The following is a 40,576-nucleotide window of genomic DNA, read 5'->3' on the forward strand; positions in this document are numbered from 1 at the left end:
AATATAGGATTTGCCCCTTTGCCGAAGGCAACTGGAATGGGCAAATCCAGTTGCTGTGAGCACAGTAAGGTGTGAACAGTAATACTGCAGGAGAATTAGCAAGCAAAATCCTTTCCAGTTAGCTTGATGAAAAACTTTACCGCGCATATAATTAAAATGTGTGTCAAATAACTACAGACAATATGGAGCTGAATACCGTTAGTGCAAGTACTTTGGGCGCTTATGGTATCCGTATCCGAACGGACTAAGTCGGATATAAGCTGGCATTTATATAGGAGAAATAATATGAGCGATAAATTCGATAATAACGGAAATGACGGGTTTGACTTCAGAGAAGTTATGGACTCTTCAGTTAATAATGATGAGGCTAAATCTGAGCATGAAAATGAGAAAAAGGATAAAGACTCAGTGACCTCAGTTAGCGGTAGTGTGGAAGATACTACAGGTAAAAAGGAAGGTTCTCAAAATAAAGAGAGCGAATACGAGGATGTCTGCTTCATGTGCAGACGACCTGAGAGTAAAGCCGGAAAGATGTTTCATTTACCCAATGGTATCTGTGTATGTGATGACTGTATGCATAAAACCATGGATACTGTAAGCCAGTTTGATTATCAGAACCTGTTAAATAACCCTAATCTCATGAATGAGTTAAATAAACACAGTGGGATGCCGGGGCTGAATTTTATGGATTTTGGTGACTTCATGAACACGGGTGGAATACCAAACTCCCAGAAGATTAAGAAGAAAAAAGAGGAAGACATTAAGGTAAAGCCTGTGTTTGATATTGAGCACATGCCTGCACCTCACAAGATCAAGGCTAAGCTTGACGATTTTATTATAGGTCAGGAAAAGGCTAAGAAGATTATTTCCGTTGCTGTTTATAATCACTATAAGCGTGTTAAGACAGGAACAATGGATGACATAGAGATCGAGAAATCAAACATACTGATGATCGGACCTACCGGAAGTGGTAAGACATATCTGGTTAAGACTCTTGCCAAGTTATTGGATGTGCCGCTTGCCATAGCTGATGCTACGTCTCTTACAGAGGCAGGATATATCGGTGACGATATTGAAAGTGTTGTAAGTAAGCTTCTTGCAGCTGCCGGGAATGATATTGACAGAGCTCAGCAAGGTATCATCTTTATCGACGAAATTGATAAGATTGCAAAGAAAAAGAATACAACATCCAGAGATGTTAGCGGAGAATCTGTTCAGCAGGGAATGCTTAAACTCTTAGAGGGAGCAGACGTTGAAGTTCCTGTTGGAGCAAGCAGCAAGAATGCTATGGTTCCCATGGCTACTGTTAACACCAGAAATATTCTGTTTATCTGTGGCGGTGCTTTCCCTGATCTTGAAGAGATCATCAAGCAGAGACTGAACAGGCAGACTTCAATAGGTTTTGATGCAGACTTAAAGGACAAGTGGGATAAGGATCCTGATCTTATTACAAAAGTTACTGTGGATGATCTTAAGAAATTTGGAATGATTCCAGAATTTTTAGGTCGTCTTCCTATCATATGCACTCTTAAGGGATTGTCCAAGGATATGCTGGTCAAGATTCTTGAGGAGCCGAAAAACGCGATTCTTAAGCAGTACCAAAAGCTCCTGGCGTTCGATGAGGTTAATCTTGAATTCGACAGAGATGCCCTTGAAGCTATTGCTGAGAAGGCCATGGAAAAAGAGACAGGAGCCAGAGCTCTGCGCGCAATAATAGAGGAATTCATGCTTGATATCATGTATGAGATTCCAAAGGATGACAACATAGGAAGCGTAACTATTACCGGAGATTACATCAGAGGAAAAGGCGGTCCCAGAATAGAGCTTAGGACTACCGAGGTTCCAAAGGCCATTCCGGTAAAAAATTCAGATGACTAAAGTGGATAGCATACAAAAAGTAACAAAGATATTTTTGCATATGCTGCCGGGGAAAAAGCAAACAATATAAAAAAGTAAATGAAAGCCTTCACCGTTGAAAAATGGCGAAGGCTTTTTATAAACTCATTAACTAAACGGATGGAGCGTAATTAAGCTGTGATAAATGTACCGGCTTTTCCTTTAAGTGCAGCGGATACTTCTGAAAGAGATGTTATAAGTACGCTACCTGAAGGATTCTTTTTAAGGAATTCGATGGCTGCCTCGATCTTGGGAAGCATATTTGTTGCACCAAACTGACCATCACGTATGTACTCTGTAGCTGTAGCGACATTCATGCGGTCAATCGGAGCCTGAGAGTCTTTTCCGAAGTCTGTGTATACGTTAGGCACAGATGTAAGGATGATAAGTCTGTCGGCACCTAAATCTGCAGCAAGCTTTCCTGCAATAGCGTCTTTTTCAATAACTGCTGAAGCTCCTTTAAGGACATGGCCCTGTTCAATAACAGGAATTCCGCCGCCGCCACATGCAATTACTATCTGACCGGCATCTGCAAGAGTACGGATGGCATCTATTTCAACTATATCTATTGGCTTGGGAGCAGCAACGATACGAAGATATCCTTTTCCGGGAACTTCCTGAACAAAGTTGCCCTTCTTTATCTCGTTATCGGCATCCTCTTTTGACATGTATCTTCCGATAACTTTTGTGGGTGAATAGAAAGCCTCATCGTAAGGATCAACCGTAACCTGAGTAAGAATAGTACTTACAGGAGTTGAGATTCCACGGCTTGTAAGCTCGCTCTTAAGGGAATTCTGAAGGTCGTATCCGACATAGCCCTGGCTCATGGCGCTGCAGACACTCATTGGTGCAGGAGTATAGTCTATATAAATTCTTCTGAGCTCTGTCATCGCCTTGTGAATCATACTTACCTGCGGGCCGTTGCTGTGTGTGATGCTCAACTGGTAACCTGCCTCTACAAGATCTGCAAGAGCTTTAGCAGTGACTTTGACAGCTTCCATCTGTTCTGTGGTTGTATATCCAAGTGCCTCATGTCCAAGAGACACTACTGCCTTCCTGTTTTCCATAACAAATTCCTCCGTTATTTGACCTAAGGGGTACCACTTGCGGTGGGATCCTTAGGGCAGTCCATTATTTTCATATTTGGTTTGACACTATCTTTTGATGTTTAATTATAGCACGATATATACATGAAAAGAATAATTATCGTTTTCCCAAAATGTATTCTCTAAACAGTGATTCGCCATTTTCGAGAAGCATTTTGTAAGTATCAACAAACACTTCGTAAATAGGCAAAGAGCGCTTATCAAGGTCATAGGTTTGCGGAACTTCATTAAGCGCAGTATCTATGTCTGCCGCAATTTTCATGGCAACGTTCTTATCCGGCATGGGAATCATGCCAAGAAAAGCTGAACTATAGGCTTTGCTGGAAGTGCAGGAGCTGATATAACAGGCTGCACAATCGGCCCATTCTTCTTTTATCATTGCTTTCTTCTCATCTGAAGTGCTGGGGTCTGAGTATTCATCCAGCTTAAAGTCATTTAGAAAGCCTTCTGTTTCCTTCTTGCGCTTTTTTGCAAAGAAGCCAAGCCCTGAAGATCTGTTACTTGTTAACAGCATCATAAAGGCACGCATATAGCGGTCTATGTATTGGGATCCTCTTTTCTCGTAGCGACCTTCGAGCAGTTCTGAATAGTAAGATATCTGCTGCTTTGTCAGAGGTTCTTCAGGAGCGTAATCTATATTTTTGTCAGGATTCTCATTAAGCAGTCCCTGTAAAAATGATTTTCTCTGATCGATGTCAGTAATCTCATGAAAATTGTGGACTTGCTTAATTGGAGAATTGTATAAGCTGTTGTTATTTATCATTATTAATCCTTAATGAATGTGGCTCATAAATGGCCTACATCTCCAGCTTGTTATGCCTTCGATCGTAGGTCAGTATACCGTTTACTTCTTCCTCAACGTCAGAAAGCTGGGTATAAACAGCACCGGCGAGACCTTTTTTCTTAAGATTTTCAATGGTTTCGTTCATGAGGCTGTTGAAAGCTTTCTTAAAGTCTGATACTGTATCGAATCTTTTATAGCCATATATTCTGTCAACACTGCTATGACCGCTGATATAACAGGTATATCCGCCATATTCTGATATAACGAAAGCTCTGCGCTTTTTATCAGCGATTACGTCAAGCGGTCTGAAATAATTATGGACACTTCTAAAGTCACCGCCATTTTCATCAAACCATCCGCTTGCCTGGTCTATCAGTCTGTTGTCGGCAAATTGCCTTGCTTGAATTGTAGCTGCAGAAGCATTGAATTGTCCCCAGCCTTCATTGAAAAGAACCCACACGGAAATACTGGGTACATTGATGAGGTGCTGGATTGTCTCCTCCATCTCCCTGGTCCATTCTTTACGGCCGTCGGCAGATTCTCTTGAAAAGATATGATAATTAATTGGACCATCAGGCATATGTCCAAACACACCGGGAAATAGTGTGGGGAGATAGCTTACTACCGGCTTTGCGTAGGATGAACCTCCGCTGACCATATCCTGCCATACTATCATTCCAAGTCTGTCGCAGTGATAATACCATCTGGCTGCCTCGACTTTTATATGCTTTCTCAGCATATTGAAGCCAAGCCTTTTCATCTCCTGAATGTCAAAAATCAGAGCTTCATCACTCGGCGCAGTGTACAGACCGTCTGGCCAGTAGCCCTGGTCGAGAACTCCGTTCAGGAAATAAGGCTTACCGTTTAAGAAAAATAACGGGTGACCTTCTGCATCAAGTTGCCTTGTGAATGAGCGCATACCAAAGTAGGTCCATGCTTCATCGGAACCTGCTTTAATACATACCTGATAAAGATAAGGATCTTCAGGCGTCCACAGATGAGCCTTCGGTATGGCTATCTTGCAGGAGTAAACGTGAGTTGATATGTGTTTGCCTTCGATATCCGGCGAGAAGGTGCTGAGTTCATCAGATGAATGACTGAAGGAATCGTGAAAATCTTCAGATTCGAAGCGGTCACGTTCCTTGTCGCTTCTGTGGGTAGTATCACCCTCATTTTCAGCTATAAGTATCTCTTTATTTGCATCAAATATCTTGATGCTGATCGGAGAAATATCGTTGGTGTGAATCGTAACATATATAACGTCCAGATCTCTGTCCGGTATTATTCTGTAAGCGGTTATATGGGTCTTGGGAACGATCTCCATCCAGACTGTCTGCCAGATTCCGCTCTGGGCAGTATAATACATACCACCGCGCTTCAAGGTCTGTTTTCCTCTGCTGTGATAGGATGAGTCGGAATCATCCTGAACACAAACCGTAAGAACGCCTGAAAGTTTAGGGAATGAGCCTTTCAGGGCGTCAGTAATATCGATTGTAAAAGGAAGATAGCCTCCTGTATGAGCACCGACAGGCGTGCCGTTTATGAAAACGATGGCGCGCTGATCACAGGCTCCAAAATGCAGAAGTATCCTGGAATCAGGAGTCGGAAGTTCGATTTCACCCAGATCTTTTTTGTACCAGAGATATTCATCGGGCTTTAACTGGCGTTCAACACCTGAAAGAAGGGCTTCCGGGGAGAATGGAACCAGTATCTGACCATCCATTTTTTTAGGGTGAACATTGCTTTTTGTAAAAGCGTATTCCCACGATCCGTTGAGGTTTATATAGCTATTGCGCACAAACTGCGGACGGGGATATTCCTTAAGTACGTTGTCTTTATCAAGTGAATCTCCCCAGACAGTGGTAAGTTTGTGGAGAACATCATCTTCGTGTGTTTTATCGATAGCTTTGATTGCGTCAATTAAGTCCATTTTCTAGTCCTTCCATTAAGTAAGAAGCTTTGTTAACGCTGCACAAGGTCCTGGTAGAAAGCAGCAGTGGCGGTTGAAAGATAAGATATCACCCACAAAAGTGGCAGGAAGCATGCAAGTGTGCCGATTATAGCCAAAGGAATATAACTAATATACAGAAGCAGAAGTCTGTGCTTGTGGCCTTTCATGAGCTTGGCACTTGTCTTTAAGATTGAAAATGCATCCTTTTCCGGGAAATCCTGCAAAAGGTAATATGACTGTGAAAACATCAGTCTTACATAAATATTAACGATAGAGATCATGAGAGTTATTGCCAGTACTGTGAGCGGAACTTTAGGATCTATGGCTCCGTTTAAAACTCTGTTCTGGGCGCGAATTACAGTGAAGAGCTGCAGCGGGATAATTGTCAGAATATCCATTACTGCCAGCGGAATCTGCAAAATAATGGCTTTATCCGGGTGATTTCTGAATCCCTGAAAAAGATCGGATACGGAAACCGGCTGACCATATACTATGTTCATGAATAGATAGGCAAGTCCTGACTGAAATACACCAAAAAACAGGTTTATTAAAAGTGTGGCTGCAAAATAAATCAGATATGATATCAGATTACTGGGGATAATCGCCCCTACTACGATATTTACGATGATAATCGCTAAGATTCTATACAGAATTACGGCAGCTATGGAAGTTCCATAGTGTCCAAGTAATTGCTCCCTCGCAGTTGCTTTGATCATTGAAGTATTCATGTTTTGTTTCATACATTCCTCTTATAAAATTAAATTTAAACCATTGCAAAATGGCTCCTAAAAATAAGGCGAAGCATAAAGCTTCACCTTATTATAAACGTTTTTGAATATCTAAAATACAGATCTGCTTAAACAGCAGCATCAAAACTTGATCCGATCAGTCCACTGGCAGCGTCGGCTGATTTGCGGTTTTTCATATAAGGATTTTGTTCATTTTTATACATGATCTGAGTGGTGGTAAGGCCACCGGAAACGTAGGTCCTTCCGCATTCAGGACATATGGCTGTCTGTATTTTAACTGATGCCTGTAAAACTTTGCCATCACCTTCTGCAGCCTTTTTGTATGCGTTGGATACGTGTTCCTGCTCATGTCCGCGGACTCTGGAAGGTGCTGCTTCAGGAGAAATATGAGCGGCACTCTTAAATGAGACATTTTCATCTGAACCATCAATATATTTACGGTTCTTGCATGTCTCACACTCAGCCGGGGATGAACGCATTCCGGGCTTTTTCTCAACGGATTCTCCGGGATTTAATGATACTTTTCCGGCATCAGTACCTAAAACTGATCCGGCAGCGGCTTCAGAAACGGTTCCTGAGCCTCCATTATTAAAAGCAGGGCCAAAGAATCCGGATGCATATGAACTATTAAATCCAATTCCATTGATTCCGCTCATAAGCACACCCTCTTAATCCAGATAAGGAAGGTCAAGCTCTATTCCAAAGCTGTCGGCGATCTCCTTAAACATATCATCAAAGCTTTCACCGCTAATAGCCTGTGAATACTGATTGACCATCTTGTGAGCTTCGGGATCGGTAAATACCGTCACGAAGGATGAAACCATCAGTGCATAACCACCAATCAATCCGATAAGACCGAAGATAATTCCTCTTTTAGCCTGCGGATAAAGCTTTCCGGCAGAATCTCTTGAGAGAAACGCCAGGGTTATTGCAATTCCTCCGAGAATAATGGAGAAATAAACGCTTAATAATAATGCAATCGATACCAGACCCAAAATTGATGCGATGGTTGCAAGTGATACCCTGGGATTTAAAGGGTTATGAGTCTGATTATACTCAAAACTTTCATTCATATCCGGTAGTGTAAGTCCCTCCTCTGTAAACGCCGGTTTATATCTGATAAGAACCTTCCGATATTCACCTGAAGATTACGACATCATGTGAGATATTGCTAACCGGCTGCATATGCATGTCAACACATAAAAGATGACAATATTTCAATTTAAGTTTACCGCAAAACGAGGGAAAAGTGTATTAAATTTTGGTGAAATCTGGTCATGCAGTGACAACGTTATCTGTTGATTTTTTACGCCATTTAATATTGTAATATAAAATTTCAATAACGCAGCAGCACATCCAGCCTACAGGATAGCCAAAGCCCACCCATTTGGGATCGTTTACCACGTAGTTTGTGAGCAAAAACAGATATATCTGTCTGATTACAACGAAAGTGGCAATCATTATGTACATCGGGCCCTTGGAATCTCCTCTTCCGCGAAGTGCAGCAGCCAGAGTGTGGTTTACGCAGTTCGCGATCAGGAAAAACACGTTGGTTCTTATGAAAAGAGAACCAAATTCGATTACTGACTCGTCTGATGAAAACAGTCTGATGGCAGGTGCTGCAAAAATATACAGAAGGAGCGCTATTACAAAAGTGATCATGGTTGAGAGCAAAATTGCGTCTCTGGTACCCTTTTCAGCGCGCTTAACTTTTCCTGCACCTATGTTCTGACTTACAAAGGTTGTGGCTGCCATGGCAACGCTGGACATGGGTAGCATTATGAAGGTGTCAAGCTTGTTGTAGCTGCTCCATCCTGCCATACAGCTTGAGCCGAAATGGTTTATATATGATTGGACAAACACATTTGAGAAAGCTGTTATTACTGACTGAATACCTGCAGGAAGTCCTACTACAAAGATCATTTTCAGAATCTTAGGATCAAGTGACAGATCTTTCCAAACAAGCTTATAGATATCGTTGGTACTTGTTAAGAGGAAAAGCGTAAGAATCGCCGAAACCATCTGAGATATTATTGTGGCATATGCAACACCTGCAATTCCTGTGTGAAGACCAATAACAAAAAACAGATCAAGAATTATGTTCATGACACTGGTAAGGATCAGGAACATAAGTGGCCTTGTGGTATCGCCTACAGCTCTAAGTATTCCGCTTCCCATGTTATAGATGAGAAGTCCCGTAAAGCCAAGGAAATAAATTCGAAGGTAAGTAGTGGCATCTGCCATAACATCATCAGGGGTTGCCATAAATCTGAGCATTGGCTTTACGCCAAGGCTTCCAATAATTGTAAAGACCACACAGAATATGAAGGTGGTGGTCATTGTGGTTTCTATGGCTTTATGAAGATTCTTTAAATCCTTTCCTCCGAAATATCTTGATATAAGTACGCCTGCACCGATAGAGAAACCGTTAAAGAAGAACACCAGCATGTTGATGATCATTGTGGTGGAACCGACCGCCGCAAGAGCTTCTTTTCCTACAAAATTGCCTACAACTATGGAGTCAACGGTGTTGTAGAGCATCTGGAATATATTGCCCAGCATCAGAGGCATGGCAAACATAATAATTTGGAATATGATGGAACCTTTTGTCATATCCCTGGTTGTTGTTTTAGTTTGTGACATAAAAATACCCTTCTTTTTTAAAATACTGAATATTAGTTTAGCACAACTAAATATGACAATTAAGAGATGAAATTTGATATTTGAGGAATGATTTTTTACATTATGCAAATTATACAGACATTGAAAAAGATGATAGTGTCATAGTAAAATAAAAATCGCGTATGAAGTCCAAACGTATTTTAAGATAGCGTTTAGAGTATGTCAGATAAAACCATTGTTTTTAGAGCCCGGTACCGTTCAAGAACGAAGTGATTGATTAACGGTACCGGCAACAGACCGGTCTGAGTCATATAAAAAACTATGTTTATAGATGAGGAGAATTACAGTCGTAATGGATATTTTACAGAAAATCACAGAAGAACTCAGTGTACAGAAATGGCAGGTAGAGGCAGCAGTCAAGCTTATTGACGAAGGCAACACTATCCCGTTTATTTCCAGATACCGTAAGGAAGTGACAGGTTCCCTTAACGATGAGCAGCTTAGAACTCTCGGAGAGAGACTTACGTACTTAAGAGGTCTTGAAGAGAAAAAGGAACAGGTTATTTCCAGCATCGAGGAGCAGGGTAAGCTCACTGATGAACTTAAGGCGAAGATTATAGCTGCGGAGACACTGGTAGCTGTTGAGGATCTTTACAGACCATACAGACCAAAGAGAAAAACCAGGGCATCTGTTGCCAAGGAAAAGGGTCTTGATGGACTTGCAGATATTATTAGAGCACAGGAGACAACGAAATCTCTTGTGGAAGAAGCAACTCCCTATGTCAGTGAAGAAAAAGGAGTTAAGAACATTCAGGAAGCAATTCAGGGGGCTATGGACATCATCGCCGAGGAAATCTCTGATAATGCAGACTACCGCACATATATCCGTGAGGAGACTTGGAATCAGGGTTTTGTGACATCTGTTGCCAAGGATGAGAAGGCAGAGAGCGTTTATGAGATGTACTACAATTTCGAGGAGCCTGTTAATAAGATCCTCGGGCACAGAGTTCTTGCTCTTAACCGTGGTGAAGCAGAGAAATTCCTCACAGTAAAGATCACAGCTCCTGAGGAGCAGATACTTCGTTTTCTTGAAAAGAAAACTATTGTAAAGGATAATCCGGAGACAACTCCTGTACTTGTGGCAGTTTGCAAGGATTCCTATGACAGACTTATAGCTCCAGCCATTGAGCGTGATATCAGAAATGAACTCACGGAGAAGGCAGAGGATAGCGCCATCGGCGTATTTGGTAAGAACTTGGAGCAGCTCCTTATGCAGCCTCCTATCGCCGGTAAGACCGTGCTTGGATGGGATCCTGCTTTCAGAACAGGTTGCAAGCTCGCAATTGTTGATGCAACAGGAAAAGTGCTTGATACAAAGGTAATTTATCCCACAGCTCCTCAGAACAAGGTAGAGGAAGCAAAGGAAGAACTCAAAAAGCTTATCAAGAAATATGATGTTGACCTTATTTCAGTAGGTAACGGTACTGCTTCAAGAGAATCAGAACAGGTAATAGTTGAGCTTATTAAGGAGCTTGATAAGCCTGTTCAGTATGTAATTGTTAATGAGGCAGGTGCTTCCGTATATTCTGCAAGTAAGCTTGCAACTGAGGAATTCCCTCAGTTTGATGTAGGTCAGAGAAGTGCTGCATCTATCGCAAGACGTCTTCAGGATCCTCTTGCAGAGCTTGTTAAAATTGATCCTCAGAGTATCGGTGTTGGTCAGTATCAGCATGATATGAACCAGAAGAAGCTTGGCGAAGCCCTCTCAGGTGTAGTTGAGGACTGCGTTAACAAGGTAGGTGTTGATCTTAATACAGCATCGGCACCACTTCTTACTTATATATCAGGTATCAGCAAGGTTATTGCCAAAAATATTGTTGATTATAGAGAAGCTAACGGAAAGTTCCAGAGCAGAGATGAGCTCCTTAAGGTTCCAAAGCTCGGACCCAAGGCTTATGAGCAGTGTGCAGGATTCCTTAGAATCCATGATGGTAAGAATGCTCTTGATGATACAAGTGTACATCCTGAGTCCTATGAAGCAGCAGAGAAGCTTATGGATAAGCTTGGACTTACAATGGAGGATGTAAGGGAAGCACAGAAGAAGAGTGCCAAGGCCAAAGCTGATGCCAGGAAGGCAGAGAATAAGCCTCAACCAAAGCCTAAGAAAAAGGAAAAACAGTTTGTAGTTAAGAATACAAATACAGCTATGGGTGCAGCTCTGGCAGCAGCACTTAACGGAGCTAATCTTGGAGTTGATAGCGGTGTATCACTGTCATCTTCAGATATGGGAATTTCCGGAGCAGATACAGGAAAAGGTGGAAATGCTAAAAATGTAGGTGGCAGCCTCCTTAAGAAAGTAGGAGATAAGAAGAAGCTTGCTGAGGAGCTTGGCGTAGGTGAAATCACACTTACAGATATTCTCTCAGAGCTTGAGAAGCCTTCACGTGATCCCAGAGAGAGCATGCCCGCTCCTATCCTTAGAAGTGATGTAATGGATATGAAGGACTTAAAGCCCGGAATGATCCTTAAGGGAACAGTCAGAAATATCGTAGACTTCGGTGCTTTTGTGGATATAGGTGTCCATCAGGACGGACTTGTTCATATCTCACAGATTACAGACCGCTACATCAAGCATCCTCTTGATGCTGTAAGCGTAGGGGATATCGTAGATGTTCAGGTCATAGAGGTTGATGTTAAAAAGCAGAGAATCGGACTTACCATGAAGATAAAGAAGTAAGAATATAAAACGAGAGCCATGTTGAAATGCATGGCTCTCGTAGTTTTTATAAAAATACATTAGTGATCAATTTCATAATCCAGAATCTGTCCATCGGACACCCTGATATCATATTGGTACTCTTTACCATATATATAGAATTCTACTTCATAGATATTTTCACCATGATCGTAGTCATTTTTAACTTCAGAGCCGGTAGTCTCAGCAGCGGTGAAGCCTGCGTGTTTTAGAGCAATTTCAAGAGCCTGATCCGGAGTTATCTCCTCCGGTGGGGGAGTTTTCATGGAATCCTTCGCCTTGCGCTTCTCCTCGTCATAGTACATGTAGTAGAGTATTTTGCCGGTAGAAGCTTCAATCTCATAATAATACTCATCAGGTTCTGCAATGAAACCTATATCATATTGCGCAATTCCGTTCTCCACTTCTCTTTCGGATTTTATGATGGTGACGTTTTCTTCCTTGCAGCCTGCATTGTGAAGAGCAATCCGCTTGGCGTCATCGAGAGAAATCTCTGAATCCTTCATAGCGCGTGCAGGTGAAAAGAATAAAGTGGCAGCCAGAGCAATGGCAGTAATGGGGATTACAAAAAGGATCTTTTTCATTTGAATATCTCCTCGTAGGAAAAGCAACAAAGCAGTTGAAAACATCAGTAAGAGCAAAAGCTCCTTTAACTTATACATCTATATATCTAATTATATGTTTTCAAGGAGAGGTAAGAATGAAAGGTTTATAAAATATAGATAAATTGTTTTGAAATAGAGAGTTGCGGCATCAGCCTTGATAGAATGAATATTGAATGCAGCTGTGATAGAAAATGCGGCAAATAGTGTGAAACAAACCCATTTTTTTTTCAAACCTTTATTACCCTTTTAATAGTATTATTGTGGAAACTACATCATTAATTATAGTGCCAGGTGGGCATATTAAAACAATATTCAATTATTGCTATTTCGTTTTTTTTATAAAACATCTTGCAAGAATCAAATTAATATAGTAGTGTATCTTTCAGATATGACAATTCCATATTGTTACATTTCTCTTATTCAGAGTGGTGGAGATACATAGGATCTGTGAAGCCACGGCAACCCCGGACATCCGGAAGGTGCCAACCTGAGCGTAGTGAGTAAGTGATCGAATACCGCATTGCTTTTTATTTTGGCGGTAGGATCTGCGAGCAATAAGAGGATTTGATTATCTGATATCAGGTCCGCTTGGCGTCGCTAAGCGGATTTATTTTTGCTTTTTAAGCAAAAAGTTCAATGTTTTGTTTGAGCGCTAAGAGCGCAGAAAGGAATTTAAAATGGCAGAAAAGTTTATTTTTACTTCTGAGTCAGTTACTGAGGGACATCCCGATAAAATTTGTGATAACATCTCTGATGCTATCCTTGATGCCTGCCTTGCACAGGATCCCATGAGCCGTGTTGCTTGTGAGACAACAACTTGCACAGGTTTTGCACTTATCACAGGTGAGATCACAACCAAGGCTGTTGTTGATTATGCCAAGATCGCAAGAGACACTATCGTAGAGATCGGCTATGACAGCTCAGAGAAGGGCTTCGATGGTAACACATGTGCAGTTATGGTTGCTCTTGATCAGCAGTCAGCTGACATCGCTATGGGTGTTGATAAGGCTATCGAGGCTAGAGAGAACAAGATGACTGATGAGGAGATCGAGGCAATCGGTGCCGGAGATCAGGGTATGATGTTCGGTTATGCTACCAATGAGACAGAGGAGCTTATGCCTTACGCTATCTCACTTGCTCACAAGCTTACAAAGAAGCTTACAGAGGTTCGTAAGAACGGAACTCTTCCTTATCTTAGAGCAGATGGTAAGAGCCAGGTTTCAGTTGAGTATGATGAGAACGGCAAGCCAGTTAGACTTGAGGCTATAGTTGTTTCAACTCAGCATGATGATAAGGTTACTCAGGAGCAGATCCACACAGATATCAGAAAGTATGTCATCGATGCAGTTGTAGATGCAGCTATGGTTGATGATAATACTAAGATTTATATCAATCCTACAGGCCGTTTCGTAATCGGTGGACCTCAGGGTGATGCAGGTCTTACAGGACGTAAGATCATCGTTGATACTTATGGCGGAGCTGCCCGTCACGGCGGCGGTGCTTTCTCAGGTAAGGATTGCACAAAGGTTGACCGTTCAGGTGCTTACGCAGCCCGTTACGTTGCAAAGAACATCGTAGCTGCAGGCCTTGCTGATAAGTGTGAGATTCAGCTTTCATACGCTATCGGTGTTGCTCAGCCTACATCAATCCTTGTTGATACTTTCGGAACAGGTAAGGTTTCTGATGAGAAGCTTACAGAGGCTGTTCGTAAGACTTTCGATCTTCGTCCTGCAGGAATCATCAAGATGCTTGACCTTCGTCGCCCTATCTACAAGCAGACAGCTGCTTATGGTCACTTTGGACGCAACGATCTTAACCTTCCCTGGGAGAAGACAGATAAGGCTGAAGAGCTTAAGAGCCAGGTTAATGCCTGATTGATTCTAAGTTAAGTGGTGGTTACAGATAAAAAGACCATTATATAGCTGATAATTATGAGCCTCCTTGTAAGGGTATACTTACAGGGAGGTTTTTTATGATATATTGATTATGAAAGGAAAAGACTATGGACTTACTAAAAAAATTCGTACCGTATTACAAACCATACATAGGTGTATTTGTACTTGATCTTGTGGCAGCTTCAATTCTTTCGCTGATAGATCTTGTTTTTCCGCAGCTCCTCAGGGTACTCAGGCAGACGCTCTTTTTAGAGAGTCCTGATAAGATAATTGCCGGTATCGTAAGGCTTGCTATAGTTCTTCTTATAATGTATACCGTTCGTGCTCTTTGTAAGCATTATGTTACTTACCAGGGACATATGATGGGTGCCAAAATGGAATCCGGAATGAGAAGTGATCTGTTTGAGAAATTTGAGAGCTTTTCATTTTCATATTATGACAGGAATAATACCGGTGAGATGATGAGTAAGCTGATATCGGATCTTTTTGACATATCTGAGCTTGCGCACCATGGACCTGAAAATATTTTTATCTCAGTAGTAAAACTTATAGGATCCTTTGCGATTCTGCTGACCATGAATGTTCCAATGACTCTTATCCTGGCAGCAGTTGTGGTTTGTATGGCGATCTTTTCATACAACCAGAATGGCGTAATGAGAAGAACTTTCTTCGATAACAGGAAGAAGATTGCAGGAATAAATACCTCTCTTCAGGACACCCTTGGCGGGATACGAGTAGTAAAATCCTTCACAGGTGAAGAGATTGAGAAGAGCAAATTTGATAAGAGCAATCAGGCATTTCTTGATTCCAAGAAGGCTAACTACCTGACAATGGCACTTTTCCAGTCCGGAAATAACTTTTTTGAAGGACTTTTATACATAGCTGTTATAGTATCCGGTGGATTTTTTATTGCACAGGGAAGCTTGTCTGTAGAGGATCTGGCAGTTTATGCTCTTTACATAAATGTATTTATCGCTCCGGTAAATGTTCTTATTGAGTTTACAGAGCTTCTTCAGAAGGGGGCAGCAGGCTTCCAGAGATTCAGAGATGTGATGGATATTATGCCTGAGATCGTCGATGCTCCAGATGCACAGGCGCTGACAGATTGCAAGGGCACTGTGGATTATGAAAATGTATCTTTTTCATACGATGACGATGAGGAGAGAGTTTTGGATAACATCAATCTTCACGTTGATGCCGGTAAAAAGGTGGCAATCGTAGGACCCTCAGGCGGCGGAAAATCTACACTTTGCTCACTTCTTCCCCGTTTTTATGATGTTACTAAGGGTTCAGTAAAAATTGATGGGAAGGATGTAAGAACCCTCACGCAAAAATCTTTAAGAGGTGTCATTGGTATCGTACAGCAAGAGGTGTATCTTTTTAATGGGACCATAAGAGAGAACATTGCTTACGGAAAACAGGATGCAACTCTTGAGGAGATAAAGGATGCAGCTAAGAAGGCTGACCTTGATGAATTCATATCTTCGCTTCCAAACGGTTATGATACCTTTGTGGGAGAGCGCGGAGCAAGATTATCCGGAGGACAGAAGCAGAGAATTGCCATCGCCCGTGTTTTCCTTAAAAATCCCCCGATACTGATACTTGATGAGGCAACAAGTGCTCTTGATAATGAGTCTGAAAAGTATATCCAGGAGAGTCTGGACAGACTTGCTGTTGGCAGAACAACCATTACTATTGCGCACAGACTTTCTACTATCAGGAATGCGGACGAGATTATAGTTCTTGATTCAGACGGAATACAGGAAGTGGGGAATCATCAGGAACTACTATCTAAAAACGGTATCTACGCAAAGTATTATCGTATGCAGGTCGGATAATTATTGATTCAATATTTGACTGGTACCTTTCAAGAATGCTAAGCATGATTTGGTAATGGTATTGAAAAACAGACCGGTATGAGTCAGATAAAAACTTTTGGTTATAAATGAGGAGTAAACATGTCATTTGCACACTTACATGTACATACAGGGTACTCATTGCTGGATGGTTCCAACAAGGTTGAGGATTATGTAAAGAGGATAAAGGAACTTGGCATGACCGCCGGAGCAATAACGGATCATGGTGTCATGTACGGAGTTATAGATTTTTATAAACTCGCTAAAAAAGAAGGAATCAAGCCAATCATAGGTTGCGAGGTGTATGTAGCACCGGGATCCCGTTTTGAGAAGGAAGCCGGTGTTAATGAAAACAGATATTACCATCTGGTACTTCTGGCTGAAAATAATAAGGGATATGAGAATCTCTCACATATTGTCAGCCGTGGATTTACAGAAGGTTACTACTATAAGCCCAGAGTAGACCATGAGCTTTTGGAGGAATTTCATGAGGGTATAATATGCCTTTCCGCCTGCCTTGCGGGAGAAGTTCCAAAGGCCATAACCAGAGGCGATATGGATGCTGCAAGGGCAGCAGCTAAGAGATATGATGAGATTTTTGGTCACGGCAACTTTTTCCTGGAGATGCAGGACCATGGTATTTCAGAGCAGCATGCGGTTAACTCTGCGCTGCTTACACTTTCCAAGGAGCTTGATATACCTCTCGTTGTAACCAATGACTGCCACTATACCTATGCGGAGGATGCCGAATCACACGATCTTCTTCTTTGTATTCAGACCGGTAAAAAGGTTACTGATGAAGACAGAATGAGATATGAGGGCGGTCAGTATTACGTAAAGAGTGAAGATGAGATGCGTCTTCTTTTCCCTTACGCTCAGGAGGCAATAGACAATACGCAGAAGATAGCAGACAGATGTAATGTTGAGATAGAATTCGGCGTTACAAAGCTGCCTCATTTTGATGTGCCGGAAGGATATGATTCCTGGACATATCTGAATAAACTGTGTCTGGACGGACTTGCAGAGAGATATCCCGATGATGACGGAACTATCAGAAAACAGCTGGATTACGAATTATCTGTAATTCAGAGGATGGGATATGTGGACTATTTCCTGATAGTGTGGGATTACATCAATTTCTGTCGTGAGAATGGAATTGCGGTTGGTCCGGGACGTGGTTCGGCAGCAGGATCCGTAGTTTCATACTGTATACATATTACAAATATTGATCCGGTTAAGTATGACCTTCTCTTTGAGCGTTTCCTCAATCCTGAACGTGTATCCATGCCCGATATTGACGTGGATTTCGAATACGAACGCAGGCAGGAAGTTATTGACTACGTCACAAGAAAATATGGTGCTGATAAGGTTGTACAGATCATAACCTTTGGAACCCTGCAGGCAAAGGGAGTCATCAGGGATGTGGCAAGAGTTCTGGACCTTCCCTATAACTATGGTGATAATCTTGCAAAGATGATTCCCGGCGAACTTGGAATGACACTGGGAAAAGCCCTTGAAATGAATGCTGAGCTTCGAGGACTGTATGAAACGGATCCACAGGTCAGACATCTGATAGATATGTGTAAAAAGCTTGAGGGACTTCCAAGGCATACATCAATTCATGCGGCTGGTGTTGTTATATGTCAGAAGCCTGCAGAGGATCTGGTTCCTTTGTCACGATCTGCAGAAGGAAACCTGACAACTCAGTTCACCATGACTACGATTGAGGAACTGGGACTTCTGAAGATGGATTTCCTTGGACTCAGAACACTTACTGTTATCAAGGATGCGGCGAGATTTGCCAATGAATCTATTGGTGCAAAGCCCGGAGATGATAACTACATAGATATGGATAAGATTGATTATGATGATCCACAGGTCCTTGCCGCAATCGGAAGCGGCCACTGTGAAGGTGTGTTCCAGCTTGAAAGTGCCGGAATGCAGTCCTTTATGAAGGAACTAAAACCGCAGTCTCTGGAGGATATCATAGCAGGAATATCACTGTACAGACCGGGACCGATGGATTTCATTCCGAAGTATATTTCCGGTAAAAAAGATAAACAGAACATATCCTACGCAGCTCCTCAGCTTGAATCCATTCTGGCGCCTACTTACGGCTGTATAGTCTATCAGGAGCAGGTTATGCAGATAGTTCAGCAGATGGGTGGATATACACTGGGACGAGCTGATGAAGTAAGACGTGCCATGAGTAAGAAGAAGCAGCACGTTATGGAAGTTGAACGTGAAAACTTTGTAAATGGTAATGAAGCAGAGGGCGTTCCGGGATGTAAAGCTATCGGTATTTCTGCTGATGTTGCGAACGGAATCTATGATTCGATGATGGATTTTGCAAAGTATGCTTTTAATAAGTCACATGCTGCCTGCTATGCTGTCGTATCAATGCAGACCGCATGGCTTAAGTACTACTTCCCAGTTGAATTTATGGCTGCACTTATGACATCCGTTATTGATAACCAGAGTAAAGTATCCTATTACATTATGACCTGCAGAAATGCAGGGATCGAACTGCTTCCTCCCGATATCAATGAAGGATACGCATGGTTTTCCGTAGCAAGAAATGATAGCGCAGAGGATGAAAACAATGTGCGAAGAACGAACGGAAGAGCCATAAGATATGCCCTTACATCCATAAAAGGAGTGGGAAGACCGGTAATAGAAGCCATTGTCAGAGAACGAAATGCAGGCGGAACATTTAAGAGCCTCAATGATTTCCTTAGCAGAATGGAGCCTTACGGCGAAATTAATAAGCGAGCTGTTGAAAACTTTATAAAAGCAGGTGCCTTTGACAGTCTTGGCGGTACAAGAAAGCAGATGATGTGCGTATATGCCAAGATGATGGATCAGCTCCATGACAAAAATAAAAACAGCGTTGCCGGGCAGATGTCACTGTTTGACTTTGCGCCTCAGGAAGTAAAGGAGCAGTTTGAGATAAAGCTTCCTGATGTGGGCGAATATCAAAAGGACATGCTTCTTGAATTTGAAAAAGAGGTGCTTGATGTCTATGTTTCAGGTCACCCTCTTGAAGAGTATGAAGGACTCTGGAAAAAATATATAACTGCAAAAACTACTGATTTTTATATTGATGAGGAGACAGGAGAAACCAGTGTCAGAGATAATCAGACAGTAACTGTTGGTGGAATTATCTCGGCAAAGACCACAAAATACACCAAGAAAGACCAGCTTATGGCGTTCATATCGCTGGAGGATCTTGTGGGAAGTATTGAGGTTATAGTTTTTCCTAAGACCTATGAAGGAAATATCGGCAGATTAAATGAAGATGCCAAGGTGTTTATCCAGGGAAGAGTCAGCGCAGAAGAGGATAAAAACGCCAAGCTCATAGCTTCAAAAATACAGTTGTTTGATGAAGTTCCCAGAACTTTGTGGGTTCAGTTTGAAAATAAGGAAGACTATGCAAAAAATGAAAAACTTCTTGAAGAAACGCTGCTCTCAACTGTTAAGGGCCCCGGTGCAAGGGATCAGGTCAATGTTTTCCTAAAGGCCACAAAGCAGATCAAAAAATTGTCCCCGTCGCTTAAAGTAAAGGCTGATGATTCAACACTTTCGGTTCTTGCGGACAAGTTTGGCAAGGAGAACTTAAGGGTTGTTTGAATTAATAAAAATATGCTAAATTTATGTCGTTCACAATTGCAGATTACTTAGTTTTGCGCTAATATATTAGCGTAAAAAGTGACAAAGAATTATCAATAACGAGGTATTACCTGATATGGCAAAAGAAATCAAAACTATTGGAGTACTTACAAGTGGTGGTGATGCACCTGGTATGAACGCTGCTATTCGTGCGGTTGTTCGTAAGGCTCTCGCAAATGGACTTAAGGTAAAAGGTATTAAGAAGGGATACATGGGACTTCTTAATGAAGAAATTTATGATATGGATCGTAGAAGCGTTGCTGATATTATTCAGCGAGGCGGTACTATCCTTGGAACAGCCAGATGTATGGAATTCACAACTGAGGAAGGCCAGAAGAAGGGTGCTGAGATCTGCAGAAAGCACGGCATTGACGGTATGGTCGTAATCGGTGGTGACGGCTCTTACAGAGGAGCTCAGAAGCTTTCAGCTCAGGGAATCAATACAATTGGTCTTCCCGGAACAATCGACCTTGATATTGCATGTACCGATTATACTATTGGTTTTGATACAGCTATCAACACAGCTATGGACGCTATCGATAAGATCAGAGATACATCATCATCTCATGAGCGTGTAAGTATCGTTGAGGTTATGGGACGTCATGCAGGATATATTGCTCTTTGGTGTGCAATTGCTAACGGAGCTGATGATATCCTTCTTCCTGAGAAATATGACTACAATGAGCAGCGTATCATCGATAACATCATCGATAACCGTAAGAAGGGTAAGACACACCACATCATTCTGAATGCTGAAGGTATCGGACATTCAGCTTCTATGGCGCGTCGTATCGAGGCAGCTACAGGTCTTGAGACCAGAGCTTCTATCCTTGGATACATGCAGCGTGGTGGTAGCCCGACCTGTAAGGATCGTGTTTATGCTTCAATGATGGGATGCTATGCAGCAGATATCCTTACTGCAGGTAAGACAAACCGCGTAGTAGCATATAGAAATGGTCAGTTTGTAGACTATGATATCGATGAGGCTCTTGCAATGAAGAAGTCCATCAACGAGTATCAGTACGAGATCAGTAAGATATTATAAATATGAAAGCCTTATGGGCTTTAAAGTACGTAAAAGCCTTCCCCGTTGGGGGAAGGTTTTTCAGTATCATGAGAGGATATATGATTTCCAGCACAAATAATTCCAGAGTTAAGAAAATAGCAGAATATGCTAAAAAAGCCAAAGCCAGAAGAGAAGACGGGGTATTTCTGATCGAAGGGATACGTATGCTAAGAGAAGTGCCGATAGATCAGCTTAGAGAAGTTTATGCCACGTCACATTTTTTATCCAACCTGTCTGCAGACGACAACAATATAATAGAAGAAATACGTTCTGATGACGGTGTGAGCTTTGAAGAAGTATCTGATGATGTGATGCGCAAGATGGCTGACACCCAGACACCGCAGGGAGTAATAGCTGTTGTTAAGCAGAAAAAGTGGGATCTTCAGGATATACTTATTGGCAAAGAGAGTGATAGTAATTCAGAGAATAGTGTGGCATCTCCGCTGATTCTGATACTTGAGAATATACAGGATCCGGGTAATCTCGGTAATATGTTTAGAACAGGCGAAGGCGCAGGAGTTACCGGAATCATAATGAGCAGTGACATGGCGGACGTATATAATCCAAAGGTTGTGAGATCCACCATGGGAGCTATTTTCAGAGTACCTTTTATTTATGTTGAATCAGTTCCTGATATAGTTAAGGAGCTCAATGATAAGCATGGAGTGATCAGTTATGCTGCGCATCTTCGTGGCAAAAAGAATTATGATCAGATAGATTACCATGGTGCGACTGCGTTTATTATTGGAAATGAAGGAAACGGACTTACGAAGGAAACTGCTGATGCTGCTACGGATTATGTGCTTATCCCTATGCTTGGGAAGGTTGAATCCATGAATGCGGCAACATCTGCAGCAATTTTAACTTTTGAAGCGGCAAGACAGAGAAGACAATAAGGAGGCAAGGTATGACAATTGGTTTCATAGGACTTGGAAACATGGCGAAGGCACTGATGGGAGGCATTATCTCCAAAGGGATATTTGATCCGCAGGATATAATAGGCTCTGATCCGATGGAAGCAGCAAGAGAAAGCGCTGCAGGCAAATTCGGGATACAGATACGTGACAACAATTCAGATGTTGCTAAGGATGCAGACATAATACTTCTTGCAGTAAAACCTCAATTTTTAAAGGTTGCAATAGCAGACATCATGGATGATATCAATGACAGTAAGCTGATAATCAGTATTGCTGCGGGTAAGAGCCTCGAATGGATTGCTAAAGAATTCGAAAAGCCTGTAAAGATTATAAGAGTTATGCCCAATACTCCTGCGCTTGTTGGCGAAGGATGCGCAGCAGTATGTCCCAACAATCTTTGCAGTGATGAAGACCTGAATGTGGCTCTTGAAATATTAAGAAGCTGCGGAACAGCAAACGTTGTTACTGAGAATCTGATGGATGTGGTAACAGGCGTAAGCGGATCATCACCTGCTTATGTATTTCTTTTTATCGAAGCCATGGCAGATGCTGCAGTTCTTGGCGGAATGCCCAGAAAGCAGGCCTATGAATTTGCTGCGCAGGCTGTACTTGGTAGTGCCAAGATGGTACTTGAGACAGGAAAGCATCCGGGTGAGCTGAAGGATATGGTCTGTTCACCTGCAGGAACCACTATCGAAGCAGTAAAAGTAATGGAAGAAGCCGGCTTCAGGGGCATAATGATGGATGCGGTTCAGGCTGCTATAGAAAGAAGCAAGGAGCTGTAAAAAATATCCAAAATTGCAAACGGTATTTGGTTAATTTTTTCTGTGAAAAAGAATGCAACAAATTTGAAACGCAGTAATGACAAGGACTCCCTAAATTCCAGGGAGTCTTTTTTACGATTATTTTGCTCATTATTTGACAAAAAAACATATATTTGTTACAATCGTGGAGTGTTTTGTTTTAACAATTTGTAACAATTTTAAAAAGGAAGCAAAAAATCATGAGAAAAGCAGGCACGTTAATGCAGATAGCTTTAGGTTTGGCAATGGCAACAACATTGCTTGGAACAACTAACTGCAAAACCGTACAGGCGAGAACATCAAGTATCTTGACAAGCAACGACGTTGGAGTAGGTAATCTTTTGAATCCGACAGAAGTTACTGATATATCGGATGAAGATGTAGAAAAGGCCCATGACTTCGCCATGCTCATCAATGATGAGGTTATGGATGAAGAAGAGTTCGAAGAAGACGAGATGGAAGCAACAGATTTTTCAAAACTCGTAATGGCTAATGTATCTCAGGTTATGAATATCCGTATTTCACCTGATGATGATTCTGAGAAGGTCGGAGTTCTTTACAAGGACTGCGGTGGTAAGATTATCGAACAGCAGGATGGATGGACTAAGCTCCAGTCAGGCGATGTTATCGGATGGGCTAAGGATGATTACCTTCTCTTTGGAGAGGAAGCTGAAGCACTTGCACAGGAAGTAGGAGTTCAGCTTGTTACAAGTAAATGTGATGCTCTTCGCATTCGAGCTGAGGCCAGTGAGGACGCTGAAGTTCTGGGTGTTATTACAGACGATAGCTTTGTTGATATGGTTGAGGACGCCGGTGATGGCTGGATAGCTGTTGATTACAATGACCAGACAGGTTATGTACAGGCTGATTATGTGGCAACAGACTTCAGAATCGATGAAGGCGAGACCATGGAAGCCATTGAAGAGAGAGAAGCTGAGGAAGCTAAGAAGAAGGCTGAGGAAGAAGCTAAAAAGGCTGCAGCCAAGCTTACACAGAATACAGGAGCTGTATCAGCATCAACGGATGAAGCAAGACTTCTCGCTGCACTTATTTATTGCGAAGCAGGTAATCAGTCATATGAAGGTAAGCTTGCTGTAGGTGCTGTTGTTATGAACCGTGTGAAGAGTGGTGCTTATGCCGGAACAATCCCCGGAGTTATCTATGCATCAGGACAGTTCACACCTGCGCTCAACGGATCTGTTGACAGAGTATATGCGGGCAATATTCCTGACAGCTGTATACAGGCTGCCAATGCCGCACTTGCAGGAGAGACAACCTGCGGAACTGCTACTCACTTCAGACGTGCAGGCGGACATGATGGACAGGTTATCGGAGCCCACGTTTTCTGGTAATAGTATTTTTTAAATATATTTTGTGTTAAAATAAAGCCTGATTGCAGATTTTATCTGTGGTCAGGCTTAAATTATAATTACTGTAAAAGTTTATTGCATAAAGGGGAGGTTGTATCATGGCGGTTGATTTACACGGAAAAGATTTTCTTAAGCTCTTGGATTTTAAACCTGAAGAGATCGAGTATCTGCTTGATCTTGCGGAAGAGTTTAAACAAAAGAAAAAGAACGGTATTTTACACGATGAGTATCGGGGAAAAAATGTAGCACTTATTTTTGAAAAGACCAGCACCAGAACAAGATGCTCGTTTGAAGTGGCTGCCCACGATCTCGGAATGGGTACAACTTACCTTGACCCCTCGGGTTCACAGATTGGTAAAAAGGAGAGTATTGCAGATACTGCCCGTGTGCTCTCAAGCATGTATGATGGAATCGAATACAGAGGTTTTGAACAGACAATAGTTGAGACCCTTGCAAAGTATTCAAAAGTACCGGTATGGAATGGACTCACGAATGAATTCCATCCTACACAGATGCTTGCTGATCTTCTGACAATCCGAGAACACTTTGGAAAGCTTAAAGGGATTCACATGGTTTATATGGGGGATGCAAGATACAATACAGGTAATTCCCTGATGGTTGCCTGTGCAAAGATGGGTATGCATTTTACAACCTGTGCACCCAAAAAGTACTGGCAGAATGAAGAACTTGTAAATACCTGCAGAGAGATAGCAAAGGAAACAGGCGCAGTAATTGAACTCTGCGAGGATCCGATGGAAGCAACCAAGGGTGCTGACGTAATCTCAACTGATGTATGGGTTTCAATGGGTGAACCTGACGAAGTATGGGAAGAGAGAATAACTGATCTCAAGGCCTATGCCGTAACAGCAGAGATTATGAAAAATGCAGGAGACCAGGCGGTATTCATGCATTGCCTTCCGGCTTTCCATGATCTGGGAACAGGTATAGGTATGAAGATAAAGGAAAAATTTGGACTTAACGAGATGGAGGTTACTGATGAAGTTTTCGAATCTCCTCAGTCCATAGTATTCCAGGAAGCGGAGAACCGCATGCATACAATTAAGGCGGTTATGTACGCAACAATATAAAAGAGGGTTTTTTATAAATGCTAAGTAAGGAAGCAATCAGTGCGGCGCTTACCACTGAATGGATGGCAAGAAATCTGGAATTTCATCCTGTAATAGATTCGACTAATAATGTGGCTAAGGCAGCAGGGTTAGAGGATAAGCCATCGGGATATCTGGTGGTGGCAGACAAACAGGAAGCCGGACGGGGGAGCAGAGGCAGAAGCTGGGACAGCCCGGCTGGTAACAACGTTTTCATGAGCCTTATGGTTCGCCCAGGAATACCAATGGACAAGGTATCAGGACTTACTCTTGTTATGGCTCTTTCCATATCCCAGGGAATAGATGAAGTGATCAGCGGGGTAAAAGACAGCTGTGAAATAATATCTCAATCTGAAAAATGCAGAGATGATGTAGCCTCGGCAAATGGAATAAGTGAAGATGACTCTAAAGAAGCTCCATCAGATACTGGGAGTGGATACAGGACAGGAATTAAGTGGCCTAATGACATTGTACTGAATAAAAGAAAAACCTGCGGAATTCTTACCGAGCTGCATATGATGCCTGAACAAAATGATTATTTTGTTGTTATAGGTGTAGGAATAAATGTGAATCAGCCAAGGGAATTATTCCCCGAAGAAATTCAAAGCACCGCCGGTTCGATTTTATCAGAGACCGGAAAAAGAATCGACAGATCTGAGCTGATCGCTTTATGTATGAAGCATTTTGAAAAAAATTATGAGCAGTATATAGATGCTCAGAACCTTGCACCTTTGAGAGAGCAATACGAGGAACGTCTTATCAATATCGGAAAAGAAGTCCGGGTATTGGATCCAAAGGGAGAATATGAAGCAAAGTCCCTGGGAGTGACTGATGAAGGTGCACTCATAATAGTCAGGTCCGATGGGAAAAGAGAAGAGATAAATGCCGGAGAAGTCAGTATACGAGGACTTTACGGATATGTGTAAAATTATGAATAATAATACACGGAGGGTTACATGCTTTTAGCTGTAGATGTAGGAAATACTAATATCGTATTTGGTGTCTTAAAGGGCAAAAACATAGTGGGATCATTTCGTATGATGTCGCAGACCGCCCACACTTCTGATGAATATGGTAACAATATTATCGCCATGCTCAGAAATAACGGGATCGACAAGGATGAGATCAATGGAATTATCATTTCAAGTGTAGTTCCGAACGTAATGTATGCACTTGTTAATTCCATGATCAAATATCTTGGTAAAAAGCCATACATTGTTGGACCTGGTATAAAAACAGGAATTAGAATTCTTACTAAAAATCCTAATGAAGTCGGACCGGATCTGGTTGTTGGCGCAGTAGCTGCTCACGAGATATATGGTGGTCCTGCAATAGTAATTGATTTTGGAACAGCGACCACATATGTGCTTATCAATGAGAACGGGGATTTCGTAGCAGGTGTAGTGAGCCCCGGAATCAGAATATCTGCCAAGGCTCTTTGGGAGGATACAGCAAAGCTCCCGGAAATTGAGATAAGGAAGCCTGAAAGTATTCTTGCTCAGGAGACGATCAGTTCAATGCAGGCAGGACTTGTATATGGACAGATTGGACAGACTAAGTACATCATAAATGAGATGAAACGCGAGTCAGGATTTAAAGATGTCAAGGTCATCGCCACCGGCGGTCTGGGAAGACTTATTTCAGATGAGTGCGATGAAATTGATATTTATGATAATAACCTTCTTATTCAGGGACTCAGAATTATTTATGATAAGAATAAGAGGATAAAGCCTAAAAATGATGAGTTTGAGAATACAGAACACTGATCCGGGAATGTAGGATGCGGGTTAAAAAAGAGGAATATCGTTAAATGAGTAATAAAGAAGATAAAGAAACAAGAAAAGTTTTTAGTGAAGAGGTGCGCCCCGGTGATGAAGAGAGGCTTCACTCTGATACCCTTGATGCGGACAGATCACAGGGAAGACGCCTTATCATAAATAAGGAGACCGGGAAAATCACAAATGCTGAGACCGGTGAAGAGGTTTCAGATATTCAGGTTGTGACTGAGGATGGATCTCTTGGCAGCGTATCTGCAGGTGGAAGAATTATTCTCTGCGGAGCAAATGCCTATGAGATGAAGTACTACTTTAATCCTCTTTTCAAAAAGATTCCCGAAAGCATACAGAAGGAGCTCCATATCATAAGTGTTCTTTTCACACAGGAAGCCGGTGGAATTTTCACAATCGAATTTGAAGATGACGGCACGATAACCATGGAAACCACCAGAACCGAAGAGGATATCACTTATGATGAAATAAGTGCGGGCCTGCTAATCGGAGAAGTGAGAAGACAGAGACAGGATCTGTTCGAGGCATTGCAGATGTATTACAGAGCAATGATCCTTCATGAGGATATGAGCGATATCTTAAGCGAAGAAGATGAATAAGAAAACAGATTAAATAATTTGCAGTACACTGACAGTTTATCAGATTTTTGAATTCTATCAGGAATTTGGGAATCGTAATGGAGTAGTGCCTCGCAAAGTGAGGGTAATATCCAGGGTAAAATGAGCTTGGAAGGATTTAGATATGTACAGGGCTTCAAATGCCTTTAATGGTAAAGGAATTAGATATAACGAGTATCTGCACCCTCTTACTATAGGAGATGTGGAGATTAAAAATAATATTATACTAGGACCGATGGCAGGAGTATCCGACCTGCCATTTCGTCTGTTATGTAGCGAGATGGGTGCAGGGCTTGTCTGTATGGAAATGGTGAGCGCCAAAGCGATAACCTACCATAACAGAAATACAGATAACATGATGGAGATTCATCCTTCTGAGAGACCGGTATCGCTGCAGCTTTTTGGAAGTGAACCGGAAGTAATGGCAGAGGCTACAAGGATGATAGCAGAAAAGCCTTATGACATACTCGATATTAACATGGGGTGTCCTGTTCCCAAGGTTGTGGGAAACGGAGAGGGCTCTGCTCTTATGAAAAATCCTGAACTGATTGAAAAAATAGTGAAGGCTATGGTCCATGAGACTGACAGACCGGTGACTGTTAAAATCAGGAAAGGTTTTAACGAATCAAGCGTAAATGCTGTTGAGTGTGCCCTTGCAGCTGAGGAGGGAGGCGCGTCAGCAATTGCTGTTCACGGAAGAACAAGAGAGCAGTATTATAGCGGTAATGCGGACTGGTCAATTATAAAAAAGGTAAAGGAAGCAGTCAGGATTCCTGTAATCGGAAATGGTGATGTCACTGACGGAAAAAGTGCAAAAGCCCTCATAGATGAAACCGGATGCGACGGAGTTATGATAGCCAGGGCAGCAGAGGGTAATCCCTGGATTTTCAGAGAAGTCATATCATATCTTGGAAACGGTGAAGTAATAGAAAGACCGACCATGAAGGAAATGTACGAAATGGTCATTCGCCATGCTGATCTGCAGCTGCGTTATAAAGGTGAGTACATCGGAATAAGAGAAATGAGAAAACATGTATCCTGGTATACGACAGGACTACCGGGTTCAGCAAAGTTCAGAGCACTTATAAATACCATGGATGATATGGATTCACTAAAAGCAGCATGTGCGGAAGTATTCGGAGAAGGTACAAAGAATACAATCTGATAGAGTCTTTGTATTACTGAAGATGAGCATGCCAGGCACTGTGAGAATATCAGGCTTATCGTGATTATTGAGCTGAAGATTCATATCAGTTTTTAGATATGTTATAAACGAATAAATATACTTTTGACTTTATATAATTATTCATATATAATGCTATGGATTGTAAATAAGTATAAAACGGACATTGTGTCCGATCTTTTTCATAGAAAGGGTATAGAAATGGAAGAAAAGAAGAACATTTTAACCTATGAAGGACTCAAGGCATATGAAGATGAGCTTCATGACCTCAAGGTTGTTAAGAGAGCAGAGGTTGCTGAGAGAATCAAAGAAGCACGTGAGCAGGGTGACCTTTCAGAGAATGCTGAGTACGATGCAGCCAAGGATGAGCAGAGAGATATCGAAGCTCGTATCGAAGAACTTGAAAAGATCCTCAAGAATGCAGAAGTTGTTGTTGATGAGGACGTTGATCTCGATAAGGTAAGCGTTGGCGCAAAGGTTAAGCTTCTTGACATTGCATCCAATGAAGAGGTACAGTACAGCATCGTTGGTTCATCAGAGGCCAACAGCCTTAAAGGTAAGATCAGTAACGAGTCACCTGTTGGTAAAGCCCTTATCGGTGCAAAGGTCGGCGAAGAAGTCACTGTTGAAACACAGATGGGTGATTTTGTATACAAGGTCCTTGAAATTGTTCGTAAGTAATAAGATTTGCAGAATGCAGCAGCATTCCGGAATCTTTAGAACATAACATGAACACATGCAAATGTGATTTTGAGTCGTTAATGACATAATTGGTGGGGGTAATGAAAATTTGCCCCCATTTCTATTTTAACAGAGCACTTGGCGAGGGTTATCACGAGCTTAGTGCTAGCCATGCAAATCCACTTGACGAAGTGTTTTCGATATTGGTGGAGCTGTTTGAATTACAAGTGAATTAGTATTAGTAATAGATTAAGCTACAATCTCATATATATAAATAGTTCTTGTGAGAGCAGTAGCTGGAAAGAGGAGAAAAAGTGGCAGAGAATCAGCAGAAGAATCAGAATAATCAGAAGACAGAAGATATAAACCAGCTTAAAAAGGTTCGCCGCGAGAAGCTTGCAGACCTGCAGGCAAATGGCAAGGATCCTTTTCAGATCGTAAAGTATGACCAGACACATCATGCACAGGAGATCAGAGACAATTTCGAAACATTGGAGGTTGTTCCCGAGACAGACGCAGAGGGAAAACAGATCACTCCTGAGCTTTCAGATATTCCGGCAGAGAAGGTTGTATCACTTGCAGGTCGTATGATGAGCAAGCGTGTAATGGGTAAAGCATCTTTTGCAAACCTTCAGGATAAGTCAGGAAGAATGCAGCTTTATGTATCAAGAAATGATCTTGGCGACGAGTCATACGCAGCATTCAAGAAGATGGATATCGGCGATATCATCGGTGTTAAGGGATTTGCTTTCAGAACTAAGACAGGCGAGATTTCTGTTCACGTTAAGGAGCTGACACTTTTATCTAAGTCACTTCAGCCTCTTCCGGAGAAGTTCCACGGACTTACAGATACAGAGATCCGTTTCAGACAGAGATATGTAGACCTTATCATGAACGAAGAGGTTAAGGATACATTTATAAAGAGATCACAGATAATCCAGGAGATCCGTAACTTCCTGTCAGCAAGAGACTTCATGGAAGTTGAGACACCTATGCTTGTTGAGAATGCAGGCGGTGCGGCAGCAAGACCTTTCCTTACACACTACAATGCTCTTGATGAGGAGAGAAAGCTTCGTATTTCACTTGAGCTTTACCTTAAGAGACTTATCGTTGGCGGTCTTGAAAGAGTATACGAGATTGGCAGAGTATTCAGAAACGAAGGTACAGATACCAGACACAACCCTGAGTTCACACTTATGGAGCTGTATCAGGCATACACAGATTATGAAGGAATGATGGAGCTCACAGAGAGCATGTTCCGTTATCTCGCAGAGAAGGTTTGCGGCACAACACAGGTTCCTTATGGTGATCACATCATCGACCTTGGTAAGCCCTTCGAGCGCCTCACAATGAACGATGCTATCAAGAAGTATGCAGGCATTGACTTCGATGCTGTTAAGACAGATGAGGAAGCTAAGGCTATCGCTAAGGAAAAGGGCGTAGAGTTCGAGGATCGTCACACTAAGGGTGACATCATCAACCTCTTCTTCGAGGAGTTCTGCGAAGAGAAGCTGATCCAGCCTACATTCATCATGGATCATCCTCTTGCAATATCACCTCTTACAAAGAAGAAGCCTACAGATCCTGATAAGGTTGAGCGTTTCGAGCTCTTCATCAATACATGGGAGATGTGCAACGCTTACTCAGAGCTTAACGATCCTATCGATCAGAGAGAGCGTTTCGCAGCTCAGGATGCCAATGCGGCAGCAGGCGACGAAGAAGCTGAGCACACAGATGAAGATTTCCTCAACGCACTTGAAATCGGCATGCCTCCGACGGGCGGTATCGGTTATGGTATCGATAGACTTTGTATGCTGCTTACTAATAGTGCAAACATAAGAGAGGTTCTGCTCTTCCCGACTTTGAAGTCGAGCAAGTAATATAGTGCGTCTTAGAAAGTATAGGGAATCCATAGGAGTCCATATTCGTCCAATCAGGCAACTTTTTGACAGCTCCTTCATTGGACTCGTACGAAGCCATACGACTTTCTATGGATAATAATCGAGAAATCAAAGGACGCGCTATGACGAATTTTGGGGTTGGTCAAGGCCCTGAGGAATAGTCGGGTTATTTTTGGTAACAGTTTTAGCGGCGTATTTTTGATATAATTTCAATCTTTTAATAGAGAATCTGCATTTTAAGCCACATTTCTTTTCATCAAGGAATGTGGCTTTTTATCTTTTTAGTTCATTTCATTCGTTTTACATTTCGTAACACCCAAAAGGAGGTTACAAGATGGTTCACAAATCAAATGCTCCACCGGATCTTGATAAGTACATTAAGGGAAAACTGCACAATTTCGTTACCTACGAAGATGGTGCAAGGCTCTACAGCATTCCCTACTGGAGTTTCGTGAATGGAGTTTACAATCTGATGGAGCGAAACAAGGAGCTACTTAAAGAACGTGGAAATGAGGGATTAGAGGAAGCGGACGAGACACTTGATCAGATCTTTGAGATGGTAAAAGATTATCCGGATCTGTTGCAGAAGTTGGTGGATGCACAAAATGATTATGCGAATAAACTGGAGTGCATGGTTGAAGCTACCAAGCAGCAACTAGCCGAAAGTGGAGAAGATATACTTTCTGATAAGGACTCTGTTGCTTTAGAGACACTTCAATACAAAGCTAAGGGTGAGCTTTGTGAACTAGCAGAGCAGCTACTGCGAGAAGCATTCTTAAGAAAACAGGAAACTATGAATGCTCGGGAGAAAGAGCTTAAGGAACTGGAGAGTGAATACCGCAGACTTTGTTCGCAGAAAGAACAAGAAGGGCGACGAGTACGGCATGGCAGTATCTATCATGCTGTGTCCTGAAGCTGTCTGGGGCAGAGATCTTGTTACTAAGGCATATGGCGAAAGCCCAGCTGAGTCTTGGCAGAGACTTGTGACCATGTAAAAGAGATGTATGAAGAGGCGGATGATTCTGCAATTATAAAACTTATTGGCAAGAAGCCGTGGGATAAAAAAGTTTTATAACGTAAGAGAAAAGATCTGAATATCCTGCAGAAAGTTAAAGGGGCTCAAAAACTGAAAATACACCTTATATTCTGGCATTTTTGGAATTATACTAAATATATTGTTTGGGGAAAATGATAGTTTTAATAAATGCTAGGAGGGTATGAAAAGATGATACGTAGAATAGCAAAGATTGAAAATGTTGGACAATATGAAAACTTTACAAGTAATGTGGTTTTTACCAAGAATGTTGCAGTCTTTGGATTTAATGGAGCTGGTAAATCTACACTCAGCGATGTGCTGTATTCTCTTGCAAATGAAGGTAGAGAGAACAGTATAATTCGTCGAAGAACGTTGAAAAAAGATGGGGAAACAGCTGATAAGAATATTACTGTGCATATAGAAGATGATAACGGAAGTGTCTTTTCTTTTGCTGAATCTGAGTGGGATAATAGACCAAATAATATGCATGTATTCAATAATCAGTATATTGATGAGCATGTATTTGTTTCTAAACAATTGGAAGGTAATGTGGCAACAGTTGGAATGGGACGCGAGGGAGCAAAATATCTGAAAGAAAGAGATCTCCTTTTAGCAGAAAATGAAACTCATTTAAAAACTGTAAATGAAAAGATTAGCTTTTTGTCCAAGGCAGATATTAAAATAAAGGATTTTTCTTCATCTAAAATCACTGAAAAAAATGCTAATAAAAGAATGGAAAAATTGGTCGGATTTAAAATGTATCCGGTTGGTGAAGAAGCGCAGATTTATGCAAGGATAAAAGCTAATCAAAAATACACTGGCGAAATAAATTTGTTGAATCAATGTAAAGATAACTATGATTTGATAAAAGCTGTGGAGCCACTTAATACCAGTGTAGTATTAAAAAAGATAAATAGAGTTCCAAGAGTATCATCAAAAGAAATAGCATCATTTTTGGCTGAGACTCTAACAAATGCAGATATCCAATGGGCAGTAAGGGGATATAGAAATCAGAAAGATAAGAAGTTTTGCCCGATGTGTGGACAGTCTATTAGAGAGAAAAGGGCTGTTGATTTATTTAACAAGTTGGGAAAGTATATAAGTCAGGATAAAGGCGAATATGTGGCAGCGTTTAGTAGGGAATTATATGACTTGGCTTCTCAATTACAGAATATAAGGACTGTTGAGCGTATAGAGGTATTTAATCAGATAATTGCTGATCTTGATAGTGCTAAATTGCTTTTGAAAAAGGATAGTAATAGATTAGCGAAAGGTTTAAGCTGGACTACAGGCCATACAGAAAAACTAAATGAAATAATAGAAAAAATAAGAATTAAGGCTGAGAACCCTTATATTGATATTACCCTTTCAAATGATGAAAAAGAGACACTGACGCTATTAAATGGTGTTATTAAGAACATCAAAGTACTTGAAGAAATATTGCAGGACGCTAAGGATAGGCTTGATAGGAAAGTAGATAGAAGCATAAGCATAGACGAGATGGGAAAACTTTATGAATTATCATATGGCGCGTCTGGAAGTTATAGAAATGAAGCAAATATCATGAAGAATGTTGCATCAAGATATTTGAAAAATCTAGATAGAATTGCAGAATTAGCTGTACTTATCGATGATTGTTACAATCAGAGTAGGCTTAACGAAGTCAATGATTTTTTAAAAAGGCTTAATACACATTTAAGGATTGAGGTAAAGGATAAGAAATACTACATAAGGCTAAAAAATTTCCAACCTAAAGAATCAGCTGGTCTTAAGGATACTATTTTTAGTGAGGGTGAAAGTAAGGCAATAGCATTTGCATATTTCTTGGCAGAAGTTAATGATAAAGAGGATTTATCAAATGGTAAGATTATAGTTATCGATGATCCTATAAGTAGTATGGATCATTCGAGAAAATCTATTATTTCACATCAAGTATCTGATATGATGAATAACCAAGATTGGCAGGTTATCCTTCTAACTCATGATATTAGCTTCTTGGAGAGAGTTCAAAGCTATGTAAAGTGCAATAATCCTATGCTGAACCTAGAACTCAGATCAAATAGAGAAGAGTTTTTGATGTTAAATATTGATGATTATTTAACCGATGATGAAAAGGTTTATGAGGGCTTTATAAAAGCCGCAGAAACTAGTCAAGATGAGATAGATAAGATAATTGCATTGATGTCTATGAGACCATATGCATATGTAAAAAAAGTACCTGATGCTGCATTTGAAAAAATAATGGAGGCATCAACATTTTATTCTCATACATTGTACAGTAAAAATAAAAGACTATCGTTTAAGGCTTCTAATTACAATAATAGAAAGATCAGGGCGTATATTCGAAAAATCAATAGCGCTACAAGAAAAAGTAACGATAAATTTGATATTGAAGCTATAGCGGGAGATTATGCTTTTACGGGCTTTGATTTTGAAAAACTTGCAAATTTATACAAGTCGCTTCCACTTGATAGTATAGACAACATGAGAAAAAAGATGCTTTTGATGAGGCCGTTGATTGAAGCATCACTTTTTCAATTTAGTGCAAAAAGTAAGTTTGATCCTGAAAATATGGGAGTTATGTTTAATTCTGCAATAAGAAGTAACTCATCGAATAATGAAAGAAAAGCAATTTGTATTCAACTAAAAGAATTGTATGATTCCACAAAAAAATATCATCACGGTGCATATGGAGGATCTCTTTTAGGTATATCATGGATAAATCCTAGTGAAGTTGAATACTATGATGAGGTTTTATTATCTATAGTTAATAAAATTGAGAATGAAAGTTTGGTTCGAGCCATTGTTGCTTGATGAGTATTATTGATGGAGTAATCATATAATTTTGAAAGAACTGTTGGTGTGAGTCTACATCAAGGGTTCTTTTTTATTTATGTCAAATTGTGGCACATTTTGTGGGATGACTATAAACATACGCAACATGTAGTTGGCGTTTTTATGGGACTGTAACTTTTTTAATATAAAGATACACAACAACAACGCCTGAGGAAATGAATTAACAATGTTGGGGTGGGGCACGATCATATATCGTGCCCTCCCTGCGTTTCTAAGAAAGGATGGTAAAGATATGTTTTTTGAAAAAAAAGAAAAGAATAAAGATTTAGAATTTCAGAATCTCAGTATAAGAGCCTTATAGGCGGAATGTCTAAGAAAGAGCGCAAGGATTTTGAACGGAAGCAGACCGAATTTATGGCGCGACAGAGAAGATGATCGCTTGGAAGCCTGGCTCGATTTTGAAAACGATATGGACGACATGGGCTGGTAAGGAGGCAGATTATGGATAACAAACATTACATTTTCTTTTGCAATAGATGCTACAGACCAATAGATAAATTTGATGTAGCCATAGCAAAGATTGCTCTATTTGCAGTGAAGTTTACAGTGTTTCTTATCATCGCCTTCGCAGTGCTACTTATGATCATTTTTTGGATATAGCGCTCTGCTTGAAGTATAAGAATTTGTAAGAAAACCAGTGATGACAAAATATGCCCACACTTATAGAAATTACATGCTTAGCATAAATTAATTAGCACAAATTATACAACTGTATGATAATGTTTAAGGAGTATTCTTTACTCCTTATGTTTCCTTTCTTGGGGGATAAAATACAACAAATGAGAAACAAATGTATATTCGAATAAGGGAGGACATACATAATGGATAGAGTTGTAGATATTTCTGTTGTAAAGAAAGAAGCAAGTGTTTGTGATACATTACAGTCATTGCGTAATGAGATTTGTAAGGAAATAATTAGTAAGTGCTTTTGTGAATGAAAGTTCATGAAATAATGATTTTAAAAAGCGTTAAAGCAACAGAATCATTTGTTGCTGAGCTAAACAATAGTTGTATTTGACAAATGTATGATAAAATTAAGTATCAAGTTTCTTTCTAAATTTAAACTTTTGGGGAGTTGAGTGATTATGGCAAAGAAAAAAATCGAAATTGTAAGAGAATATCTTGACGAAATATTAAATAGTAGATTGGAAATATCATACACAGAGGAAGAAATAAAGAGGGATTTAGAGGAAGATGTAGATGATAAGGTTAAGAGTACACTAAAAACAATTTGGGACAGTAAAGTGGTGGGGAAAAAGACAGGTAATAACTCAATTGATAAGAACATCCCACCTTATCATGGAGATCAAGGATATGGAAAGCCTGACGTTATGCTGTACAACGTTTTTGGGAAAAATGAGATTTCTTTGATTGTTGAGGATAAGAAATTTTCTTCGACAGAAGACCCTATTCCACAGGCTGTTACTTACTCAAATATTGGTAAGGTCATTGGTTTTCCATGCAGAATAGTTATTGGAAACAACCCTTCTAAACCACTTGATGTTAGAGTTCTTGTTAATGATCAATATGAGCCTCTAAAAATAAATGGTAGCACAGTAGATTATTTTTTTGGAGAAGCTGTTTTTAAGCTCATTTATGACAATCCGAATGTAAATGAGTTTGTTTTGGAGGAACTGATTGAGAAACCTTTTTCGCAAAAAGATTTTCACAACATAATTAACAGATTAAAAAATATATACAGACAGATACCAGAGATTCAAAACAGTGATGATTTATCTATAAATTTCACTGTGAGCTTCGTCGCACTTAAAATGATAATGGAAAAGCAAGGAATATCATGGAGTTCGATAAGTGAGCCAGGGGATATTCTCGATAATGTGGAATCGATTATTGGTAGAAGGGCAAACAGGGAAATCAAGCAGAAGTATCGCGATATATTTGTAATAGTAGATGATGATGGAAATGAAAAATTCAATTTTCATTCTGAGTTGGATAACATTGATGTACGAGAAAAATCTGAGGGGATTACTAATGAGGAATCTGTAATTATGCAGATTTATCGCGAATTTAAGGCTATCCCAGAAAAGGATTTGTCTATTGATTTGTTTGGAGAGGTTTATGAGTGCTTGGCTAGTAAAAAAACGAAGTCATTATTAGGCGAGTATTTTACTCGTAGGCATATTATTCAAGCTATAGTAAAAATGTTTTTACCAGAAGATGAAATTTATAATATTGTTGAGTATAGGAAGCTAATTGCAGACCCATGCTGTGGTACGGGAGGATTCTTGACAGAGAGTTTTAAATACTTGAGAGAGTATTGTGAAAAAAATCATCCAGAGTTGGATACATCTGAATTAGCACAGCAAATAATAATTGGATATGACATAAATAACAATAGTATAGGTAGAACTAGAATAAATATGACTTTGGCTGGGGATGGTTTTTCGGTTATACAAAGGCAGAACTCACTTACTTCATCTGATGTGATTAAAAATGTTGATTATATTTTGACTAATGTACCATATGGAAAAGGTGATTACGCAATCTGTGATCCAAATTCAGAGGATCCCTTTTTGAAAGCTAATAACAACAAGAGATTAGAAGTGAATTTTGTCATAAAAGTAATAGAAATGCTAAAGGTCGGGGGAAGAGCATCGATAATTGTGCCTGAAGGATTACTTGAAGCACCTACATTAGCTTCATTTAGGGAATATATATTTAAACAATGCAAAATAACTAGTGTTATTTCTTTGCCCAAGTTTGCATTTGCGCCATATACAAAGTGGAAGACCTACGTAATTTTCTTAGAAAAAAGAGTAAGTCCTCTGAGTACTATTAATGATGTATTTGATAAAAATGAGCGTGTGTGGGCGTATATAGTTGACAATGATGGGTTTGCTAATTCGGATAAACGTTTTCCGACAGCACTAAAAAATGAAGATGGGAGCTGGAAACACGATGAATTGAAAGAATATGTAGATGATAATGGAGTCAAGAAATCTCCTCAAATAGTCCAAAAATATGAAGCTAAGGCTGAGGATGAGAATAAAACATACTATAACGAGTGGGGAGAGGTGATAAACGGGAAAAAGTATGGATTCATTGGTATAAGAGAAATAGCTGAAAAAAAGACTATTAAATATAAAACTATAAACGCAACAGCCGTAAATGCAATTTTAAAGAATGAAGCCAATAATCAAAGCGTTTTGTCTGACGACAATTATGAAATGTTGATTTCAAATATTTCTTTGGGAAGGAATGGATATAGTGTTAAGAAAGATCATTATATTGAAGATAATGATCTAAAGGAAGAGTTTATCCCTATATTTGAGGAGTTTAACATCGAATATGATAGTGAGAATAACAAGTATTATGATGTTAGTGGTGAAGAAACAGTTTATGCATTACCACTTGTCCCAGAGAAGTATTTCAGAAGAAAGGTTAGTGAGCCAATAGGTTTAGACGAGCTAGTGAGCGCTGTCAACATGATAAAAAGTGAGCTGAAACAAAGATTCGGGGAGTAAAAAATGAGAGTTGTAGATTTGTTCTACGTTAGGACAGGGAGAAGAATAACTGAAGAGGACGTATATAATCACCAAGGAAACTTCCCTTGCGTGACGTCACAAACAGCGAATAATGGCATAACATGGCTTGTTGATGAGGAATGGATTAATGATTTACATGGAGAATTTGTCGTTCATACACCGTGTGTGACGTGGACCAAAGATGGGGCTAAATGTGGGACTATGTTCTATAGGAACTATTCTTTTTATCCTAATGATCATTGTGGGGTTCTGATTCCGCGTGAAAAAATTAAATCAGATATTAATTTAGAGTGGTTTATATATAGATATCAAGATGAAATAAAGAGCAGCGTGAATCAACAAGGTTCGCAGGGAATGCTATACAATAATGAAATGGCCGAGATAGACATAGATTATCCGTTTCCACCTATAGAAGAGCAAGACGCTATTGTAGAGCAGGTGGAGAGCATTCGTGAACTAGAAAAGGGGATACTTGAGGAAGTAGATAAGATTGATAAACTTCTTAGCAGAGAACTTAAATTAGATAAATATATTATAGAAGATGTGAACACGATTGCTGTGTTAAATAAAGGATCCAACAAAATTAGCGAAGAAATGATATACAGAAATTTCGAAATGAGAGGTATTCCGGTTTATTCATCTGCGACAGAAGATGAAGGGCTTATGGGAAGGGTGTCTAGTGAATGCTATGAAGAATTTGAAAAAAGGGGCAACGCTGGGGAGCTAACGTGGACTACTAATGGATATGCTGGGGTCGTTTTTTATAGAGAAAGTGATTATTTGTATTCTGAAAAATGCGGCAGGATTGTTATAAGAAAAAAGTATAAAAAGCTAGTAGATATCAAATATTTGTACTATTTACTTAACCAGATAACGTATAAATACAAAACAGCTGAGTCCAACAATGGAAAGTTGGACATAGTTCACATGTCAACTATTCCAGTAATATTACCTATTGACAAAGATGGCAACATTGATATTAAAAAGCAAAAACAAATAGTTAGTATATATGATAATCTTATTGCTATGAGAAAGGATTTGCTTTCCTGTAGTATGAAAATGAAATGTTTAGTTAACAAAGTGGTTTAGCTATATAAATCCATGAGTGATAATATCTGGAATATTTATGTGAACTATTATGAGTTAAGAAGTCTCGGTACTTATGTGGTTGGGCAAGAGTCTTTTTGAGAGTGTCACGTTAAGTGTATGATTTTTTAAATCGGTGGTCGTTAGACTGATTAAAAAAATACACACTTAATTTGACACTTGGATTGGAACTTCCATCATCCAACACTTATGATGTTGAATTCAATTTAAAGTTAACCAAGAAGAATACTAAAGAAACAAAGGAATTATTTAAGGATAAAAATCATTACAAATATATATCTCACACGACTCCGTTTGTTTTCTCCCGTCAAAGTCACGGAAAGCAGATCCTCTAAAGTTTTATGAGATTAGATTTCCTATTTCATCAAGTTCATATGAAACAGTAATAACGAATCTAGTGTCTTGTCTAATTGACATTTAATTAAATTACTACTATTAATTGATGGCATTTTCCGCTATAATTAAAAGAAAACGGCGAGGCTAATTATGGCAGGAAAACCCAACAAAAATGCAATTTACTTAACTGATGATGAGTACAATACACTTTCTTCACTTTCAAAAAAGAAATCAAGGTGTAAGACACTAAAATGCAGGTGTCATGTACTCATGGATCTTGATAATAACCACGGCAAACGTCTTACCTACAGCCAAAGTGCAAGAGCAAATGGTGTTTGCCCTGCTACAGTTTCTAACATAACAAAGCTTTATAGAGATGGTGGCATTGATGCTGTAATATCATTAAAACGTAATGT

At 40.3% G+C, this 40,576-nt stretch carries 31 protein-coding genes and 1 riboswitch; of the genes, 23 read left to right on the forward strand and 8 right to left on the reverse strand.

Annotated elements, in window-relative coordinates:
* Positions 1 to 339: 339 nt before the first annotated feature.
* Positions 340 to 1,878, forward strand: a complete 1,539-nt coding sequence (clpX, locus tag T501_RS14540) for an ATP-dependent Clp protease ATP-binding subunit ClpX (protein WP_026509104.1) — start codon at positions 340 to 342, stop codon at positions 1,876 to 1,878.
* 149 nt (positions 1,879 to 2,027) lie between these two features.
* Here the strand turns inward: clpX and arcC are convergent, their stop codons facing one another.
* The 7 genes from arcC to T501_RS14575 all read right to left on the reverse strand — a co-directional run bounded on the left by arcC (position 2,028) and on the right by T501_RS14575 (position 9,129).
* Positions 2,028 to 2,963 carry a carbamate kinase gene (arcC, locus tag T501_RS14545; protein ID WP_026509105.1) on the reverse strand — a complete coding sequence of 312 codons (936 nt, stop codon included), beginning with the start codon at positions 2,961 to 2,963 and terminating at the stop codon, positions 2,028 to 2,030.
* A 136-nt stretch (positions 2,964 to 3,099) separates the two neighbouring features.
* Positions 3,100 to 3,765, reverse strand: coding sequence for a DUF6553 family protein (locus T501_RS20370; RefSeq protein WP_050008332.1), 666 nt, complete (start codon positions 3,763 to 3,765; stop codon positions 3,100 to 3,102).
* Positions 3,766 to 3,799: 34 nt separating this feature from the next.
* Positions 3,800 to 5,716, reverse strand: a complete 1,917-nt coding sequence (locus T501_RS14555) for a glycoside hydrolase family 2 protein (protein ID WP_044915608.1) — start codon at positions 5,714 to 5,716, stop codon at positions 3,800 to 3,802.
* A 32-nt stretch (positions 5,717 to 5,748) separates the two neighbouring features.
* Positions 5,749 to 6,477 (reverse strand): DUF975 family protein, encoded by a 729-nt coding sequence (locus tag T501_RS20375; protein WP_050008333.1) that lies wholly within the window; start codon positions 6,475 to 6,477, stop codon positions 5,749 to 5,751.
* Positions 6,478 to 6,593: 116 nt separating this feature from the next.
* Positions 6,594 to 7,142 (reverse strand): hypothetical protein, encoded by a 549-nt coding sequence (locus tag T501_RS14565; protein WP_026509108.1) that lies wholly within the window; start codon positions 7,140 to 7,142, stop codon positions 6,594 to 6,596.
* 12 nt (positions 7,143 to 7,154) lie between these two features.
* The gene (locus T501_RS14570; protein WP_044915609.1) at positions 7,155 to 7,559 is read right to left on the reverse strand and encodes a hypothetical protein; all 405 of its coding nucleotides are present in this window, start codon (positions 7,557 to 7,559) and stop codon (positions 7,155 to 7,157) included.
* Between the two features lie 202 nt (positions 7,560 to 7,761).
* Positions 7,762 to 9,129: an MATE family efflux transporter gene (locus T501_RS14575; RefSeq protein WP_026509110.1), complete on the reverse strand. Its 1,368-nt coding sequence runs from the start codon at positions 9,127 to 9,129 to the stop codon at positions 7,762 to 7,764.
* A 331-nt stretch (positions 9,130 to 9,460) separates the two neighbouring features.
* Between T501_RS14575 and T501_RS14580 the strand changes: the two genes are divergently transcribed.
* Positions 9,461 to 11,845, forward strand: coding sequence for a Tex family protein (locus tag T501_RS14580; protein ID WP_044915611.1), 2,385 nt, complete (start codon positions 9,461 to 9,463; stop codon positions 11,843 to 11,845).
* A gap of 59 nt (positions 11,846 to 11,904) precedes the next feature.
* Here T501_RS14580 and T501_RS14585 read toward each other — a convergent pair whose 3' ends face one another.
* Positions 11,905 to 12,447 (reverse strand): PepSY domain-containing protein, encoded by a 543-nt coding sequence (locus tag T501_RS14585; protein WP_044915613.1) that lies wholly within the window; start codon positions 12,445 to 12,447, stop codon positions 11,905 to 11,907.
* A gap of 434 nt (positions 12,448 to 12,881) precedes the next feature.
* Positions 12,882 to 12,975: riboswitch (SAM riboswitch) on the forward strand.
* A 170-nt stretch (positions 12,976 to 13,145) separates the two neighbouring features.
* Here T501_RS14585 and metK point away from each other — a divergent pair.
* From metK to T501_RS14680, 21 genes are all read left to right on the forward strand, one after another.
* Positions 13,146 to 14,342: a methionine adenosyltransferase gene (gene metK / locus T501_RS14590; RefSeq protein WP_044915615.1), complete on the forward strand. Its 1,197-nt coding sequence runs from the start codon at positions 13,146 to 13,148 to the stop codon at positions 14,340 to 14,342.
* A 128-nt stretch (positions 14,343 to 14,470) separates the two neighbouring features.
* Positions 14,471 to 16,201, forward strand: a complete 1,731-nt coding sequence (locus tag T501_RS14595) for an ABC transporter ATP-binding protein (protein WP_044915616.1) — start codon at positions 14,471 to 14,473, stop codon at positions 16,199 to 16,201.
* Positions 16,202 to 16,321: 120 nt separating this feature from the next.
* Positions 16,322 to 19,849: a DNA polymerase III subunit alpha gene (locus T501_RS14600; protein ID WP_044915617.1), complete on the forward strand. Its 3,528-nt coding sequence runs from the start codon at positions 16,322 to 16,324 to the stop codon at positions 19,847 to 19,849.
* A gap of 115 nt (positions 19,850 to 19,964) precedes the next feature.
* A complete protein-coding gene (gene pfkA, locus T501_RS14605) occupies positions 19,965 to 20,933 on the forward strand; it encodes a 6-phosphofructokinase (protein ID WP_026509116.1) in 969 nt (322 codons plus the stop codon).
* Between the two features lie 80 nt (positions 20,934 to 21,013).
* A complete protein-coding gene (locus T501_RS14610) occupies positions 21,014 to 21,850 on the forward strand; it encodes a TrmH family RNA methyltransferase (protein ID WP_044915618.1) in 837 nt (278 codons plus the stop codon).
* A gap of 11 nt (positions 21,851 to 21,861) precedes the next feature.
* Positions 21,862 to 22,656: a pyrroline-5-carboxylate reductase gene (proC, locus tag T501_RS14615; RefSeq protein ID WP_026509118.1), complete on the forward strand. Its 795-nt coding sequence runs from the start codon at positions 21,862 to 21,864 to the stop codon at positions 22,654 to 22,656.
* A 218-nt stretch (positions 22,657 to 22,874) separates the two neighbouring features.
* The gene (locus tag T501_RS14620; RefSeq protein WP_050008334.1) at positions 22,875 to 24,026 is read left to right on the forward strand and encodes a cell wall hydrolase; all 1,152 of its coding nucleotides are present in this window, start codon (positions 22,875 to 22,877) and stop codon (positions 24,024 to 24,026) included.
* A gap of 116 nt (positions 24,027 to 24,142) precedes the next feature.
* Positions 24,143 to 25,132, forward strand: coding sequence for an ornithine carbamoyltransferase (gene argF / locus T501_RS14625; RefSeq protein ID WP_044915619.1), 990 nt, complete (start codon positions 24,143 to 24,145; stop codon positions 25,130 to 25,132).
* Between the two features lie 17 nt (positions 25,133 to 25,149).
* Positions 25,150 to 26,076, forward strand: a complete 927-nt coding sequence (locus T501_RS14630) for a biotin--[acetyl-CoA-carboxylase] ligase (RefSeq protein WP_044915621.1) — start codon at positions 25,150 to 25,152, stop codon at positions 26,074 to 26,076.
* A 30-nt stretch (positions 26,077 to 26,106) separates the two neighbouring features.
* Positions 26,107 to 26,916, forward strand: coding sequence for a type III pantothenate kinase (locus T501_RS14635; RefSeq protein WP_044915622.1), 810 nt, complete (start codon positions 26,107 to 26,109; stop codon positions 26,914 to 26,916).
* Between the two features lie 44 nt (positions 26,917 to 26,960).
* Positions 26,961 to 27,536 (forward strand): DUF6145 family protein, encoded by a 576-nt coding sequence (locus tag T501_RS22205; RefSeq protein ID WP_242845537.1) that lies wholly within the window; start codon positions 26,961 to 26,963, stop codon positions 27,534 to 27,536.
* Positions 27,537 to 27,678: 142 nt separating this feature from the next.
* Positions 27,679 to 28,719, forward strand: coding sequence for a tRNA dihydrouridine synthase DusB (dusB, locus tag T501_RS14645; RefSeq protein WP_081843182.1), 1,041 nt, complete (start codon positions 27,679 to 27,681; stop codon positions 28,717 to 28,719).
* A gap of 219 nt (positions 28,720 to 28,938) precedes the next feature.
* Positions 28,939 to 29,418: a transcription elongation factor GreA gene (greA, locus tag T501_RS14650; protein ID WP_026509123.1), complete on the forward strand. Its 480-nt coding sequence runs from the start codon at positions 28,939 to 28,941 to the stop codon at positions 29,416 to 29,418.
* Between the two features lie 314 nt (positions 29,419 to 29,732).
* A complete protein-coding gene (gene lysS / locus T501_RS14655; protein ID WP_044915624.1) occupies positions 29,733 to 31,298 on the forward strand; it encodes a lysine--tRNA ligase in 1,566 nt (521 codons plus the stop codon).
* A gap of 355 nt (positions 31,299 to 31,653) precedes the next feature.
* Positions 31,654 to 32,232 (forward strand): hypothetical protein, encoded by a 579-nt coding sequence (locus T501_RS14660; protein ID WP_044915625.1) that lies wholly within the window; start codon positions 31,654 to 31,656, stop codon positions 32,230 to 32,232.
* Positions 32,204 to 32,314, forward strand: a complete 111-nt coding sequence (locus tag T501_RS22930; RefSeq protein ID WP_442856375.1) for a hypothetical protein — start codon at positions 32,204 to 32,206, stop codon at positions 32,312 to 32,314. Before T501_RS14660 ends, T501_RS22930 begins: the two co-directional genes overlap by 29 nt.
* A gap of 230 nt (positions 32,315 to 32,544) precedes the next feature.
* On the forward strand, positions 32,545 to 35,169 hold the full coding sequence (locus T501_RS14665; RefSeq protein WP_044915627.1) for an AAA family ATPase: 2,625 nt from the start codon (positions 32,545 to 32,547) through the stop codon (positions 35,167 to 35,169).
* Between the two features lie 483 nt (positions 35,170 to 35,652).
* A complete protein-coding gene (locus T501_RS21420) occupies positions 35,653 to 35,811 on the forward strand; it encodes a hypothetical protein (protein WP_155994873.1) in 159 nt (52 codons plus the stop codon).
* Positions 35,812 to 36,296: 485 nt separating this feature from the next.
* A complete protein-coding gene (locus T501_RS14670; protein WP_044915628.1) occupies positions 36,297 to 38,696 on the forward strand; it encodes an HsdM family class I SAM-dependent methyltransferase in 2,400 nt (799 codons plus the stop codon).
* A gap of 3 nt (positions 38,697 to 38,699) precedes the next feature.
* Entirely contained in the window at positions 38,700 to 39,806 is a 1,107-nt protein-coding gene (locus tag T501_RS14675; protein ID WP_044915629.1) for a restriction endonuclease subunit S, read from the forward strand.
* A 504-nt stretch (positions 39,807 to 40,310) separates the two neighbouring features.
* A partial coding sequence (locus tag T501_RS14680; RefSeq protein WP_044915630.1) for a helix-turn-helix domain-containing protein occupies positions 40,311 to 40,576 on the forward strand: 266 nt, incomplete at its 3' end.

Source organism: Butyrivibrio sp. WCE2006 (genome assembly GCF_000701985.1).
Lineage (GTDB): Bacteria > Bacillota > Clostridia > Lachnospirales > Lachnospiraceae > Butyrivibrio.

What these genes read in the sequence shown, in the direction of transcription:
- clpX (WP_026509104.1), top strand. Translation starts at nt 340, where the DNA reads ATGGACTCTTCAGTTAATAATGATGAGGCTAAATCTGAGCATGAAAAT.
- arcC (WP_026509105.1), bottom strand. Translation starts at nt 2,963, where the DNA reads ATGGAAAACAGGAAGGCAGTAGTGTCTCTTGGACATGAGGCACTTGGA.
- T501_RS20370 (WP_050008332.1), bottom strand. Translation starts at nt 3,765, where the DNA reads ATGATAAATAACAACAGCTTATACAATTCTCCAATTAAGCAAGTCCAC.
- T501_RS14555 (WP_044915608.1), bottom strand. Translation starts at nt 5,716, where the DNA reads ATGGACTTAATTGACGCAATCAAAGCTATCGATAAAACACACGAAGAT.
- T501_RS20375 (WP_050008333.1), bottom strand. Translation starts at nt 6,477, where the DNA reads ATGAAACAAAACATGAATACTTCAATGATCAAAGCAACTGCGAGGGAG.
- T501_RS14565 (WP_026509108.1), bottom strand. Translation starts at nt 7,142, where the DNA reads ATGAGCGGAATCAATGGAATTGGATTTAATAGTTCATATGCATCCGGA.
- T501_RS14570 (WP_044915609.1), bottom strand. Translation starts at nt 7,559, where the DNA reads ATGAATGAAAGTTTTGAGTATAATCAGACTCATAACCCTTTAAATCCC.
- T501_RS14575 (WP_026509110.1), bottom strand. Translation starts at nt 9,129, where the DNA reads ATGTCACAAACTAAAACAACAACCAGGGATATGACAAAAGGTTCCATC.
- T501_RS14580 (WP_044915611.1), top strand. Translation starts at nt 9,461, where the DNA reads ATGGATATTTTACAGAAAATCACAGAAGAACTCAGTGTACAGAAATGG.
- T501_RS14585 (WP_044915613.1), bottom strand. Translation starts at nt 12,447, where the DNA reads ATGAAAAAGATCCTTTTTGTAATCCCCATTACTGCCATTGCTCTGGCT.
- metK (WP_044915615.1), top strand. Translation starts at nt 13,146, where the DNA reads ATGGCAGAAAAGTTTATTTTTACTTCTGAGTCAGTTACTGAGGGACAT.
- T501_RS14595 (WP_044915616.1), top strand. Translation starts at nt 14,471, where the DNA reads ATGGACTTACTAAAAAAATTCGTACCGTATTACAAACCATACATAGGT.
- T501_RS14600 (WP_044915617.1), top strand. Translation starts at nt 16,322, where the DNA reads ATGTCATTTGCACACTTACATGTACATACAGGGTACTCATTGCTGGAT.
- pfkA (WP_026509116.1), top strand. Translation starts at nt 19,965, where the DNA reads ATGGCAAAAGAAATCAAAACTATTGGAGTACTTACAAGTGGTGGTGAT.
- T501_RS14610 (WP_044915618.1), top strand. Translation starts at nt 21,014, where the DNA reads ATGATTTCCAGCACAAATAATTCCAGAGTTAAGAAAATAGCAGAATAT.
- proC (WP_026509118.1), top strand. Translation starts at nt 21,862, where the DNA reads ATGACAATTGGTTTCATAGGACTTGGAAACATGGCGAAGGCACTGATG.
- T501_RS14620 (WP_050008334.1), top strand. Translation starts at nt 22,875, where the DNA reads ATGAGAAAAGCAGGCACGTTAATGCAGATAGCTTTAGGTTTGGCAATG.
- argF (WP_044915619.1), top strand. Translation starts at nt 24,143, where the DNA reads ATGGCGGTTGATTTACACGGAAAAGATTTTCTTAAGCTCTTGGATTTT.
- T501_RS14630 (WP_044915621.1), top strand. Translation starts at nt 25,150, where the DNA reads ATGCTAAGTAAGGAAGCAATCAGTGCGGCGCTTACCACTGAATGGATG.
- T501_RS14635 (WP_044915622.1), top strand. Translation starts at nt 26,107, where the DNA reads ATGCTTTTAGCTGTAGATGTAGGAAATACTAATATCGTATTTGGTGTC.
- T501_RS22205 (WP_242845537.1), top strand. Translation starts at nt 26,961, where the DNA reads ATGAGTAATAAAGAAGATAAAGAAACAAGAAAAGTTTTTAGTGAAGAG.
- dusB (WP_081843182.1), top strand. Translation starts at nt 27,679, where the DNA reads ATGTACAGGGCTTCAAATGCCTTTAATGGTAAAGGAATTAGATATAAC.
- greA (WP_026509123.1), top strand. Translation starts at nt 28,939, where the DNA reads ATGGAAGAAAAGAAGAACATTTTAACCTATGAAGGACTCAAGGCATAT.
- T501_RS14660 (WP_044915625.1), top strand. Translation starts at nt 31,654, where the DNA reads ATGGTTCACAAATCAAATGCTCCACCGGATCTTGATAAGTACATTAAG.
- T501_RS22930 (WP_442856375.1), top strand. Translation starts at nt 32,204, where the DNA reads ATGGCAGTATCTATCATGCTGTGTCCTGAAGCTGTCTGGGGCAGAGAT.
- T501_RS14665 (WP_044915627.1), top strand. Translation starts at nt 32,545, where the DNA reads ATGATACGTAGAATAGCAAAGATTGAAAATGTTGGACAATATGAAAAC.
- T501_RS21420 (WP_155994873.1), top strand. Translation starts at nt 35,653, where the DNA reads ATGGATAACAAACATTACATTTTCTTTTGCAATAGATGCTACAGACCA.
- T501_RS14670 (WP_044915628.1), top strand. Translation starts at nt 36,297, where the DNA reads ATGGCAAAGAAAAAAATCGAAATTGTAAGAGAATATCTTGACGAAATA.
- T501_RS14675 (WP_044915629.1), top strand. Translation starts at nt 38,700, where the DNA reads ATGAGAGTTGTAGATTTGTTCTACGTTAGGACAGGGAGAAGAATAACT.